The following is a 55,799-nucleotide window of genomic DNA, read 5'->3' as shown; positions in this document are numbered from 1 at the left end:
AAAGGTTTTAAAAATTTCAGGCGGCCGTAGCGCCGCGGATCATGCCGACGATGCCGGTGCGGCCCATCTCGACAAGGCCCAGCTGCTTCATCAGCGCGACGAAGCTGTCGATCTTTTCGGGCGCGCCGGTCAGTTCGAACACGAAGCTGGACGTGGTGGTGTCGACCACCTTGGCGCGGAACACGTCGGCAAGGCGCAGCGCCTCGACCCGGTTCTCGCCCGTGCCGGCAACCTTGATCAGCGCCAGCTCGCGTTCGACGAAGGGGCCGATCTCGGTAAGGTCGGTGACCTTGTGCACCGGCACCAGCCGTTCGAGCTGGGCGCGGATCTGGTCGATGATCGGCGGCGGACCGTGCGTGACGATGGTGATGCGGCTGACATCGTGGCCATCGGTGATGTCGGCCACGGTCAGGCTGTCGATGTTGTAGCCGCGCGCGGTGAACAATCCCGCGATCTTCGCGAGGATCCCCGCCTCGTTGTCGACGGTGATGGTGAGGACGTGGCGCTCCTGCGCCTCTTGGGCAATGTGCATCATGATCTTGCGTGGTCCCTCAGACGAGCGCCTTGGCTTCGTCGTCCATCGTGCCGGCGACTTCGTCCCCGTAGAGGATCATGTCGGTGTGCGCCGCGCCCGACGGGATCATCGGGAAGCAGTTGGCTTCCTTGGTGACGAGGCAATCGACGATCACCGGCCCATCATGGTCGATCATCGCCTGGATGCCGGCGTCGAGCTGGCTTTCATCCTCGATGCGGATGCCCTTCCAGCCATAGGCTTCGGCGAGCTTCACGAAATCGGGCAGGCTGTCCGAATAGGAGTTAGAATAGCGGCTTTCGTAGGTCAGTTCCTGCCACTGGCGGACCATGCCCATCCATTCGTTGTTGAGGATGAACACCTTGACCGGCAGACGGTACTGCGTGGCGGTGCCCAGCTCCTGGATGTTCATCTGGATCGAGGCGTCGCCCGCGACGTCGATCACCAGCGTGTCCGGGTTGCCCAGCTGCGCGCCGATCGCGGCGGGCAGGCCATAGCCCATCGTGCCGAGGCCACCCGAGGTGAGCCACTTGTTGGGCTTCTGGAACGGGAAGTACTGCGCCGCCCACATCTGGTGCTGGCCGACTTCGGTGGCGATGATCGGATCGCGATCCTGGGTGAGGGCATGGAGCCGCTCGACCGCGTACTGGGGCATGATCTCGCCCTTCTTGCGACGCGGATAGGCGAGGCTGTTGCGTGCGCGCCAGCCATCGATGCGGGCATACCATTCGGCCTGATCGACCTTCTGGCAGCCGGCTTCCAGCCAGCCTTCGATGATCTGGCCGAGCACCTTGGCGCAATCGCCGATCAGCGGCAGGTCGACGCGCACGGTCTTGTTGATCGAGGCGCGATCGATGTCGATGTGGATCTTCTTGCTGTTGGGCGCGAAGGCATCGAGGCGGCCGGTGACGCGATCGTCGAAGCGGGCGCCGACGCAGACAATCAGGTCCGCCCGGTTCATCGCCATGTTGGCTTCATAGGTTCCGTGCATGCCGAGCATGCCGAGCCAGGCCGGGTCTTCGGCGGGGAAAGCGCCGAGGCCCATCAGCGTGGACGTGACGGGCGCACCGGTCAGCTTCTGCAGTTCGCGAAGCAGGCGGGTAGCTTCGGGCCCGGAATTGATCACGCCGCCGCCGGTGTAGAGGATCGGCGCCTGCGCCGCGGCGATCATGCGCACCGCTTCGGCGATATCGTCGGCCGGCGCCTGAACCTGCGGGGTGTAGCGGTTGCGCTGCTGCGGGGCGACCGCATCCCACGCGGCCTGCGCGATCTGCACGTCCTTGGGAATGTCGATCACGACTGGGCCGGGGCGGCCTTCGGTGGCGATGCGGAACGCCTCGTCGATCGTCGCGGCGAGCTGCGCCGGGTCTTTCACCAGATAGTTGTGCTTGGTGCAGTGGCGCGTGATGCCGACGGTATCGGCTTCCTGGAACGCGTCCGAACCGATCAGGCCGGTGGGCACCTGGCCGGTGATGACGACGAGCGGGATCGAATCCATGAAGGCATCGGCAATGCCGGTGACGGCATTGGTCGCACCCGGGCCCGAAGTCACCAGCACGACGCCGGGTTTGCCGGTGGCGCGGGCATAGCCTTCGGCTGCGTGGGCCGCGCCGGCTTCGTGGCGGACGAGGATGTGGCGGATGCGTTCATCGCCGAAAAGGGCGTCGTAGATCGGCAGCACAGCGCCGCCGGGATAGCCGAACACGAATTCGACGCCCTTGGCGACCAGGCTCTCGACGAGGATTTCGGCGCCGCTGCGCTCGGTTTTCACGCGACAATTCCCTTGCTTGCGAAGGCCCGCCCCATAGCGCCGGGGGGACCCGAACGAAACACCTTGTGACGACCCTGACGGACGTTCTGCATCGCCTGAGCCGAAAATATTTCGGCCCGGCGCATTGCCTGCGCCGGGCCGTCTCTCCCACCTCGGGACACCCGACAAGATGCCGGGCAATTGACGGCTTGCTACGTGATACAAAACTATCTGTCAATCACTGGATTGCGCAATAAACTTACGGCGTGGGCGGTGTCAATGGAATTTTCGAACGTCATCCGAGGCCAGTGACCCGGATTCTGGTGCCGCAACCAGGTATATTGCCGCTTGGCGTAGTTTCGCGTCGCCTGCTGACCGGCGCGAATCGCCTCTTCCTGCGATATTTCGCCGCGCAGGAAGGCGGCAATTTCGGGCACACCGATCGCGCGCATGACGGGAAGGGCGGGGTCGAGTCCGCGCGCAAGCAGCGCTTCCACTTCGCCCAGCGCGCCGCCTTCCCACATGCGGGCAAAACGCTGGTCGCAGCGGGCATAGAGCCAGTCGCGCTCGGGCAGCAGGATCAGCGGGTGAAGGGTAACGCTCTCGCCGATGCCGCCCTCGCGCGCCGCCTGCCAGTCGGCCAGCGGCCGTCCGGTGCTGCGCACGACTTCGAGCGCGCGGGCGATACGGGTCGTGTCGTTGGGATGGAGTGCGGCGGCGCGATCCGGGTCCTCCCGGCGCAGCGCATCGAAGGCTTCAGCGACGGTGAGGGCGCGTACTTCGGCGCGGATGGCGGGATCGATCTCCGGCACCGGGGCGATCCCGTCGAGCAGGGTGCGGATATAGAGGCCGGTGCCGCCGACCAGGATCGGCAGCGCGCCATGCGCCTGGGCGCGCTCGATCTCGGTTCGTGCGGCGGCGGCCCACTCGGCGGCCGAGCAGGCGTGTGCGCCGTCCCACGCGCCGAACAGGCGGTGGGGCACGCCGAGCATCTCTTCCTCCGAGGGGCGCGCGCTGAGCACGGCGAGATCGGCATAGACCTGCGCGCTGTCGGCGTTGATGACGACGGCTTCGCGCCCGTCCGCGCGCTCGGCCAGCGCCAGCGTGACCGCGAGATCGCTCTTGCCGCTGGCGGTCGGCCCTGCAATGAGCGCCAGCCTCGGCTTGGCGTCCTGCGGCTCGCCTGACTCTCTAGATAAGGAACTTCCGGTGCTCATCGCGCGGCTGATAGCAGACCCTGACACGCTTGGTGACAATCTTGCGCTCGCCATGGAACTGATCGAGGCGCGCGGCTGGGACGTGGCCGGGGCGGGCATGCTCGAATTCTGCACCAACGTGCTCGAGCTCGAACTGGTCGAGGGCGATCCGGCGCAAGTGCGCGCCATTCTCGACCAGTGCTTCCCGGACAGCGACCTGCTGCTGTCGCACCAGCCGTTCAGCGTTCCGAACCTGTTCGTTTCGGACATGGATTCGACGATGATCGGGCAGGAATGCATCGACGAGCTGGCCGATTTCGCGGGCCTGAAGGATCGCATCGCGGCGATCACCGAGCGCGCGATGCAGGGCGAGCTCGATTTCGAAAGCGCGCTGCGCGAACGCGTCGGCCTGCTGAAAGACTTGCCAGAGGCGGCGATCCGCCAGTGCCTCGACGAGCGCATTCGCCCGATGCCGGGCGCGCGCACGCTGGTTTCCACGCTGAAGGCGCGCGGCTGCCACACCGTGCTGGTGACGGGCGGTTTCCATTCCTTCGCTGATCCGGTGGCAGAGATGCTGGGGTTCGATCGCGTGGTCGGCAACCGGCTGGGCCTGCACGACGGTGTGCTGACCGGGGGGCTTGTCGGCGGGATCGTCGACAGCTCGGTCAAGAAGAAGGTGCTGCTGGAGGAAACCGCGCGGCTGGGCGAGGGCACGATCAGCCTGGCGACCGGCGATGGCGCCAACGACATCCCGATGATCGAGGCGGCAAGCTTCGGCCTGGCCTATCGCGCCAAGCCCAAGGCCCGCGCCGCCGCCGATGGCTGGATCGACCGTGGCGACCTGACCGCGATACTCGACCTGCTGGGCATCGCGCGTTCGGATTGGGTCGTCGACTGATCAGGCGAAAGCTTGCGCGCCGCGACGGCGGTGCGCAAGCACGCGAGCGAGCAACGCGGCAAGCGCCAGTATGGTCATCACAAGGCCGACCTGGCGCGTTTCCGGCACCGGAATGCGCTTGGCATAGGCGAGGGTGAAGATCAGCCAGATTACGTGGATGCCCGTGGCGTGAAGGCGCTTCCAGTTCCGGCCCAGCGCGCGCATGGCGGCGTCGTTCGATGTCAGCGCCATCGCCAGTATGAACAGGTAGGCAATCCCGCCAGGGATCAGTGAGGCCAGTGGGCGCGGCGCGGGATCGAGCCGGAGAGCCATGATCAGCGCGAGAAGATGGACGGTGTGGCTTGCGGCAAAGCCCAGGCCCCACCACCGCCTCTGCCGGGCGAGCGACCGGCTCCATGGGGCGGGGGACAGGCGAACGAGCGACGAGGCGAGATAGGTCGTCAGGAAGATCGGAAAACCGACGCGGGCTGTCCAGCGGGCAGCAAGGTGCCAGCCAAGGTACGGCGTCGTGCCCATGACGAGGCCTGCTGCCAGCGCGGACAGCGACAGCGCCAACCCGAGCGCCAACGGCCACGTGCGTTTCATGTCCTCACCCCCCCGTTTGGCGAAATTCTGCACCGTGTCTTGCCGGCTGGCAAGCGCTGGCCCGGGGTGGGAATTGACGTTGTATTTACAGTGATGTTAGTATTTGGTTGCAGAGTATCGGGAGAATCGACGTGAACGCCATGACCGCTCCGTTGCAGGCCGACCTGCCGCTCTATGACGAGCGCCGCCCGGAACTGAAGCTGCGCCCGCTGAAGGCGTGGCGTCATTTCCGTGAGCTGCTGAAGAACAAGGAAAACACCGAAGAGGTGTTCCACATCTTCGAATCGCTGCCGTGGCGCAATCTCAAGCCCACGGCGCTGGCATTCCTGAAGAGCGAGCGGGGCCAGACCCTGCGCGCCCGCGAAGTGCGCCTGCCGCTGATCCTCGACGATCACCCGCGGCTGCGCGCAATGCCCGAGGGCTCGGTCGCGCACGCCTATTGCGACTTCATGGAGCGCGAAGGGCTGACCGCGCAGGGGCTGGTCGACGAGTTCGACAAGTTCGCGGCAGACAAGCCCAAGTTCGACGACCAGTTCATCTGGTACCTGAACCGCATGCGCGACGTGCACGATCTGCTCCACGTGCTGACCGGCTATGGCCGCGATGCGCTGGGCGAGGCCTGCGTGCTCGCCTTCACCTACAGCCAGCAGCCGAGCCCGGCGCACCTGTTCATCGGCTACATGGCCGGTCTCAACATGAAGAAGCAGGTCAAGAGCGACGCGCCGGTGCTGAAGGCGGTGCGCGAGGGGCAGAAGCTGGGCAAGGCGTGCCCGCGCCTGTGCGAACAGTCGATCCTCGACCTGCTGCCGATGCCGCTGGAAGAAGCGCGGCGGAAGCTGAACATCACGCGGCCGGTGCATTATCACGCGGCGCACGATGCGTGGCGGGCGCTGGGCGTCGATCCCTATGATCTGCTGGGGCAGAACGCGAAGAAGGCGGCTTAAAGCGCGGCGATCAGCGCCTGGGCGGCTGCCGGGTTACGCGGCTTCTCGCCGGAAATGAACAGCATGTAGACATCGCGCCCGCCCTGCGTCCAATCGCGGGCGCGGGTGGCCCATTCGGCGATGGCTGCGGCGCTGTAGCCGGCCGGGTGGTCGGCGCTCGATCGCTGCAACCGGGCATACGTGAAGTCGGCGGTCTGTTCGTCGATCTGCGGAAACTCCGCGCTGTCGGCATAGACCACGGCCATGTTGCGCGCGCGGGCAAGGTCGAGGAAAGCAGGATCGCGGAAGCTTTCGTCGCGCACTTCGAGCGCGTGGCGCAGCGGCATGCCGTTCTGCGCATCGGGGATCAGGTCGAGGAAACGGGCGAAGTCATCGCGCTCGAACCGCTTGCCGTCGGGGAACTGCCACAGGATCGGGCCGAGCTTGGGCCCGAGTTCGGTCAAGCCCTGGCCCAGGAACTTGGCGATGGATTCGCCGCCGTCCGCCAGCACCTTGCGCTGTGTGGAATAGCGCGAAGCCTTCAGGCTGAAGCGGAAACCATCGGGCGCGGCGGCGGCCCAGGTGGCGAAGCTCTGCGCCTTCTGGCGGCCGTAGTAAGTCGCGTTGATCTCGATGCAGGTGAGGTGCGCGGCGGCGTATTCGAGCTCGCGCTTGTGCGGCAGGCCCTCGGGGTAGAAGGCCCCGCCGCGCCAGGGTTCGTAGGTCCACCCGCCGACGCCGACGCGGATGGACCCGGAACTCACGCTTCCATCCACTCGCGGAAGAAGGCCTCGTTGGCTTCGCGCAAGGCGGCAACGGAAACGCCCGCCACCTGCGACCCGCCGACCGCGCCAATCCGCGTGGCGCCGTCCAGCACGGTCTCCGCCGCGGTGGTGACGATGTAACGCGACTGGTCCTCGCCAAAGGCCTTGGCCGTATCGAGCGCGATGTCGAGCGTGCAGCCCTTGTTTCCGGAAAGCGCCATTTCGGCGAGCGCGACGAGCAGGCCGCCGTCGGAGATATCGTGCACGGCGGTAAGCTTGCCGTCGGCGATCCATTCGCGGACCTGTTCGCCGTTGCGGCGTTCGGCGGCAAGATCGACCTTCGGCGCATCGCCGGCTTCGCGGCCCGCGATTTCGCGCAGCCACAGCGACTGGCCAAGGTGGGTGCCTTCACCGCCCAACAGCCAGATCGCATCGCCTTCGTTCTTGAACGCGACGGTTGTCATGACTTCGTGATCGAGCATCAGGCCGACGCCGCCGATGGCGGGGGTGGGCAGGATGGCCGAGCCGCCGCCGGTCGCCTTGGATTCGTTGTAGAGCGAGACGTTGCCCGACACGATCGGGTAGTCGAGCGCACGGCAGGCATCGCCCATGCCGTTCAGCGCCTCGACGATCTGGGCCATGATTTCCGGCCGCTGCGGGTTGGCGAAGTTCAGGCAGTTGGTGATGGCGAGCGGCGTTGCACCGACTGCGCAGATGTTGCGGAAGGTTTCGGCCACCGCCTGCTTGCCGCCTTCGTATGGGTCGGCATAGCAGTAGCGCGGGGTGCAGTCGGTGCTGATCGCCAGCGCCTTTTCGGTGCCGTGAACGCGCACGACCGCAGCGTCGCCGCCCGACTTCTGCAGCGTATCCGCGCCCACCTGGCTGTCGTACTGTTCGAAGATCCAGCGGCGGTTGGCGAGATCGGGGCAGCCGATCAGCTTGACGAGGTCTGCGCCAAGGTCGGTGCTGGCGGGGACATTCCCCAGCGGTTCGACCTTGGCCCAGGCCTTGTATTCGTCCAGCGAAAGATGCGGGCGGTCGTAGAGCGGCGCGTCTTCGGCGAGGGGGCCAAGCGGGATGTCGCACACCGTCTCGCCCTGGAAGGTCAGGACCATGTGGCCGGTGTCGGTCACTTCGCCGATCACGGCAAAGTCCAGCTCCCACTTCCTGAAGATGGCTTCGGCCATGGCTTCCTTGCCGGGCTTGAGCACCATGAGCATGCGCTCCTGGCTTTCCGACAGCATCATCTCGTAGGGCGTCATGCCCTCTTCGCGGCAGGGCACCTTGTCCATGTCGAGGATGATGCCAGCCTTGCCGTTGGTGGCCATTTCCACCGACGAGGAGGTGAGGCCCGCCGCGCCCATGTCCTGGATCGCGACGATGGCGTCGGTCGCCATCAGTTCGAGGCAAGCTTCGATCAGCAGCTTTTCGGTGAAGGGATCGCCCACCTGCACGGTGGGGCGCTTTTCCTCGCTCTTCTCGTCGAAGTCGGCGCTGGCCATCGTTGCGCCGTGGATGCCGTCGCGCCCGGTCTTGGAGCCGACATAGACGATCGGATTGCCGAGGCCGGTGGCCGCCGAATAGAAGATCTTGTCGGTATCGGCCACGCCCACGGTCATCGCATTGACCAGGATGTTGCCGTCATAGGCCTTGTGGAAGTTGGTTTCGCCGCCGACGGTGGGCACGCCGACGCAGTTGCCGTAGCCGCCGATGCCCGCGACCACGCCCTGAACCAGATGTTTCATCTTCGGATGATCGGGCCGGCCGAAGCGCAGCGCGTTCATGTTGGCGACGGGACGCGCGCCCATCGTGAACACGTCGCGCAGGATGCCGCCGACACCGGTCGCCGCACCCTGATAGGGTTCGATGTACGAAGGGTGGTTGTGGCTTTCCATCTTGAAGATGGCGGCCTGGCCATCGCCGATGTCGATCACGCCGGCGTTCTCGCCGGGGCCGCAGATCACCCAGGGGGCCTCGGTCGGCAGCTTCTTCAAGTGGATGCGGCTCGACTTGTACGAGCAATGCTCCGACCACATCACCGAAAAGATGCCGAGCTCGACAAGGTTCGGCTCGCGACCGAGCGCGTTCAGGACGCGCTGGTATTCTTCCTCGGACAGCCCGTGGGCGGCGACGACGTCTGGCGTGATCTGAGACATGCGCCGCCCCTTAGCGCCGCCGGAACGAAAGGGCTAGTCCGCGAGGATGTCCTCACCATGATCGAGGAAGCGGGCGATCAGGCGGTCGGTTTCGGGGCTGTCGATCAGCGTTCCGGCAAATTCGCGCGCGGTCTGGCCAAGTATCTCCTGCTGCGGCGTGCCCGCTTCGATCATGCGGGCAAGCCGCCGCGTCGCGGCGATACCGATGCGCGGTCGCGCGGCGTATTCCTGCGCCAGTTCGAGACCGCGCGCCCGCGCATCGACCACCAGTTCGTCGACGATGCCAAGCCGGTACGCCTCTTGCGGGGCGAACACTGCGCCGCGCATCACCGCGGCCGTCGCCCGCGCCGCACCGATCAGGCGCGCGAGCAGGTAATGCCCGCCGACCCCCGGAATGATCCCCAGCCGCGTTTCGGGAAGGCCGATGCGATAATCGCCGTCTTGCGCCACGCGCATGTCGAAGCTCAAGGCGAATTCGCAGCCGCCGCCCATGCACATGCCGTTGATCGCGGCCACGGTGGGGACCGGCGAATCGAGCATCGCCTGGATCAGGTCGAGGACGTTCGAGCCCTTGTCGAAGTTTTCGGGGCCGATCTTGCCTTCGGCCAAGGCGGTCGAAAGCTGGGCGATCTCGCCCACGTCGTAGTGGCGGATGAACACGCCTTCGAGCCCGCCGGTGACGAGCAGCGCGCCGACGCTGTCGTCCGCCTGTGCACGGCGCACGGTGTCGAGCAGATCGGCCGCCATGCGCGCGTTCATGTAGCCGCGCGGGGTATTGGTCAGCACGATTTCCAGCACGCGGCCGTGGCGGCGGGTGGCGACGGGGGAGGGGGTGTCGGTCATGCACGGTCTCCGGGAACGGCGGCGCTTCGGGCCACCCACGCACAGAGTGCGGCGATGACGAGGTAGGCGGCGATGGCGGTGAGCGATGCGGAAGGCCCGGCATCGGTGTTGCGCGGGCCGAACCAGTCGATCGCCTGCACCGCCAGCAGCACGACCGCGAGCACCGCAACCGGCAACAGGCGCGGGCGCCGCTTGCGCACGTAGAAGGCAAGCGCACCGAACGTCAGCGCGAGTTCGAGCGGCTTTTCGATCAGCGGCGCATTCCACAGGCCGAGCCCGAGCATCGGCGGGGCGCCCGCAAGGGTGAGGTCCGGGCGATGGACGACGAAGTCCAGCAGCCAGTGCGAGAGCACCACCAGCGCGGCGATCAACGCGGCGGTCCGGTCGCAATCGGCCAACCACACCAACACCGCCAGTGCGGCCGCGAAGGCAAGGCCTCCCAGCAGGCTGTGGGTATAGGGCGCCGAATCCAGCATCAGCCAGTTGCTCGCCGTCGCGCCCGGAACGAAGCGGAAATGTTCGATGCCAACCATGGCAAAGGCGAAGAAGGCGATGTCGACGAGTTGCGCGCCGATCGCCAGCGTGCCGAGCCGGGGCGCCCGGCTATGCGCCGCGGCGACGAACGCCGCGCTCCAGTGTCCGATGAACATGTCCTCGTCCCCTCGGGCCGTTCACGCAGCCCTTTTCGTTGTCGGCCAAGCTTGACCCGCCGCCGCCGCCGGGTCAATGCTGGCATCGATGGGAACCCTACCTGATATCGCCGCGCTGTCGTTCGAAGAGGCGCTGAAGGCGCTCGAAGACGTCGTGCGCAAGCTTGAAAGCGGCGAAGCGCCGCTCGACGAATCGATCGAACTCTATGCCCGGGGCGATGCGCTGCGTGCCCATTGCCAGAAGCGGCTCGATGCGGCGCAGGCGCGGATCGAGGCGATCGTCTCGGATCGCGACGGCAAGCCGGTGGGCACGCGCCCGTTCGACGAAGCATCGGCATGAGCGCCATTTCCGCCACGGGTCTGCTGAAGCCCGCGCTCGTCCAGATCGCGCGCGAGATCGATGCGAGCTTCGATGCGCTGCTGCCCCTGGCCGGTGACCAGCGCGATCGCCTGGTCGAAGCCATGCGCTATGCCGCGATCGGCGGGGGCAAGCGGATGCGCCCGCTGCTGCTGGCGGCCACCGCGGGACTGTTCGGTGCCGACCGCACCTCTGCCATTCGCGCCGGCACCGCGATCGAAGCGATCCACGTCTATTCGCTGATCCATGACGACCTGCCGTGCATGGACGACGATGCCATGCGCCACGGCAAGCCCACCGTGCACAAGGCCTTCGACGAGGCGACCGCCGTGCTGGCAGGCGATGCGCTGCACGCCTTTGCCTTCGAAGTCCTGTCGGACCCGGCGATGAGCGGCGATCCGTTCGTGCGCATCGAACTTGTCCGCACGCTCGCCACGGCGAGCGGCATGGACGGCATGGCCGGCGGGCAGATGATGGACATCGAGGCGGAGAAGGGCAGCTTCGATCTGCAGACCGTTACCCGCCTGCAGCAGTTGAAGACCGGCGCCCTGTTGGGCGCGGCGGTGGAAATGGGCGCGATCCTGGGCCGCCTGCCGGTCGAAGGGCGCACCCCCTTGCGCGGCTATGCCCGCGATATCGGCCTTGCCTTCCAGATCGCCGACGACCTGCTCGATGCCGAAGGCGACGAGGAAGCCGCCGGCAAGGCGCTGCGCAAGGACGCGGCGGCGGGCAAGGAGACGTTTCTTTCGCTGCTCGGCGCAGAGCGCGCGCGCGAACAGGCGCGGATGCTGGTCGACCAGGCGATCGCGCACTTGTCCCACTTCGGCCCGGAGGCCGACCTGCTGCGCGAAATCGCGCGCTTCATCATCGAAAGGGATCGTTGAATGGCAGAGAGGATCGGGGTCTATCCCGGCACGTTTGACCCGATCACCCTCGGCCACCTCGACATCATCCGTCGCGGCGCCAAGCTGGTCGACAAGCTGATCATCGGCGTGACCACGAACATGTCGAAGAACCCGATGTTCACGCCCGACGAGCGCATGGCCATGGTCACGCGCGAGCTGGCCGAGCAGGGCATCGACAATGTCGAGGTGGTGGGCTTCAACGCGCTGCTGATGAAGTTCGCCCGCGCCCAGGGCGCCAGCGTCATCATCCGCGGCCTGCGTGCGGTGGCCGACTTCGAGTACGAATACCAGATGGCCGGCATGAACCAGCAGCTCGATGCCGAAATCGAGACGGTGTTCCTGATGGCCGACGTCTCGCTCCAGCCGATCGCGTCGAAGCTGGTGAAGGAAATCGCGCTGTTCGGCGGCGATATCAGCCAGTTCGTGACCCCGGCGATCCGCGAGGATGTGATCGCCCGCGTGGAAAAGGTCGGACGGCTGGGCGATTATTGAGGCCAAACGTGCATGTCTGGCGTGCAATCGTTCATTGCAGCGTCAGCGCGCGCATTCTATCGGCACAGCGAACAGGGCAGGGCCGTCCCGGTGCCTCCGCCGCGTGCCTCGAAGGTGATAACCGCATGAAGTTTCGTGTCTCCGGCTCGTTCGTCCTTGCCGCCGCCCTTTCCGCGATGATCGCGGGCCCGGCGCTGGCACAGAAGGAGAAGGCCGAAGTCCGTCCGTTCGACGTCCAGCGCGTCGAATCCTCGAAGTCGTTCCCTTACGCGGTGGACGTCGACCAGAGCCACGACCGCGAGAACATCCTGCTGCTCGACCTGTCGAACGGCGGGCGCGTCGCCATCCGCCTGATGCCGCAATGGGCGCCGCACCATGTCGAGCGGATCAAGGAGCTGGTGGGGCAGGGCTTCTACAACGGGATCATCTTCCACCGCGTGATCGACGGCTTCATGGCGCAGACCGGCGACCCGACGGGGACCGGCCAGGGCGGTTCGAAGCTGCCGGACCTTACCGCCGAGTTCAACGATGCGCCCCACGTGCGCGGCACCGTCTCGATGGCGCGCACCGATGATCCGAATTCGGCCAACAGCCAGTTCTTCATCGTGTTCTACCCGCGCATGGGGCTTGATCACAAATACACCGCCTTCGGTCGCGTGATCGCCGGCATGGACGTGGTCGACGCGATCCAGCGCGGCGAGCCGCCGGCGAACCCGACGCGCATCCTCCAGGCCTCGCTCGCTTCGGACAACAAGCCGCAGGCGATGCCCGCCGCCCCCGCCGCAGCGCCCGCGATCACCGCGGACATGCTGCGCAATTCCAAGTCGAACTGACGGCTTTCGCAACGGCCGGACGGACAGGCTCGAATTGATCGGCCAATCGCGCTAGGGGCCCCTCCCATGCGCGTTGACCTGTTCGATTTCGACCTTCCGCCCGAAAACATTGCCTTGCGCCCGGCGCGTCCGCGTGATTCCGCGCGGCTGCTGTGCGTGGGTGCGGAAGGGCCGTTCACCGATCACATCGTGCGCGATCTGCCGGGCTTGCTGCGCGCGGGCGACGTGCTGGTTTTCAACGACACGCGCGTCATCCCCGCCCAGCTCGAAGGCCAGCGGGGTGAGGCGCGGATCGGCGCGACGCTGCATAAGCGCGTGGACCTGCGCCGCTGGCAGGCGTTCGTGCGCAACGCCAAGCGCCTGCGCGAAGGCGACGAGATCGCGTTCGGGGCGGGCGTGACGGGCCACGCCGAAGCGCGCCACGCCGATGGCAGCTGGACGCTGTTCTTCCCGGGCGAAGAGCCGGTCGAAGTACTGCTCGAACGCGCCGGGCGGATGCCGCTGCCCCCCTATATCGCCGGAAAGCGGCCGACCGACGAACAGGACCGCGCCGACTACCAGACGATGTTCGCGGCCAAGGATGGCGCCGTTGCCGCCCCGACGGCGGCGCTGCATTTTACCCCTGAGCTCATGGCCGCGCTGGCCGACGCCGGCGTGCGTACCGAGACGCTGACGCTGCACGTGGGCGCGGGCACGTTCCTGCCGGTGAAGGCCGAGGATACCGACGACCACGCGATGCACGCCGAATGGGGCACGATCGATGCCGCCACCTGCGACCGGCTCAACGCCGCGCGCGCCGCCGGGCATCGCGTGATCGCGGTGGGCACCACCAGCCTGCGCCTGCTGGAAAGCGCGGCGGGCGAGGACAGGATCATCCGTCCGTTCGAGGGCGACACCGCGATCTTCATCACGCCGGGCTACACCTTCCGCGCGGTCGACGGGCTGATGACAAACTTCCACTTGCCCAAGTCGACTCTGATGATGCTGGTCAGCGCGCTGATGGGCCGCGATCGGATGATGGCCGCCTATGCCCATGCCATCGCCAGCGGCTACCGCTTCTACAGCTACGGGGATTCGTCGCTGCTGCTGCCGTGATGCCCCGCAATCCGGCGGCCAACTAAGGCGGGTCACGCCTATTGAGTCGCCATGCCGGCCAAGTACCTTTCGCGCCGAAACGCGGACGAGGGGGCGATTCGGATCATGAAGACGAAGCGATTGGCGCGGGCTTCGGGCCTGCCACTGGTCTTGCTGGCGCTGGTGGCCGCCGCGCCCGATCCGCAAGGGGTTTCCCCCGAACCCTGGGGCTACGACCTTTCGGCGCTCGATCGATCGGCGAACCCCGGAGACAGCTTCGATGACTTCGCCAACGGCGCGTGGAAGGCGCGCGTCAAGATCCCCGACGACCGGCAGAGCTGGTCGGTGGGCGCAATCGGGCAGGAACTGGTGTCGAGCCAGCTGCGCACCCTGCTTGAACAGGCGGCCGCGCAGGCGCCGCGCAAGCCGGTGACGGAACAGCAGAAGATCGGCGCCTACTACGCATCGTTCATGGACGAGGCGCGGGTCGAACGGCTGGGGCTTTCGCCGCTCAAGGCCGATCTGGACGCGATCAAGGCGACGACGACGCGCGAAGCGCTCGCCGCGCGCATGGGGCGCACCAACGAAGGCTTCGACGGCTCGCTGTTCGGGGCGCAGGTCTTCCCCGATCTGCGCAACCCGGAAATGAGCGCGCCCTACATCGGCCAGGCCGGCCTCGGCCTGCCGGACCGGGATTATTACCTGAAGCCCGAATTCCGGGAAAAGAAGGACGCCTATCAACGCTACGTCGCCAAGCTGCTGGGCCTGGCCGGCTGGCCCGATGCCGAGGCACAGGCGGCTGCGGTCGTCGCGTTCGAAACGCGGGTGGCAGAGGCGAGCTGGAGCAAGGTCGAGCAGCGCGACGTCACCAGGCTCTACAATCCGCGCACCCTTGCCCAGTTGCAGAAGGATGCGCCCGGCTTTGCGTGGGCGCCGTTCCTGAAGGCGGTGGGCTTTCCCGATAAGGTGGTGGTCGCCGAAGTGACCGCGATCCCCAAGATCGCGGCGATCTTTGGCGCGACGCCGGTCGAGACGCTGAAGGCGCGTGCCGCGTTCACCCTGATCGACAATGCGGCGGTGTTCCTGTCGAGCCCGTTCGCCAACGCCTATTTCGATTTCCACGGCGCGACGCTGGGGGGCGCCAAGGTCATTCAGCCGCGCTGGAAACGGGCCGTCCATGCGGTCTCGGGCGGCGACTTCCTCTATGGCGAGCGCAGCGAATACTTCGGCGCGATGGGATGGGCGGTGGGCGATGCCTATGTCGCCCGGCATTTCCCGCCGCAGTCCAAGGCCGCGATCGAAGCGCTGGTGGCGAACCTGCGCACCGCGTTCCGCGCCCGCATCGAAAAGACGGAATGGATGGCCCCCGCCACGAAAGCCGAAGCGCTGCGCAAGCTCGCCGCGATCCGCATCAAGGTCGGGTATCCCGATACGCCGCGCCGCGACTATGCCAGCCTTGCGATCGATCCCGCCGACCTGATCGGCAACGTGCGGCGGGCCGGCGCCTTCGAATGGCAGGTGCAGCGGCGCTTCATCGGCAAGCCGGTGGACAAGGGCGAATGGGCCATGACCCCGCAGACGATCGATGCCTACAACGGCGGGCCCAGCAACGAAATCGTGTTCCCCGCCGCCATTCTCCAGCCGCCCGAATTCGACGCGGGCTACGATGCGGCGATCAACTATGGCGACATGGGCAGCATCATCGGCCACGAACTGACCCACAGCTTCGACGACCAGGGTCGCATGCTCGATGCGACGGGCGCGCTGCGCGACTGGTGGAGCGCCAGCGATGCCGCGACCTACACCGCGCGGGCCAAGGTTCTGGGCGCGCAGTATTCGGCGTACGAACCGGTGCCCGGCGCGCACATCAACGGCGATCTGACCATGGGCGAAAACATCGCCGACCTCGGCGGCGTGCTGATCGCGCTCGATGCCTACCACGCCTCGCTGGGCGGGAAGGAAGCGCCGGTGATCGCCGGCTTCACCGGGGACCAGCGCTTCTTCCTCGGCTATGCGCAAGGGTGGCGCGGTGTGGCAAGGCCAGACGCGATCGCCAAACAGATCGCCAGCGACCCGCATTCGCCGCGCCGATACCGGATCGATGGCGTGGTCCGCAATGTCGATGCCTGGTACACCGCGTTCGGCATCCAGCCGGGAACGAAGCTCTACCTCGCACCCGAAGCGCGGGCGCGCGTGTGGTGACGGGCCTCAACCCGTAAACCAACTCCACAGCAGCCGCCCCGTCAGCCCAAGGCTCACCACCACTAGCAGCGGGCGGATCACCTTGGCGCCGTGGCGGGTGGCGAAGTGGCTGCCGATCACCGCTCCGGTCATCGCGCCTGCGCCCATGCACAGCCCCAGGATCCACATCGCCTGACCGCCGATGGTGAACACGATCACGCTGGCGATGTTGCTGGTGACGTTGAGATACTTGGTCAGCCCCGTTGCGCGCGTCAGGCCCAGACCCCGCAGCGCCACCAGCGTGGTGGTGAAGAACTGGCCTGCGCCGGGGCCGAAGAACCCGTCGTAGAAGGCAACGCCCGCGCCCACCGGCATGTAGCCCTTTTCACCCAGCCGCGCATGGCGATCGTCGTCGGTCATGCTGGGCGACAGCACAGTGTAAAGCGCCACCGCGATCAGCAGCACCGGCACCACCAGCTTGAGCACGTCGGTGCTGAGCCGCTGGATCGCGAGCGAGCCGATCAGCGCGCCCACGAATACCACCAGCGCGGTCGGCGCACTGGCGCGGAAGCTGAACAGGCCCGCGCGCCAATAGCGCCACGTGGCCATCGCCGTGCCGCACATCGACTGCACCTTGTTGGTACCAAGCACCACGTGCGGGGGCAGGGGCGTCGACAGCAGCACCGGCATCATCACCAGGCCGCCACCGCCCGCCACCGCATCGATGAAGCCGGTGAACACCGCCACCACCGTCAGCACGGGATAGAGCCACAGGTCGAGATGCGCCGGTTCGAGCATTTGCGCGCCATGGCGATTGCGCCTAAGGGCCGCAATCTTCTTTTTGGTCAGTATTCCCGATGACGCGTTTTTCCTTCCAGATCCACGCCACCGACGGCAAGGCCCGCACCGGCGTCATCCAGATGCAGCGCGGCGAAATCCGCACGCCCGCCTTCATGCCCGTCGGCACCGCCGCCACGGTCAAGGCGATGAAGGTGGAGGAGGTGCGCGCCGCCGGCGCCGACATCATCCTCGGCAACACCTACCACCTGATGCTGCGCCCCGGCGCCGAACGCGTGGCGCGGCTTGGCGGCCTGCACAAGTTCATGGGCTGGGACCGCCCGATCCTGACCGACAGCGGCGGCTACCAGGTGATGAGCCTGTCCGAGCTGCGCAAGATCACCGAGGAAGGCGTCACCTTCGCCAGCCACATCGACGGTTCGCGCCACATGCTCAGCCCCGAGCGCTCGATGGAGATCCAGCGCTTGCTCGGCAGCGACATCGTCATGTGCTTCGACGAATGCCCAAAGATCGACCAACCGCGCGACGTGATCGCCCGCTCGATGGAAATGTCGATGCGCTGGGCCCGTCGCAGCCGCGATGCGTTCGATGCGGGCGAGGAGCACGCGAGCCGCGCCGCGTTGTTCGGCATCCAGCAGGGTGCGCTTGACGAAGGCTTGCGCAAGGCGAGCGCCGATGCGCTGATCGACATCGGCTTCGACGGCTATGCCATCGGCGGCCTCGCCGTGGGCGAAGGCCAGCAGGCGATGTTCGAAACGCTCGAATTCGCGCCCGGCCAGCTTCCCGCCGACCGCCCCCGCTACCTGATGGGCGTAGGCAAGCCCGACGATCTGGTCGGCGCGGTGGAGCGCGGGGTCGACATGTTCGACTGCGTGCTGCCCACGCGTTCGGGCCGCAACGGCCAGGCCTTCACGTGGAACGGCCCGCTCAACATGCGCAATGCCCGCCATGCCGAGGATACCGGCCCCATCGACGAACGCTGCGCCTGTCCCACTTGCGCCAAGTACAGCCGCGCATACCTGCATCATCTGCACAAGACTGGCGAAATGTTGGGGGCGATCCTGCTTACCGAACACAACATCTGGTTCTACCAGCAATTGATGGCCGCCATGCGCGCCGCGATCGCAGACCAGCGGTTCGAGGCCTTCGCGCGCGATTTCCGGCGCGACTACTTCGAGAAGCGATGAACCGAGTTCGGATCGGACAACAAAGTATCTGGCCTATCCGACAAGCGCCGCTAGTCTCCCCGCTCCAATGGGGGGCTTCATGACCGTTACATCGCGTTTCGCGTTTCTTGCTGCAGTTTCTTCGCTGGCTTGCCTTGTGCAGCCGGCGCTTGCCGACACTGTTCCGACCGACGAACTTGCCGCGCGCTTTGGCGCGCTGGAGGAGGTCGCCTCGATGAGCCTTTCGCCCGACGGCCGGCACATTGCCTACGTCGCGCCCAACGGCGGCGGCGGCGAAGTGGTGTTCGTGGCCGACATGGTGGCCGGCGGCACGCCCAAGGCGGTGTTGACCAGCAATGCCAGCGGGACGAAGCTGGTCGATTGCAGCTGGCCGACCGACACGCGCCTGATCTGCACGATCGTACTGTCCACCCGAAGCGCGGGCGACGTGATGACCGCCAGCCGCCAGCTGACGCTGAACGCCGATGGCAGCGACATGAAGGTGCTGACGCGCCAGACCAACAGCCGCTCGCTGCGTCCCGCGCTGTTCGGCGGCAGCGTGATCGACTGGAACGGGACCAAGCCCGGGACAGTGCTGATGCTGCGCGACTATGTGCCCGAATCCGATCTCAACACCCATCTCGCCTCGTCGCTGTCGGGCTTGGGGGTCGAGGAAGTCGACGTCGTCAGCCTGCAGCGCCATCCGGTCGAACAGCCGCGCAAGGACGCCACCGATTTCTTCACTGACGGGCATGGCAAGATCCGGATCGTCGGCACGTCCCCGCGCACCGGTTATGGCTACCAGAGCGGCGTCGTCAGCTATTCCTATCGCTTGAAGGGCGATGGCGGCTGGCACGATCTGGGCAAGATCGATTACAGCGACGGCGGCCACGTGCGAGGGTTCGAGCCGGTCGCGGTCGATTCTGCGCAGGACGTCGTCTATGGTTTCGACGATGCCGGCGGGCGCAAGGCGCTGTACCGCATCCGGCTCGACGGTTCGCTGACGCGCGAGCTGGTGCTGTCGCGGCCCGATGTCGATGTCGACGAGCTCATCACGATCGGCCGCAACCGCCGCGTTGTGGGCACGAGCTACGCCACCGATCGCCGGCTGGTCGAATACTTCGATCCGTCGCTGCGTTCGCTGGCCGGCGCGCTGAGCCAGGCGCTGCCGACGAAGCCACAGATCAGCATCCTCGATGCCAGCGCCGATGAATCGCGCCTGCTGATGTTCGCAGGGCGCGATAGTGACGCCGGAACGTTCTACCTGTTCGACAAGGCCACCTCGAAGCTGGAGGAAGTGCTGTCGCTGCGCCCGCAGCTCGCGCCGGTGAAACTGGCCGAAATGAAGGCGGTCAGCTTCCCGGCTGCAGACGGTACGATGATCCCGGCTTACCTCACGCTGCCGGTGGGCTCGAACGGCAGGAACCTGCCCGCGATCGTCATGCCGCACGGTGGCCCCGCCTCGCGCGATGAATGGGGTTTCGACTGGCTGGTGCAGTTTTTTGCCGCGCGCGGCTATGCCGTGCTTCAGCCGAATTATCGCGGGTCCGCCGGGTATGGCAACGACTGGTACAAGGAAAACGGCTTCAAGTCCTGGCGCACCGCAATCGGCGATATCGACGACGCCGGACGCTGGCTCGAAGCGCAGGGCATCGCCGGCAAGGGCAAGCTCGCAATCTTCGGTTGGTCCTATGGCGGCTATGCCGCGCTGCAATCGGGCGTGCTCGATCCGGGGCTGTTCAAGGCAATCGTGGCGGTGGCGCCCGTGACCGATCTCAACAAGTTGCGCGCCGACCGGCTCTACTGGAGCGATTACGGCATCGTCGACAAGATGATCGGCACGGGGGACCACGTGAAGGCCGGTTCGCCGAGCGAAAATGCCGCCGCGATTACGGTGCCGGTGCGGCTGTATCACGGCACGTTCGACAGCAATGTCGACATCGGCCAGTCGCGCCTGATGGCGGACCGGCTCAAGGCGGCGGGCAGGGACGTGTCGCTGGTCGAATTCCCGGGCCTTTCCCACAGCCTGGTCAACGCCGCGGCGCGCACACAACTCCTGTCGGAAAGCGATGCGCTGTTCCGCAAGGCACTGGGGCTCTAGGGTCGCTGGGCGAGCAGGGCTAACCCGATGAGGATGACAGTCCGGCATCGCTGGCGCTGGGTCATCCTGGCGGCTGCCTTGCTCGCCGTTGCCTGCGGGGGTGTGTTCGGCAAGACTTATCCGGCCTATCGCTACCGCGTGACGGTGGAGGTGGAAACACCGCAGGGCCTGCGGCGCGGATCGAGCGTGATCGAGGTGCAGACGACGGCGGGCGGGCCGTATAGCATCTCAGGCGGAGGGGGCGGCGGAATCGCCACGCGGGTAACCGGCGAAGCGGCTGCGATCGATCTGCCCAACGGTGAGACGCTGTTTGCCTTGCTGCGAACTCACGGATCGCCGGAACTGCCCGAAAATCTTTACGCGTTGCAGATCCCTTACCCAACCAAGGCGGAAGTAGAAGCGCGCACTGGCAAGGGCAAATGGAGCTCGTCTACCGCGTTCGACATCTGGATGGAGCGGGTTAGAACGTCACGCGGGATATTCACGGTCCCCCGCTGGCGCACGGACGCTCTTGCTGGCGCTAGTGGATGGCCGATGCTGGTTCGGTTCGGGGATACCGGCGATCCCGGTTCGGTCGAAGAAATAAATCCTAACGACCTCAGATCCACATTCGGAAGAGGTTACGCGATAAAGCGCGTTCTGGTCGGAAAAACAAATGACCCGATAGCTTTTAAGCTAGAAGCTCGCTTGCCATGGCTTCCTCACACGAAAGGTTCGCTTGTCGAGCAACCACGACGAGCGGATGGTTCGCTAGTTCCGCTCGGGGAAGCTGGACTGGCCGTGATCCTCAATTACAGGGCCTTTCGTCGAGACGATAAATAACCCGCCATTGACGATGTTTGCTGACAAGGCGTGTACCTTCAAGCCGCGATGACCTGCGGCTCCACCGGCTCCAGCACCTGGGTTTCCAGGCGCGTGCCGGGGTACTGGTAGAACTCGCCCGATCGCGGTTCGAGGAAGCCGGCGCCGATGGCGTAGGCCTGTTCCTGCGCGGTTCGCAGGTCCTGATACCATTTGCCGGTGCGGTGAGCGGTCACGAAACGATAGAGCGTGTTCATGCCCCATCAATCGTTCGAAGGGGCCTGCGGTTCCGCTGCCTGCCGCTGAAAAAGTGCAGCACGAAGGTGCAGCAAAACATTCTTTCCAAACGGAAAAAGGCGGGACATCCGTCCCGCCTTCTTGCCGCGTTCCAGTGCTGGAGCGATCCCGATCAGCGCGAGTAGAACTCGACGACCAGGTTCGGTTCCATCTTAACCGGATAGGGCACTTCGTCGAGCGTCGGAACGCGGACGAAGGTCACCTTGTCGGTGCCGTCCTGGGCAACGTAGTCGGGCACTTCGCGCTCGGGCAGGGTCAGCGCTTCGGCGATCAGGGCCATTTCCTTGGCCTTCTTGCCGAGGCTGATCACGTCGCCGGGGCGAACGCGACGCGAAGCGATGTTGCACTTCACGCCGTTGACGAAGATGTGGCCGTGCGAAACGATCTGGCGGGCCGAGAACACCGTCGGGGCGAACTTGGCGCGGTACACGACCATGTCGAGGCGCTGTTCGAGCAGACCGATCAGGTTCTGGCCGGTGTCACCCTTCATGCTCGCCGCTTCCTGGTAGGTGCGCTTGAACTGCTTTTCGGTGACGTCGCCGTAGTAGCCCTTGAGCTTCTGCTTGGCGCGCAGCTGGATGCCGAAGTCAGAGACCTTGCTCTTGCGGCGCTGGCCATGCTGGCCCGGGCCGTACGAGCGGCGGTTCACCGACGACTTGGGACGACCCCAGATGTTTTCGCCAAGGCGGCGGTCGATCTTGTGCTTAGAAGCATGACGCTTGGACATGCGCTTTCCTTTCCAATCTGCTTGCCCGCGGCAGGATTGCCACGGACGGGTTCGCTTCCGGAGCGCACCATCCGGCCTGTTGCCGGATGCGGCCGCCGCTTCACCGGAAATGCGGGGCCAATAGGACGAATTCGACGAAAGAGGCTTCCGTCGGGTCCAAGTGAAGCGCGGCCCTTACAGGCTTGGCCGCACGAGTCAAGCCGAAGCGTCGCCTTCCTCTTTCGGGCCGGGACGGCGGCGCAGGATCGACAGCACGCCACGGAAGGTGCGCACTTCCAGATGATTCCAGCCGGCCTTGGTCAGCAGCGTGCGCAGCGTGCGGCGGGTGACCGCGGCGCGGATCGCCGGCTCGAAATAGCCGCGCGGCTCCAGCATGTCGCACAGCTGCTCGAACATGCCCTCGAACTCCTCCTGCGGGGCAGGGGGCAGGATATCCTCGACCGTCGGCTGCACCAGATCGAGGTGCTTGGAATATTCATAGGCGCACAGGATCACCGCCTGCGCCAGGTTGAGCGAGCCGAATTCGGGATTGATCGGCGCGGTGACGATGGCGCGGGCCAGCGCCACGTCGTCGGTCTCGAGCCCCGAGCGTTCGGGCCCGAACACCAGCGCGCTGCGACCCGGCGCGACGACGATGTCTTTCGCCGCCTGTTCGGGCGTCAGCACCGGCTTGGTCACGCCCCGCTTGCGCACGGTGGTGGCATAGACGTGGGAACAATCGGCCACCGCTTCGGCCAGCGTGTCGTAGACCTGCGCCTTTTCCAGCACCACGTCCGCGCCCGAGGCGGCGGGGCCGGCCGAAGGGTTGGGCCAGCCATCGCGCGGGGCGACGAGGCGCATCTCGTCCAGCCCGAAGTTGAGCATGGCGCGCGCGGCCTTGCCGATGTTCTCGCCCAGTTGCGGACGCACCAGCACGATTACCGGTTTGCGGGTTTCGGCTTCGGAAGTCATTGGCCGCGGCGGCTCATTTCGGCGACGCTGCTGGCGAATTCCTCGAAATCGCGCGCTTCTGAAAAGTCGCGATAGACGCTGGCGAAGCGGATGTAGGCGACGCTGTCGAGTTGGCGCAAACCTTCCATCACCATCTCGCCGATCTCGCGCGAGCTGACCTCGTTTTCGCCCAGCGTCTCGATCTGGCGCTGGATGCCCGAGACGAGCTGGTCGAGCCGTTCCTGCGCCACGGGCCGCTTGCGGCTGGCGAGCGCGACCGACTGTTCGATCTTCGCGCGGTCGAAGGGTTCGCGGCGGTCGTTGCTCTTGACCACGGTGACCTCGCGCAGTTGCACGCGTTCGAACGTGGTGAAGCGCGCGCCGCACCCTTCACACTGACGGCGCCGGCGGATCGAGGTATTGTCCTCGCTCGGCCGGCTATCCTTCACCTGGCTGTTGTCATGGGCACAGAACGGGCAACGCATGCGTGTGGGTCAGTTCTTGATCCGCTGCCAGAACGCGATGCCGGCGCCGATCAGCAGGCCGGCCGGAAGCGAAACGACCGGCAGCAACGCGCCCGCCACCGCGCCGATGCCGGCGCCGACCAGCACGGGCTTGGTCGAAGGGTGGTCCATGCCTTGCCGGGCCATGCCCGAGATTTCGGTCTTGGCGCGGGTGGCGAGATCGTCGTTGCTGCTCATCGGGTCAAAGCTCCGGGTAAATCGGGAAGCGGGCGCACAGCGCCTCAACCTGATCGCGCACGCGCTGCTCGACCTGGCCATCGCCATCATCGCCGTTGCGGGCCATGCCGTCCACGACTTCGGCAATCAGCTTGCCGATGGTGCGGAACTCGTCCTCGCGGAAACCGCGGGTGGTGCCCGCCGGCGTGCCGAGGCGAATGCCCGAGGTGACGAAGGGCGAGCGCTTGTCGAACGGGATGCCGTTCTTGTTGCAGGTGAGCCAAGCGCGATCGAGGCCCTTTTCCGCCGCCTTGCCGGTGACGTCCTTGGCAGTGAGGTCGACGAGCATCAGGTGGTTGTCGGTGCCGCCCGAAACGACGCCGAGCCCGGCATCGACCAGCGAGGCGGCAAGGGCGCGGGCGTTGGCGACGATCTGCGCGGCATAAGCCTTGAATTCAGGCCGCAGCGCTTCGCCGAAGGCCACTGCCTTGGCCGCGATAACGTGGACCAGCGGGCCGCCCTGCAGGCCGGGGAAGACCGCGGTGTTGAACTTCTTGGCGAGATCCTCGTCGTTGGTCAGGATCACGCCCGAGCGCGGCCCGCGCAAGCTCTTGTGCGTGGTGGTGGTGACGACGTGGGCGTGCGGGAAGGGCGAGGGGTGCGCGCCACCGGCAACGAGGCCCGAGAAGTGCGACATGTCGACCAGCAGCCACGCGCCGACTTCATCGGCGATTTCGCGGAAGCGCTGGAAGTCCCAAACGCGCGAGTAGGCGGTGCCGCCGGCGATGATCAGCTTGGGCTTGGCTTCGCGGGCGATGCGGGCAACCTCGTCCATGTCGATGAGGTGGTCGTCCTCGCGCACGCCGTAGGGCACGGGGTGGAACCACTTGCCGCTCATGTTCACCGGGCTGCCGTGGGTGAGGTGGCCGCCCGAGTTGAGGTCGAGACCCATGAAGGTGTCGCCGGGCTGAAGCAGGGCGAGGAACACCGCCTGGTTCATCTGGCTGCCCGAGTTGGGCTGGACGTTGGCGAAGTTGCAGCCGAACAGCTTCTTGGCGCGCTCGATGGCGAGGTTTTCGACCACGTCGGCATATTCGCAGCCGCCGTAGTAGCGCTTGCCGGGATAGCCTTCGGCATACTTGTTGGTGAAGACCGAACCGGTCGCTTCGAGCACGGCGAGCGAGGTGATGTTCTCGGACGCGATCAGCTCGATCTTGTTCTGCTGGCGCTTCAGTTCGCCTTCGATCGCGGCGAAGACTTCGGCGTCGGCGGACGCGAGGTGCTCGGTGAAGAAGCCGGGCTTGCGGATGTCGGGAGCGGTAGAGGCCATGGGTCCGGTCTCCTGTGTCAGAACGAAGGGTTGGAAAGCTTTTCGACGCGGCCGGCGTGGCGGCCTCCGCCGAAATCGGTCGAAAGGAAGGCGTCGAGGCAGGCCTTGGCCATGTCCTCGCCCGTCAGGCGCGCGCCCATCGCGATGACGTTGGCATCGTTGTGTTCGCGGGCGAGGGCAGCCGAAAGCGGTTCGGAGACGAGTGCGCAGCGGCAGGCCGGGTTGCGGTTGACCGCAATCGAGATGCCGATGCCCGAACCGCAGAGTGCGACGCCGCGATCGACGATCCCTTCTTCCACCACCGAGGCCAGCTTGTAGCCATAGTCGGGATAATCGACACGGTCGGCCGTTTCGGGGCCGAGGTCGGCGACTTCGTGGCCAAGGCCGATCAGGTATTCGCGCAAGGCGGCCTTCAGATCGACGGCGGCATGGTCGGAAGCAATGGCGATGCGCATGGGGTGCGGTCTGGCCCTTGGCAAAGTTGACGGAGGAATCGCGGCCCCCCTTAGGCCTGCTTGGGGCCAAGCGCCACCCGAAAAGGGCCCGTGCCCCGGCGCTGCACCGGAGGGAATGTCGCTGTGCGCGAAGTCCCTGCCGAGGGGGCTGTACGAGACCCAAGTTGACGAAGTTGACAGACTACAAAGGGAGAGTGCGCAAGCGTGCCGGGGCTGAGGGCGTGCGGAGCCCTGCAGGCCCGTCGGGCTGGGAGGCTACCGGGCAAGGTGCTGATTTACAGTGCTTTCAAGGATCGAGAGTGCGTGGCCTTACCGGCATTGGCGACTGTAGGACAGACGGCGGGCGGCGGTTGCCGGCGGGCAGGCAAGGTTGCGTATGCAATATAGCGTGTCAACTTGGCGGGAAGAGGGTAAAGAGGGGAGGGGGATCCCGGATTAAGTCCGGGGTGAAGATGGGGTGATGGCCTCATTTCATCCTTGCCCCTTGTTGGGCCCATACGAAAAAGGCCCCGACGATCCCGTCGAGGCCTTTCCCGGTCGTCCCGGACGGACCGACCATGATGCTTTCCATACGCTCTGACCCATCAACGGGTGGCGCCGTGCGCCGTTCCTCGGCTCGTCTTGGGCATGGCCCGTTCCGTGGAAGAGCCGCGCCGCTTGTCCGATCAGGACGACCCGGCCGGCTTGGGAGGATGCTACATGAAGTAGGCGGTAAGCTCGGCGACCAGTTCGCGCTGCATCTTTTCGACCAGCGGCTGGAGTTCGCGCAGGTAGGCCTTGTTGACCTCCGCAAAGGCGGGATCGGCGATGATCGCGCTGCTGCGCAGGAAGTAATGCTGGCCGACCGGCGTTTTGGCGAAGACGAGGATCTGGTCGAGTTCGGCCTGGCTGAATTCGCGGGCATAGCCTTGCGCATAGGCGTCCATGAACGGGGGGATGTGCTGGACCATCACCGCCTTGCCTTGAGGAATGAAGCTGTCGAGCTTGCGTTCGACCATGCCCTTGGCGACGGGATCGTTGTTGAGCGAGGGCATCATCGCCGAGCGCATCTGGCCGGTCATGGTATCGACCACACCGGAAAACATCTCGATCCGCTTGTCTTCGGGAAAGCCGACGCGGATGATTTCGCGCGCGGTGGCCAACGCCCTGGCATCGAGCGCGGCCGTGGCGGGAGTGGCCGGCGCGGCGGCCGGTGCGGGCTGGGCCGCAGTGGCCGCAGCCGGCGCGAGGGCGGCAAGGGCCGCCGACATCATGAGCAACATCGGGCGGCCCTTCTTGTTCTGGCGCTTACTGATCGAGGAACGAGCGCATCTTGCGGCTGCGGCTCGGGTGCTTGAGCTTGCGCAGCGCCTTGGCCTCGATCTGGCGGATGCGTTCACGGGTGACCGAGAACTGCTGGCCGACTTCCTCGAGCGTGTGGTCGGTGTTCATGCCGATGCCGAAACGCATGCGCAGCACGCGTTCTTCGCGCGGGGTGAGGCTGGCAAGGACGCGGGTGACCGTTTCCTTGAGGTTCGCCTGGATCGCCGCGTCGACCGGGATGATCGCGTTCTTGTCCTCGATGAAGTCGCCCAGGTGCGAATCTTCCTCGTCGCCGATCGGCGTTTCGAGGGAGATCGGTTCCTTGGCGATCTTCATCACCTTGCGCACCTTTTCGAGCGGCATCGACAGACGCTCGGCCATTTCCTCGGGCGTGGGCTCGCGGCCCTGCTCGTGCAGGAACTGGCGGCTGGTGCGGACCAGCTTGTTGATCGTTTCGATCATGTGGACCGGGATGCGGATGGTGCGCGCCTGGTCGGCGATCGAACGGGTGATCGCCTGGCGGATCCACCACGTGGCATAAGTGCTGAACTTGTAACCGCGGCGGTATTCGAACTTGTCGACCGCCTTCATCAGGCCGATGTTGCCTTCCTGGATCAGGTCGAGGAACTGCAGGCCGCGGTTGGTGTACTTCTTGGCGATCGAGATCACGAGGCGCAGGTTGGCCTCGACCATTTCCTTCTTGGCGATGCGCGCCTCGCGCTCGCCCTTCTGGACCATGTTCACGATGCGGCGGAATTCACCGAGCGACATGCCGGTGGCGCTGGCGATGTCGGAAATCTCTGCACGAATGCGTTCGACCGCGCTCGCTTCGTTGGCGGCGAAGGCGGCCCACTTCTTGTCGCGCTTGGCGTGCTGCTGCAGCCAGCCTTCGTCGAGCTCGTGCCCGACGTAAAGGTCGAGGAAGTCCTTGCGCGAAACCTTGTGGCGTTCGGCAAGGCGCAGCATCTGGCCGCCAAGCGTCGTCAGGCGACGGTTGAAGGCATAGAGGTTGTCGACCAGGTATTCGATCTTGGTCGCGTGGAACTGCACGGATTCGACCTGCGCGGTGAGCTCTTCGCGCAGCTTGTGATACTGTGCTTCCTTGGCTGCCGGGAAGGCATTGCCAAGACCCAGCGCATCGAGCCGTTCCGCCTGCAGCTTTTCGAAGGCGCGGAACAGGCCGGTGATCTCGGCAAACTTTTCGAGGGCGGCAGGCTTCAGCTGCGCTTCCATCTGGGCGAGGCTGAGAGTGTTGTCCTCTTCCTCTTCCTCGGCCGGACGCGCGCGGCGTTCGCGCAGCTCATCGTCCTCGTCGTCGGCGGATTCCTCCTCCTCGACGTCCTCTTCTTCCTTGAAGGTGGGGCCGGCAGTGGCTTCACTGATCTCGCCGTCGGCTTCCTCGCCATCTTCGGAGAGGTTTTCGGGCTGCGGCTCCTTCGACAGCATCGCGTCGAGATCGAGGATCTCGCGCAGCTGCATCTCGCCCGCGTTGAGCGCTTCGGACCACTGGATGATCGCGTGGAAGGTGATCGGGCTTTCGCACAGGCCCATGATCATGGTGTCGCGGCCCGCTTCGATGCGCTTGGCGATGGCGATTTCGCCTTCGCGGCTGAGCAGTTCGACCGCGCCCATTTCGCGCAGGTACATGCGCACCGGATCGTCGGTGCGCTCGACGGTTTCCTTGCGCTTGACGATATCGGGGCGATCGTCGACCGCTTCGCTCTCGTCGATCTCTTCGTCCTGTGCCTTGTCTTCAGGATCGACGGCATCTTCGTCGCTCTCGACGATATTGACGCCCATTTCCGAGATCGCGGCCATGATGTCCTCGATCTGCTCGGAAGACATCTGGTCCTGCGGCAGGGCCTCGTTCAGTTCGTCATAGGTGATGATGCCGCGACGCTTTGCGCGTGCGATCAGCTTCTTGATCGAAGCATCGTTGAGGTCGATCAGCGGGGCATCGCCGCTATCGGTCTTTTCGTTCGAAGCCATTGAAACCCGGTACCACCTGTCATCCGCCGGCCTGCTGGGGGCCGGAGCGCGTGCATCATATAATTATAACGAAAGCCGAGCACGGCCCATCTGCCCCAAACGGGCAAGCAACGCCAGCCTTCGTTGCAGCAAACGCTGCTGTTCGGCAAAACTTTCGTCGGAAAACTCCGCCTCGTGGCGCCGGTTTGCGTCGACCAGCGCCGTTTCGACGGCCGGCAACTCGACCAGCAGGGCGATTGCTTCGGCGAGTTCGTCGCGCGCCGAATCGCTTGCCGGGTTCAGGAAGCCGAATCGCATTCCGGCGTAGTCCGCCGCTTGCGGGACCTTCAGCCCTCGCTCCGCCAATATGGTGGCGAGCCGTTGCGTTTCAACCGTTTGGCCCGAGTCGGCCATGAGCAGCAGCGCATCGAGCAGCGCGGCCTGGTCTGGCTGCTGGGGATGGAGCCGGGCAAGGGCCTCGCACTGCGGCGCGATCAGCGAAGGGTGCGCGACAAGGCCGGCGAGCACGGCGGCCATCAGCGCATCGTTGGTGCCGACGTTGCGCAGGCGAGCGGCGTCCTGCGGATCGAGCGGGGGCGGGGCAGGCTTCCACGGCTGGCCACTTCTCTGCTGGGCGCCGCGCTGTGGCTGCTTCGATCGCGGCTGGAACGGCGCGCGTTCGGGCCGGGCATAGGCGAGATCGCCGAAGCGGCGGGTGAGGTCGCTGCGATAGAGCGCCTTGATATCGGGATGGGCGATGGTGTCGCAATGGGCGAGCAGGCGCGCCTTGAGGCCGGCCTTGTCCTCGGGCGTGGCGAGCGGGGCGGCGTCGCGCTCGGCTTCCCACAGCACATCGACGAGGCTGCGCGCTTCGCCCAGCAGGGTTTCCATCGCCTGCGGGCCCTGCTTCTTCACGACGTCGTCCGGGTCCATGCCCTGCGGTAGGGTGACGATGCGCAGCGAGTGCCCGGGCTGGAGCATCGGCAGGGCGCGCACCACCGCGCGCATCGCGGCGCGCTGGCCGGCGGCATCGCCATCGAAGCATAGCGTCGGCCGCTCAGTCACGCGCCAGAGCCGTTCGAGCTGGTGTTCGGTCAGCGCGGTGCCCAGGGGCGCGACCGCTTCGGCAATGCCGGCGGCGGCGAGCGCGACCACGTCCATGTAGCCTTCGACAACGACGATCCGCCCCGACTGGCGCGCGGCAGGGCCTGCGCGGTGCAGGTTGTAGACGGTGCGCCCCTTGTCGAACAGCGGCGTGTCCGGCGAGTTCAGGTACTTGGGCGCATCGGTCTTCTCGGGCGAGAGGATTCGGCCGCCGAACGCGATGACGCGGCCGCGCGCATCGAGGATGGGCAGCATCAGCCGGTCGCGGAAGCGGTCGTAGGGATCCTTGCCTTCGACCACGATCCTGAGGCCCGCCTCGATCAGCATGTCCTCGGGGAAAGCGGAGAGCGCGGCCTTCATTCCTTGGCGGTCATTGGGGGCATAGCCAAAGCCGAATTCGCGCACGATGCCTTCGGGAAACCCGCGCGAGGCCAGATAGGCACGCGCCGCTGCGCCGCCGGGACCTTTAAGCGATTCGCGAAAGTACTCCTGCGCTGCGGCCATGACGTCGTGCAGCGACTTCTGCTGCTCCGCACGCCTTGCCGCGCGCGGATCGGGAGCGGGGACTTCCATGCCCGCCTGCAGCGCCAGTTCCTTGACCGCGTCCATGAAGGGCAGGCCCTGGTGGTCGGTCATCCAGCGGATCACATCGCCATGCGCGCCGCAGCCGAAGCAGTGGTAGAAGCCCTTTTCGTCGTTGATGGTGAAGCTGGGCGTCTTTTCGTTGTGGAACGGACAGCACGCCTTGAATTCCCGCCCCGCCTTCTGGACGCGCACCGACCGCCCGATCAGCCCCGAAAGCGAGACCCGGGCGCGCAATTCGTCCAGCCATTGGGGGGAGAGGCTCATGGCTTGTACATGCGTTCGTGGCGGGCCTTTGTGAAACGTGTCTCGACTACGCTCGACACGAACGGGGTGGGGGCATTTTGAAGGGAGCGCCAATCTACCCGTTCGTGTCGAGCGAAGTCGAGACACGTTCGCGCGGTGGTTTGGCGAAGTGCGAAATCCGCGCCCAATCAGCCGCGATCAGCGCTTCCTTCTTGGCACGCGACCATTTGCCGACCCGGACTTCGCACGAAAGCGCTTCGTAGCGGGTGGGAAAAGCTTCAGACCACACGAGGGTCACGGGGCGGCCCGGCGTGGTGAAGGCGCAGAAGCCACCTTGCGCATGTTCAGCCATGCGCCGTTCGAGGTCTTCGGTGTGGCCTGTGTAATACTTTCCATCGGCACAGCGCAGAATGTACGTCCAGAAGGCCATGGGATCACATTGCGGGGTGTCTCGACTTCGCTCGACACGAACAGGAAGGGGGGGTGCGGTAAGAGATGTAAGACTAGGCTGATCTCCATTCGTGTCGAGCGTCGTCGCGGCAAGGGCTTTCCTTTCCGCGCGAAGATCACCCCGCCAGCGCGGCCTTTACCAGCCCGCTGGCCTTGCCCATGTCGAGCTGGCTGCCGTGCTTCGCCTTCAGAGCGGCGACGACGCGCCCCATGTCCTTCATGCCGGCAGCGCCGGTTTCGGCGATGATCGCGGCGATTGCGGCGCGGGTGTCTTCCTCGGAGAGCTGCTGGGGCAGGAATTCCTCGATCACGGCGAGTTCGCCCTTTTCGACGTCGGCGAGTTCCTGGCGGCCGCCCTGTTCGTAGAGCGCAATCGATTCGCGGCGCTGCTTGGCCATCTTCTGCAGCACGTCGACCACCAGCGTATCGTCGTCGGGCACGTTGGCGGCGGTGCGCAGTTCGATATCCTTGTCCTTGAGCTTGGCAAGGATCAGGCGGACGGCGGCGAGGCGGGGCTTGTCGCCGGCCTTCATTGCCGAAACCTGCGCGGCCTTGATGGTGTCGCGGATCATCTTCGATTCCTGTGGATGTGGGTTCGCGTGGAACGCGGATGGCCCCATCTAGGGGAAACTTTCTGCCTTCGCTAGGTTGACGCTGGGACGCCGCAGGTCTAGCGGGCGAGCCTTAGCGACATCGCCAGACCCCTTGCCAACGGAGCGCCCCCAATCATGGCCGACCCCGCACTTTCGCACGCGCCCAAACCAGATGGTGCGACGCCAAAAGGTGCGACCGGAGTTCTCGTTCTTGCGGATGGATCGGTTTCGTGGGGACGCGGCTTCGGTGCCGTCGGCTCCTCGGTGGGCGAGGTGTGCTTCAACACCGCGATGACCGGATACCAGGAAGTGATGACCGATCCTTCCTATGCCGCGCAGATCGTGACCTTCACGTTCCCGCACATCGGCAACGTCGGCGTGAATTCCGAGGACATCGAAAGCGCGGGCGTGCCCGGCGCGATCGGCTGCGTGGTGCGCGAGGACGTGACCGACCCCGCCAACTTCCGCGCCACCGGCACGTTCCAGCGCTGGCTGGAAGTGCAGGGCAAGATCGGCCTTGCCGGGATCGACACCCGCGCGCTGACCCGCCGCATCCGCATGTCCGGCGCGCCCAACGCGGTGATCGCGCACGATCCCGAAGGCAATTTCGACATCGAGGCGCTGGTCGAGCGCGCGCGTTCGTGGCCGGGCCTCGAAGGCATGGACCTTGCCATCAAGGTCACGCGCGAGGCGAAGGAAGAGTGGGAAGGCTCGATCTGGAAGCTGGGCGAGGGCTATACCAAGCCCGAAGGCACCGGGCGCCCGCACGTCGTCGCCATCGACTATGGCGCGAAGGACAACATCTTCCGCAACCTGGTGAAGGCCGGGGCCGACGTTACCGTCGTGCCGGCGGAGACCAGCGTGGACAAGATCCTCGAACTGAAGCCCGCCGGCGTGTTCCTGTCGAACGGTCCGGGCGATCCGGCGGCGACCGGCGCCTATGCCGTGCCGGTGATCCAGAAGCTGCTCGAAATGGACATGCCGATCTTCGGCATCTGCCTTGGCCACCAGATGCTGGCGCTCGCCGCCGGCGCCCGCACCACCAAGATGCACCAAGGCCACCGCGGCGCGAACCACCCGGTCAAGCGGATCGAGGACGGCGTGGTCGAGATCACCTCGATGAACCACGGCTTCGCGGTCGACAACGCCCCCGGCGCGCTGGGTGAGAACGTGGTCGAGACGCACGTGTCGCTGTTCGACGGCTCGAACTGCGGCATCGCGGTAAAGGGCAAGCGCGCGTTCGGGGTGCAGTATCACCCCGAGGCGAGCCCGGGGCCGCAGGACAGTTTCTACTTGTTCGAGAAGTTTGTCGCGTCGCTCGGTTGAGCGGCTCATTTGAGATATTCCTGCCCGGCACGACATTCATCGTGATCCGGGTGTCGAGACACGAGAGCGAAAATGCCCAAACGCACTGACATCTCCTCGATCCTGATCATCGGCGCCGGGCCGATCATCATTGGCCAGGCTTGCGAGTTCGACTATTCGGGCACGCAGGCGGTGAAGGCGCTCAAGGAAGAGGGCTATCGCATCATCCTGGTCAACTCGAACCCCGCGACGATCATGACCGATCCGGACATGGCGCACGCGACCTATGTCGAGCCGATCACCCCCGAAGTCGTCGCCAAGATCATCGAGAAGGAGCGCCCTGATGCGCTGCTGCCGACGATGGGCGGGCAGACCGCGCTCAACACCGCGCTGGCGCTGTTCAACGACGGCACGCTCGACAAGTTCGGGGTGCAGATGATCGGTGCGAATGCCGATGCCATCGACAAGGCCGAGGACCGCCAGCGCTTCCGCGAGGCGATGGACAAGATCGGGCTGGAATCGGCGCGTTCGGGCGTGGCCCACACCATCGAGGAAGCCCTCGCCGTGCTGGAACGCACGGGGCTTCCTTCGATCATCCGCCCGAGCTTCACCATGGGCGGCACGGGCGGCGGCATCGCCTACAACAAGGAAGAATTCGTCCAGATCGTGAAGGGCGGGCTCGAAGCCAGTCCCACGACCGAAGTCCTGATCGAGGAATCGCTCCTCGGCTGGAAGGAATACGAGATGGAAGTCGTGCGCGATCGCAACGACAACGCCATCATCATCTGCTCGATCGAGAACGTCGATCCGATGGGCGTCCACACGGGCGATTCCATCACCGTCGCGCCGGCGCTGACGCTGACCGACAAGGAATACCAGATCATGCGCAACGCCAGCATCGCGGTGCTGCGCGAGATCGGCGTGGAGACCGGCGGATCGAACGTGCAGTTCGCGGTCAATCCCGCCGACGGGCGCCTGATCGTGATCGAGATGAACCCGCGCGTGTCGCGCTCGTCGGCGCTGGCGTCGAAGGCGACGGGCTTCCCCATTGCCAAGGTCGCGGCCAAGCTCGCCGTGGGCTACACGCTCGACGAAATCACCAACGACATCACCGGCGCGACGCCGGCCGCGTTCGAGCCGACGATCGACTATGTCGTCACCAAGATCCCGCGCTTCGCCTTTGAAAAGTTCAAGGGCGCCGAGCCGCTGTTGGGCACGGCAATGAAGTCGGTCGGCGAAGTCATGGCGATCGGCCGCAACTTCAAGGAATCGCTGCAGAAGGCGCTGCGTGGCCTCGAAACCGGGCTCGACGGCTTCAACCGCGTGGTTGAGCTGGAAGGCGCCAGCCGCGACGAGATCAAGGCGGCGCTGAGCCGGGCGACGCCCGACCGCCTGCTGATCGTGGGCCAGGCCTTCCGCGAAGGCTTCAGCGTGGAAGACGTCCACGCGATCACCAAGTACGAGCCCTGGTTCCTGCGCCACATCGCCGAGATCATCGCCGAGGAAGCCAACGTCCAGGAAAACGGGCTGCCGGTCGATGCGGCGGGCATGCGCAAGCTGAAGGCGATGGGCTTTTCCGACAAGCGGCTGGCGACGCTGGCCGTGCGCTCGGTGGGCGTGGCCGGCGGCCTTGGCGAAACGCAGGCCAAGCGGTCTGGACTGCTCCACGACACCATTCGCGCGATGGCCGGCGCGACGAGCGAAGCCGAAGTGCGCAAGCTGCGCCACAAGCTGGGCGTGCGTCCGGTGTTCAAGCGCATCGACAGCTGCGCGGCCGAGTTCGAGGCGGTTACGCCGTACATGTACTCGACCTACGAAGGCGCGCTGTTCGGTGAGCCGGAGAACGAGGCGGCGCCGTCCGACCGCAAGAAGATCGTGATCCTGGGCGGCGGTCCGAACCGCATCGGCCAGGGCATCGAGTTCGACTACTGCTGCTGCCATGCATGCTTCGCGCTGGAGGACGCAGGGTTCGAGACCATCATGGTCAACTGCAACCCCGAGACGGTCTCGACCGACTACGACACCTCGGACCGGCTCTATTTCGAGCCGCTGACGGCAGAGGACGTGCTCGAAATCCTCGAGACCGAGAAGTCGAACGGCGAGCTGGTCGGCGTGATCGTGCAGTTTGGCGGGCAGACGCCGCTGAAGCTGGCGCAGGCGCTGCAGGATGCAGGCATCCCGATCCTGGGCACCAGCCCGGATTCGATCGACCTTGCCGAAGACCGCGAACGCTTTGCCGCGCTGGTGGAGAAGCTGGGCCTGCTCCAGCCGGCCAACGGCATCGCCCGCAGCCGGGAGGAAGCGATCGCGGTTGCCAGCCGGATCGGTTACCCGGTGCTGATGCGCCCGAGCTACGTGCTTGGCGGGCGAGCGATGGAAATCGTCGACAGCCAGGCGCAGCTCGAGGACTATATCCAGACCGCGGTGAAGGTTTCGGGCGACAGCCCAGTGCTGATCGACCAGTACCTGCGCGATGCGATCGAGTGCGACGTCGACGCGCTGGCCGATGGCGACCAGGTCACCGTCGCCGGCGTGATGCAGCACATCGAGGAAGCAGGCATCCATTCGGGCGACAGCGCCTGCACGCTGCCGCCCTACAGCCTGCCGGCCGAGATCATCGCCGAGATGGAGCGCCAGGCGGTGCTGCTCGCCAACGGCCTGTCGGTGCGCGGCCTGATGAACATCCAGTTCGCGGTGAAGGACGGCAAGGTCTACCTGATCGAGGTCAACCCGCGCGCCAGCCGCACCGTGCCGTTCGTCGCCAAGGCGGTGGGCCAGCCGATCGCCAAGTTCGCGGCGCGGGTGATGGCGGGTGAAAAGCTCGCCGATCTTCCCGCGATCAAGCGCGACATCGACTACATGGCGGTGAAGGAAGCGGTGTTCCCGTTCGCGCGCTTCCCCGGCGTAGACCCGGTGCTTTCGCCGGAGATGAAGTCGACCGGCGAAGTCATGGGCATCGACAGCAACTTCGCGGTCGCCTTCGCCAAGGCCCAGCTGGGCGCGGGCGTGAAGCTGCCGACGCAGGGCACGCTGTTCGTTTCGGTGAAGGACAGCGACAAGCCGGTGGTGCTGCCGGCGGTGCAGAAGCTGGCAAACCTGGGCTTCAAGATCGTCGCCACGGGCGGCACGGCGGGCTACCTTTCCGAAAACGGCGTGGCGGTGGAACGGGTCAACAAGGTGGCTGAAGGGCGTCCGCATATCGTTGACCGGATCATCGATGGCGAGATCGCGCTGATCTTCAACACCACCGAGGGCTGGCAGAGCCACAAGGATTCGCAATCCATCCGCGGGTCTGCGCTGACGGGCAAGATTTCCTACTTCACCACGGCAGCGGCTTCGGTCGCGGCGGCGGAGGCAATCGAGGCGCTGAAGAGTGCCGACCTTGCGGTCCGTTCCCTGCAGGATTATTATCTCTGAGCTTCCACGGGTCCCCCCGCACGTACCGGATGTGAAGTCCCGGGCCGCATTGTGTGGTCCGGCGGGGAACGGTTTGCCCCGGCCAGCGTAGCGTCTTGAACGCCCGCTTGCGCCAAGGGTTTGAAAGGAAAAGGAATACTGATGGCCAGTATCGAAAAGCTGCCGATGCTCCAGGAAGGCTATGAAAAGCTGACCTCCGAGCTGAAGGCGCTGCGCGAAGAGCGCCCGAAGATCGTTGACGCCATCGAGGAAGCGCGTGCGCATGGCGATCTTTCGGAAAATGCCGAATATCACGCCGCCAAGGAGCGCCAGGGACAGGTCGAGGCGACGATTGCCGACCTGGAGGACAAGATCAGCCGCGCGCAGATCATCGATCCGACCACGCTGTCGGGCGACCGGATCGTGTTCGGAGCGACGGTGACCTTGCTCGACGACGACGACAAGCCGGTGCGCTACCAGATCGTGGGACAGGCCGAAGCTGACGCGAAGCTTGGCAAGATCAGCTACAATTCGCCGCTCGGGCGCGCGCTGATCGGGCGCAAGGTCGAGGACGAGGTCGAAGTGACCGTGCCTTCGGGTGACAAGTTCTACGTTGTCGAGAAGATCGAGTTCATCTGAGCTTCGACTTTCGAATGCGAATGGAAAAGGGCCCCGGAAGCAATCCTTCCGGGGCCCTTTTTATTTCCCGTCGCCAGATCAGGCCTTGGGCAGGTCCGGTTCGAGCAGGCGATGGAGATGCACGATCACGTAGCGCATTTCCGCATCGTCGACCGTACGCTGCGCCGCGCCGCGCCAGGCGTCTTCGGCGCTGGCATAGTCGGGGAAGACGCCGACGACGTCGATGGCCTTGAGATCCACGAATTCGAGGGCCTGCGGGTCCTTGACCCGACCGCCCATCACCAGGTGCAGCTTCTGCATGTCGCGATTGTTCCTTGAGGGGAGGAAGATTCGCCTGCGCCACTGGCAAAAGTGCTGGTCGGTGGCAAGAGCACCGAAAGTCGTAGCGTAAGATTTGTGAAACAAGGAACGCGGGGAGCCGATGCCGCTCCCCGTGTCCGCAAGGGCTGACCGTCGATCAGTGCTTCACGCGATCCTTGAGATCGTTTGCGCGCTTGAGCGCTGCTTCACCCGCATCGCGCAGGGCACCGACGGCGATCTCGGCGAAGTCGGCGGCGCGCTTTTTCGCCTCGCTTGCGCCATCGCCGATCCTGCCGCTGACGCTGCCACCGATATCCTCGAGCTTGTGAACGCCTTCGCGGCCCTTTTCTGCGGCCTTGGTGGCATAGGCGAGGGCGAGTTCGGCGCCGAGCGCGGCGAGGGCCGAGGCGCTCTTGCCCGCCTTCTTCACCGGCTCTTCCTGCGTCTTCGAACCGCGCGGAAGCATGCGCGCGACGATCGCGCCGACGAGGATACCACCGGCAAGCGCGGCGACCGGATGTTCATGGATCACGCCCTTGACGGTCTCGACGCTGGAGCGGGCGACGTCGCGGGCCTTGGCGGCGTCGAGACGATCACGCAGGCGGGACGCGGTTTCTTCGGTCACGGGAGACTCCTGTGTCTGTGTGCGATTGGCCCCGTTCGGAGCGGTTTGGCCCGGTCAACGCCGGTCGACGTAATCGGTAACGGCCTCGGCGACATCCTGTGCCACTTCCGCGATGGGCCGACGGAAGAACCATCCGATCAGCGCCGCGAGGGTCAGGCCGATGACCGCCTTGTTCTCGGTTGCGACATCGCGGGCGTTATCGATGATGTCGACAACCTCGTCCGCCGCCTTGTCCTTGATCCGCTGGCCGATCGAGCGGCTGTCAAGCGCATCGCGCAAGGCTTCGACGTCGGAGCGGACCTGGCTCCATGCCCGTGTGCGCAGTGTGCGCAGCTCGGCGTATTCGCTGGCCGTGGTCATGCCTTGCTCCCGTCCTTGCCGAGGAGGACGTCACGCGCCGCGCGATAGCGCGACACCGCGCTCACGAAGCTACCTATAGTGCCCACCAGCAGCACGGCGGCGACGATCCCCAGCGCACCCCACGGTCCGACCAGCGGCGTGAGGGCGAGAAGAAGGCCGACGACCAAGGCCACCAGAAAGAAGAACGCCAGAAACAGCGTTGCCACCAGAAGGAGTGCGATACCCTTGGCGCGACCGAGCACATATCCGACGCGCGCTTGCTGGAAGGCGATCTCCGCCTCGAACAAGGTCTGACCGTCTTCCAGCAATGCGCGGATGCCATCGCCCAGCGCGAAGTCGCGCGCACCCTTGGGCGCGCCGGCTTCGCTGCCGGGCTGGCCTTCGCTGTCCATCATGCCCGCAGCCCTTTGCCTGCGTGCATCAGGCGTCGGACTTGTCGGAACCGCCGAACAGGCGCGCAAGGGCAAAGCCTGCCACCGCCGCAATGCCCACCGCGATCGCCGGGCTCTTGCGCACGGCTTCCTTCAGGTCTTCGCCCAGCTCGGCGAAGTCCTTGGATTCAAGGCTCGCCGCCGTTTCCTGAACCTTGCGCGCGGCAGTGCGGGCATAGTCGCCATATTGCACGCCAAGCTTTTCATCGATCGTTTCGGCCGTGCCGGAGATGGTCTGGCCAAGCGTCACCAGCGCATCGCTGGCCTTGGTCTTGCCGACCTTGGCGAGTTCAACGCCCTTTTCCTTGGCCTGGGTGGCATAGGCGCCGGCCTGTTCCTGCCAATCGCTGGCGGTGCTGGCGGCCTTTTCCTTGGCATCGGCTGCGCGAGAGGCGGCTTCGTCCTTGAGCGCCGCAGCGCCAGCCTTGGCTTCCTCGATCGCCTTGCCGAAACGGGTCTTGGCGTCGGCCAGGCCTTCCGCTGCACTGGCCTTCACGTCGTTCGCCGTGGCCTTGATATCTTCTGCCGCGTTCTTTGCGCCTTCGGCCGAAAGCACGGGCGTTGAAGTGTCGCTCGAGTTGGTGTCAGCCATGGGTCGGTTCCTCTGATTGATGCGGCCAGTCCCGGACGGGAGAGGGACAATAGACAATTGTGGCTATTATTGCGCGCAAATGTTGCACCTGCGCAATAGCCGGTGTTCAAGGCTCTCAACGCGGCTTGCTAGCGCGGGTTCCACCCGATAGGAGCCGCAGCCGAGGCCCGGACCCGGCCACCGTTCCACGCCTCGCCGCCCGGCGAGATTGCCCACCTGAGGGGGAGCCACCATGACCGCGATCATTGATATCCACGCCCGCGAAATTCTCGACAGCCGTGGCAACCCCACCGTCGAAGTCGACGTCCTGCTCGAAGACGGCTCGTTCGGCCGCGCCGCGGTGCCTTCGGGCGCTTCGACCGGCGCGCACGAAGCGGTCGAACTGCGCGATGGCGACAAGGGGCGCTACCTCGGCAAGGGCGTAACCAAGGCGGTCACCGCCGTGAACAGCGACATTGCCGAGCTGCTGACCGGCCTCGACGCCGAAGACCAGCGCGACATCGACCTTGCCATGATCGAGCTCGACGGCACCGAGAACAAGGGGCGCCTTGGCGCCAACGCGATCCTTGGCACCAGCCTTGCCGTGGCAAAGGCGGCAGCCGATGCCCGCGGCCTGCCGCTCTACAGCTATGTCGGCGGGGTTTCGGCGCACGTCCTGCCGGTGCCGATGATGAACATCATCAACGGCGGCGAGCACGCCGACAATCCGATCGACTTCCAGGAATTCATGATCATGCCGGTCGGCGCTCCGTCGCTCGCTGAAGCCGTGCGCTGGGGCGCGGAAGTGTTCCACACCCTGAAGAAGGGCCTTCACGAAAAGGGCCTCGCCACCGGCGTGGGCGACGAAGGCGGCTTTGCCCCCAACATCGCCAGCACACGCGACGCGCTCGATTTCGTGATGGCCTCGATCGAAAAGGCGGGCTTCAAGCCGGGCACCGACATCGTGCTGGCGCTGGACTGCGCCGCGACCGAGTTCTTCAAGAACGGCAAGTACGAGATCAGCGGCGAGGGCCTTTCGCTGTCGCCCGAGGCCATGGCCGACTACCTCGCCGCGCTGTGCGACGCCTACCCGATCAAGTCGATCGAGGATGGCATGAGCGAAGACGACTTCGAAGGCTGGGCCGCGCTGACCGCCAAGGTGGGCAAGAAGGTGCAGCTGGTGGGCGACGATCTGTTCGTGACCAATCCCAAGCGCCTGACTATGGGCATCGGCAAGGGCCTGGCCAACTCGCTGCTGGTGAAGGTCAACCAGATCGGCACGCTGACCGAGACGCTGGAAGCGGTCTCGATCGCGCAGCGCAACGGCTACACCGCCGTCATGTCGCACCGTTCGGGCGAGACCGAGGACGCGACCATCGCCGACCTCGCCGTTGCCACCAACTGCGGCCAGATCAAGACCGGATCGCTGGCGCGCTCGGACCGTCTTGCCAAGTACAACCAGCTGATCCGCATCGAGGAAGAGCTGGGCAAGAACGCACTCTATGCCGGTGCAGGAGCCTTTGGGCGTCTGGCGGGGTAAGGTCGCACTGCCAATTGAAATCAGGAAGGGGCCGCCCGTCGGGGCGGCCCTTTCTCTGTAAACATCCTGGAAGTCCGCTCAGCCTGCGTGCATGTGTGCCCTGAACTTTGCCAGCATGTCGCGAAACGTCAGCTCGGCATCCACATGCGTGTAAACGCGCATTGGCCGGGCCGCTGGATTGTCCACGTATTGACCGTCAGGTTCGATGCGGGGTGTTGGCATGCGGACATAGGTGCTCGAAGCGGGATCGGGCTGAAACTGGGTGACAAGTGCCGTGAGCGTCACGAGCGGGCTATCGCCCAGAACGTACGTTTCTGTCGGGGGGATCGGCGGGATTCCGGGGATACTCGCCATGACCGCGCTGACCTTGTCGACCTGCGCCTTCAGGTAGGCACCGAGTGGCCCGAGCGTCGCGAGCTCTTCGATTTCTGCATTCGGAAACAGCATCTGGCGGTACGCGTCGCGTGGAACCTGCCAGATCTCGATATCGGAATCGTTGAAGATCACTTGTGCGGCCAAGGGATCGATCGAAAAATTGAACTCTGGTTCAACGGCGCCGGGTGGAGCGTTGGCAAGACCCGCATGTTCGGAGCCGCCAATCCACACAAGCTTCAGTCGCTTCCCGATCCGAGGTTCCGCCAACCATGCGAGCGCAAGATCGGTGAGCCCTGCGCCGACGCAATAGATGAGCGGCTCGGCGGTGTCTTCGCGCATGGCTTCGCGGACGATGGCAGCGGTGGAGGGTGCGGGCCTCCAGGCTTTGCGATCCAAGATTGGCGCATCGGCACCAGCCACGATCGGCGGCGCCGGCAGTCGCATCAGATCGACAAGCTGTTGAGCCTTCGCGGCAGCTGCCTTGCCGGTCGGGATAGGAGCGTCGGGTCCGGCAAATGGCATGTTCGGAAGATGCGATCCGACGATCAGCGAGATGCGCAGGGACTTGCAGAGAAGATGGTGCGCCAGTTGGAACAGGCCGTCGGGATCACCTGCAAAATCATTGTCGAGGATGACCCGCGCGAGCCGAGGCGCCTCGGCGTTGGCGCCGCTTCGAAGCGCGAGCGCGGTTGCAACGGCTGCTCCTGAACCGATTACGCCGCGCCTTGTGAACGCCATATGCAAGTCCTCCTCTCTCGTCGAATTGTGTGCAGCACAGTGGCGCTGCGCAACGATTGAGGAAAATCGCTCTTGCGAGGTGGTCATTAGTCCTAGCTACGAACCGGTATCAGCGAATGACGGTCTGCTTGCCCTACACCTCGTTTTTGGCCTGTTCCGCGAGTTCTTCCTGTTTCTTGATCTGGCGCTTCTTCGTGGGGCTCAACAGGTATTGCCATACGCCCCAGGCGTTGATCGCGAGCAGCAGCGCGTTCTGCACGACGATGGGCATCGTCTCGTGAAGCAGGCCCGAGGCAATCCACGCCACCGACACCGCGACGAACAACGCGAAGCCCCAGCCGGTCCAGCGTCGGCCAAGGTCCGCGGCGATCATTCCAGCGGCGATGATGGCGCCGATCGCGCCGAACCATGCAAAGGGCCCGTTCATGGTGCAACCAACTGATAAATCGACATTTCAGTTCCGTTGCGTGCAACCGATTTAAGCAATCAATTAAATCCTCTTCACAAGAGGGTGCGGCTCTGCCAGCATGGGCTTGGGAGAGCATGATGACACAGTTTCCGAAGTCCCCTGCCGAGGTTACCGCGCCTTGGCTCGAAGACCGCCTGCGCAGTTCTGGCGCGCTTGGCGAAGGCCGCATCACCGGTGTCGAATGGGTATCGATCGGTACCGGACAGGTCGGTGACACCGCGCGTTTCACGTTGACCTACGAGCCTGCCGGGGCAGGCCCGGCGACGGTCGCGGCCAAGTTCGCTTCGACCGATGCCACCAGCCGCTCCACCGCAGCGATGTTCGGGCTCTATCGCAAGGAAGTGAACTTCTATCGCGAGCTGGCGCCCAACATCGACGTTCGCACAGCGAAGATCTACGGATCCGAGCTGACCGAGGATGGCGCGGACTTCATCCTGCTGTTCGAGGATCTGGGCCCGTGCCGCGGCGGCAACCAGCTGGCAGGCTGCACGCTGGAGGACGCGCGCCACGGCGTGAGGCAGGCGGCTGCATTGCATGCGCCGACGTGGAATGCGCCGTGGCTGGCAGAAGCACCCTGGCTCCAGCCGGCGCCCGGCACGCAGGAGCAGATGATCGCGCTTTATCCGCAGGCGCAGGCGATCTTCCGTGAACGCTACGCCGACACGCTCGAGCCGGAAATGATGGCCGTCTGCGAGCAGCTCAACGATCTGATCGACATATACTTCACGCGCCTGCCCACCGACTTTTCGGTCACGCACGGGGATTACCGGCTCGACAACATGCTGTTCGACGTCCGCGGCGGCGAGAATCCCATCGCGGTGGTCGATTGGCAGACGACCGGGATCGGCTGTCCGCTCAACGATCTCGGCTATTTCCTCGGCTGCGGCATCGGCAGCGCGGTGCGCCGCCCGCACGAGGACGAGCTGATCGAGCTGTACTGCGCCGAAATGACTCGGCGCGGCGTTCCGCTGACCCGGGCCGACATCTGGGACCGCTACCGCGTCGGCGCGCTGCATGGCGTTTCTACCGCGGTGTTCAGCGCCGCCTTCGTCGTCCGTACCGAGCGCGGCGATGCCAACTTCCTGTCGATGGCGCGCAACTCGTGCGAGCTGTGCCTCGATCATGACAGCATCGGCGCCCTCAAGCGCCTGACGGAGACTGTGTGATGTTGACCAAGGGTGACGATTTCCCGCTGCACCAGACGCCCGAGCCGATCGCCTATTCAGGCACGGATCGCAATTTCTACGACCGCTACTTCTTCAACGGGTATGCCCCGGACGGGACCGGGTTCTTTGCCGTTGCCTTCGGCGTCTATCCCCACCTCAACGTCGCCGATGCGAGCTTCTGCGCGGTGCGGGATGGCAAGCAATACAACCTTCACGCCTCGCGCGAACTGGGGATGGAGCGGCTCGATCTCGTCGTCGGGCCGATTTCGATCGAGGTGGTCGAGCCGCTCAAGCAGCTCGTCGTTCGCGTCGATGGCGAAGGGATCAAGGCCGAGGTGCACTTCACCGGCCGCGCCTTCCCGATCGAGGAGCCGCGCTTCGTTTTCCGCAACGGTCCGCGCACGTTCATGGACTACACGCGCCTGACCCAGAACGGCCACTACACCGGCTGGATCGAGATCGACGGCGTGCGCGAGGAACTGGCCGCTGGAACCGCCGGCACGCGCGACCGCAGCTGGGGCGTGCGCCCCGTCGGCACGAGCGACACGCAGCCGCATGCCGGCAACCAGGTGCCGTCGTTCTTTTGGCAATGGACGCCGATCAACCTGCCGACGCGGTCGGTGTTCTATCACATCAACGCCGATGTTCACGGATCGGCCTGGAACACCCGCGCGGTGGTGGCCCCCGATGGCGCGCATCACGACGGCTTCTTCGAAACGCCTTCGGGCACGATGGTCTCTCCCATGGAGAAGGGCACGCGCTGGCCGGCCTCGGGCGAACTGACCGTGCAGGCGCCTGACGGGCCCCTGACGCTGACGTTCGAGCCCTTGGTGCGCTTCCAGATGAAGGGCCTCGGTTACACCTCGCCAAAGTGGGGGCATGGATTGTATCATGGACCGCTCGAGATCGAGCGGGAGGACTTCGTGCTGGACCAGATGGACCCGCTGCAGATGGACAACCTGCACGTCCAGATCGTCAGCCGCGTGACCACGTCGGCCGGCGAAGTCGGCACCGGCGTGTTCGAACAGCTGGTGATCGGCCCTTACAACCCGTGGGGCCTGACCGGCTTCACCGACGGCGGCTGAAGCCTTGGCGCGGGGTCGGCACAAGCGCAGGGCAGGGGCGCGGCGTGGACCGCTGCTGCTGGCCATCGGGCTCGGCGTGGTGGCCGGGCTCGGTTCGGCCTGGTGGGTGATGAAGCACGGCTCTGGCGGTGAGGTGCATGCTCACTGGGCCGGCAACCGCGTGACGGGCGCCACCGACGCCGATCCCTGGACGCGGGCCCAGGTCGCGCTGACCGGTCTGCTCGCGCTCAACCGCAGCCAGGCGATCTACTTCCGCCGCGACGTAGACGACAGCGGCGCGCGCCTTCGCGCAGACTGCCGATACCGCGTCAGCGGTGGCGCCTTGCCCGGGCGATGGTGGTCGGTGACGGTCTATGCGGCCGACGATTACCTGCCGCTCAATGACGACGATGCGCTTTCGTTCGATGCGACCGAGGTTCGACCCGATGCGAAGGGCAGGTGGAGCGCAACCGTGTCGCCGGCAAAGCCGGGCGAGGGCGCCTGGGCATCGAGCCGCAATGCCGGAAATTTCGACCTGACGCTGCGGATCTACAACCCGAGCCTCAAGGCGCAGGGTGACTTCGCCTCGATTCCGTTCCCCAAGGTGGAGCGGATCGATTGCGGCAAGGGGGCGGGGACATGAAACGCGCGCTGATCCTCGTCGCGGCCTTCCTGGCGACGGCGCTTGCCGTTCATGTGATCACGGTGTTCGTCGCGCCGCACGCGATCATGGCGGTGGCGATCCGCAAGCTGGGACAGGATGGCAAGGCGGTTAACGCGTTCCAGTTCTCGCGTCGGACAAGCTCGCAGTCGCGCGCCATCGTCCGGCCTTCGCCCGACCTTGCCTACGCCAGTTGCGTCTACGACCTCGATAGCGGTCCGCTCCTGGTGAAGGCAGCATCGACTCCCGGCGGGGGTTACGCGTCGATCTCGGTCTTTGCCGGCAACACCGACAACATCGGGGTATTCGATACGATCAGCCATCCCGACGGCATCCGGTTCGTGCTGGCACGTGCCGGCGAGCCGCTGCCCGATGCAGCCGTCAGGCTCGCTTTGCCCGTCGTGCTCTCGTCTTCGCGCCAAGGGGTCATCCTCGACCGGCGTCTGGCGCCGACCGCGGAAACCTTTGCCCTGGCCGACAAAGCGCGGCGCGCGGATTCGTGCGCGCCGCTGCGCTAGACAGAGAACACAGCGCGCGCGGCATGCGCTGAAGTGCGCTGTATTTTCATGTCGCTTGCCGGCGATGCCGACCAGACGCCGCCATCCCCGACAGCCACGAGTCGGTCGACTCGTGCGATCTATGGGAACTAACGGATCATCGACTCACGCATCGGGGTTTAAAATGCCCGTGGTGGAGGGCGATGTCCGGGTGAATTTTATCTGATCTGTGAGGGTATTCCGACCAAAGTCGCGAAGGGCGTGAAGCTCCTGCCGCTACGGAACACTTTCGTGTTAATTATCCGGTTGACAAGTTGCCCGTCTCAATATGTCTTTGCGGCAGGGGACCTGCGAAAAAGACGGGCCCCGCTGGAGAGAGAGGTCAGAAAGATGAGGGGCAAGCTTACCCTGCTTGCGGGCGTGTGCGCCGCAGCCGTTACCACTCCGTCATTCGCGCAATCGGCCCAGGCGGGCGCGAGTTCGGGGGTCGAGGAAATCATCGTTACCGCGCAGCGCCAGTCGCAGCGCCTTCAGGATGTTCCGATCGCGGTCAGTGCGTTCACTGCCGAAGGCATCGAAAAGCAGCAGATCAAGAATACCAGCGATCTTCAGCTGACCCTGCCGAACGTCACGTTCACCAAGACCAACTTCTCGTCCGCCTCTTTCACCATCCGCGGCATCGGCGACCTTTGCGTCGGCGTCACCTGCGACAGCGCGACCGCCATTCACCTCAACGACGCCCCGCTCGGCGGTTCGACCCGTCTGTTCGAGGGCGAGTTCTACGACCTCGCGCAGATCGAAGTCCTGCGTGGTCCGCAGGGAACCCTGTTCGGGCGCAACGCGACGTCGGGCGTGGTCAATTTCCGCACCGCCAAGCCCGATCTCAACAAGTTCGGCGCCAATGGCGAGGCGGAATACGGCAACTACAACTCGATCAAGGTGAAGGGCGCGCTCAACGTGCCGCTGTCCGACACCTTCGGCGTGCGCCTTGCCGGGTTCTATCTGGACCGCGACGGCTATACCAAGAACCTGTACGACAACAGCCGCATCGACGATCGCCACATGTTCGGCCTTCGCGGCTCGGTCACCTGGGAGCCGACGCCGACCACCACGGTCGACTTCATGGCGCAGTACTTCAAGGAAAACGACAACCGCCTGCGCATTCAGAAGCAGTTGTGCGATAACGATCCGACGGGCATTCTCGGCTGCCTTAACACCTCGTACGGCTATGGCACGACCAACGCCAATTCGACCGCCGGTTCGATCCTCATTTCGAAGCAGTTCCTGGCGCTGAACGGTCTTAGCAGTCTCGGCCTCGGACTGACTGACGTTTATGGTAAGAACATCTACCAGAACGTGGTCAATCCGACCGACCCGCGCGTGGTGAACACCGATTACAAGCCCTACTACAAGGCTGAGGAACTGATCCTTCAGGGCCGCATCAACCAGAAGCTGGGTGACAAGTTCAACCTGCGCATCACCGGGCAGTATTCGAAGGTCAAGAACGACTCCGGTCAGGACTACAACCTGTCGGTTGGCGATGCATCGGTCTACGCAGCCGGCCTTGCCCGCTTCGAGGCGGCTGCACTGGGTGCCTATGACGGCTTCCTGCCGGGCTTCTCGAACTACATCAAGCCGGCCTACAACGCGCTTCTGCCCAAGGGCCTTGCCGGCGGCACGTATTGCACGTCGCTCGGCGATCCGAGCAACACCGGCGTCTATGGTGGGCATGCGCTCTGCGCGTCTACTCCGGAAGACTTCGACCGCTCGACGCTCGATACTTCGCAGTGGTCGGCGGAAGCGGTGCTGACCTCGGATTTCGACGGTCCGTTCAACTTCCTTCTGGGCGGCATCTATTCGCAGGCGCACGTCACGGATGCGAGCTACTACGTCAACTCGTTCCAGCTTGACTATGCGAGCGCCCTGCTGGGTGCGGCAACGGCCTATTTCCGTGGGCTTCCGCCATCGTATATGGGCTCTCCGAACTTCCATTCGGACTCCACCGACCTGCGCCTCAAGAGCTACGGTCTGTTCGGTGAAGGCTACGTCAAGTTCAGCGACAAGGTTAAGCTGACCGTCGGTCTGCGTCTCAACCACGACGACAAGAAGAACCGGGCCGCCACCACGCTGCTCAGCGCGCTGGTCCCCTATGGCACGGCCAACTTCGACGATTCGCCGTATGCTGCGGGCTTCGACGGGGATCCGTCGGCTTCGAACCCGGGCGTGCAGCGCTTCCAGGAGCGCCAGGTCAAGTTCACGCGTCTCACCGGTCGCGCCGTGCTTGATTTCCAGATCACGCCGGACAACCTGCTCTACGCTTCGTACTCGCGCGGTTACAAGTCGGGCGGCATCAACCCGCCGCTGTCGGCTGAAGTTGCGGCGCAGGTTCCCGAAACCTTCAAGCCGGAAAGCGTCAACGCCTTCGAAATCGGTTCGAAGAACACGTTCGCCAACGGTGCGATGCAGCTGAACGTCACGGCGTTCTACTACAAGTACAAGCAGCTGCAGCTGTCGCGCATCGTCAACCGCACGTCGGTGAACGACAACATCGATGCCGATATCTGGGGTGTCGAAGCCGAGGCGGTGTTCCGTCCCAGCCGCGACATGTCGATCAATGCCAACTTCAGCTACCTGAACACCAAGGTGACGACCGACAAGCCGATCTCGAACTCGCGCGATTACGGTGGCGGTCGTGCGGACGCGGTGATCATCAAGGACCTCACGACGGCGGCAAACTGCGCCGTCGCCTCGAAGTCCGGCAACGCCGCGATCACCAACGCCTACGTCAATGCCGTCAACGACGTGCTTAGCGCGGCAACTGGCGCGGGTCTGCAGCACACCACGACCTTCCCGTCGAACGGTGGCATCGCTTCGACCGGGGCGTTCTCGGTGTGTAGCGCCATCGCCAGCGGGGTTGGCGGGGTTGTGCCCAAGCCCGACGACGTTGTGTTCTACGGCTCGGGCGTGCCCAGCAGCGTGAAGGGCAACCATCTGCCGGGCGCTCCGACGATCAAGTTCTCGGCGGGCGTGCAGTATGACTTCCACATCGGCGACCTGACCCTGACGCCCCGTGCAGACCTTGCCTTCACCGGCGAATCCTACGGCAACATCTTCAACGGCAACGTCAACAAGGTCCCGGCCTTCACCCAGGTGAACGCCCAGATCCAGCTCGACGGGCCGGACAAGAAGTGGTTCATCCGCGGCTTCGTCCAGAACCTCACCAACAACAACTCGATCACCGGTCTGTATGTGACCGACCAGTCGTCGGGTCTGTTCACCAACATCTTCACGCTGGAACCGCGTCGCTACGGCGTCGCCGCGGGCTTCCGCTTCTGAGCGTGACACAGGGATAACAGGGGCCGGTCCAGCCACGGGACCGGATGAACTGGCGCCGGGGGGCAACCTCCGGCGCTTTTATTTGCATGCTGGAGCAACAAGGCAGAGTGCCTGCGGGATGGCGGCTTCATATATCGCAAGGGCGGTGCCGCCGCCTCCCCGGGCCTTCAGGGCATCGGCGCGTCGTTCTCAGGTAAAAGCGGCTTGGGGCAGGCCCGATCCGTCATACACCGGCTGCTTGAGGTCGACGCGGTATTTGTTGACCTCGGCCCCGGTCATGCCGGCATCGGCGAGGTATCCGGCCATGTCCCGGTACAGCGATCCGTCGAGATGCGCCTGAAGATCTTCGACGCGCTCCCATTCCTCGAACACCCACACGCGATGGGTCTGCACCGGGTCTGCCGTCCAGACGTAGTGGACGCAGCCCTGTTCGGTATAGGTCGGCGCGATCAGGTGCGTGGCGCCTCGCACGATCGCGCCAGCGTCCTTCCCCTCGAAGTCGATCCAGCCCCACAGGGTGATACGTTCCATAGCCTTGGCTCCTCTCGCTGCGGCGCTGTGCCGGGCCACGGCGATAGACCTCGATGCGACCGCGCGAACCGCATCTTTTCGTCAGGGCTGGGGAAGGGTGGTGGACGCACTAGGGCTCGAACCTAGGACCCGCTGATTAAGAGCTGCAATCAGAGGGTCCTAGCGCATCCGCATGGGTCCAAAAATGGCGGAAATCTGCGATTCATAGTCCGTATTGTTCTTGAAATGTTCGCCAGTATCCAGTACCAAAAGCTACCTAAGGTAGCGGGTACATATGGCGAACAAAGTTGGTTTGACGGATGCTCGGATCGCAGGCTTGAAGGCTCCTGCCAGCGGGCAAATTGAGCTTGCTGATGGCATCGTGACCGGGCTCCGGCTTCGGATGGGTGCAAGCGGCATCAAGACGTACATCTTGCGCAAGCGCGTTCAAGGCAAATGGTTGAATGTCACGATCGGCCGACATGGCCCGAGCTTCACTCTTGCCAATGCTCGGCGGAAGGCGCGAGACCTTCTGGTCGATGTTGAGCAGGGCAAGAACATCGCCAGAAAGCCAGGCGCGAAGAGGAAGGGATCGAAGGGCGTCGGGACGGTCGCTGAGCTCTACGAGATTTATCTGTCTCAGCAGATCGAGGGTAAAAAACGGAGCGCGAAGGAGTTCGACCGGGTTTTCCGGAAGTACATCGAACCCGAGCTGGGTGACCGTCTCGCGGATTCCATCACTCGAAGCGACGTGAGCCGCTTTGTCGAGAAGATCGCCTTCGAGCGGGGCAAGGAAACCCTGACGATGGCGCGCATCGTGTATCGCCATCTTTCAACTTTCTACACTTGGGCACTCACCAGACTCGAGCATTTGCCAGCCAATCCTTGCCGGGATGCATGGCGTCCGAAGCGAAGTGAGCCTCGCGACCGCGTACTCAGCGATCGAGAGCTCGCCGCATTGTGGCAAGCCGCTGTCGAGGATGGCTATCCGTTCGGTCATCTCGTGCAAATGCTTGTTCTCACAGCCCAGCGCCGGGGAGAGGTGCTCGACGCCACTTGCGACGAGTTCGATTTCAAGGCGAAGGTTTGGACCGTCCCTGGAGACAGAGCGAAAAACGGCAAGGCGAATGTCGTGCCGCTGTCCGCTCAGGCACTCACAGTCGTCACCGACATCTTCGCGGCCGCGGGGATTGCTCCTAACGACGCCCACAAGCAGTCGCAAATTCTATTGGCATCCAAGGTCACCAACACAAATAGTGTCAGTGGGCTGTCAAAGGCCTGGAAGCGGATTAGGGCAAGCGTGGATGAGAAGCTTGGCTATGATGCCGGTCATTTCACCATGCATGACATTCGCCGGACAGTGGCAACTGGGCTGCAGAGGCTTGGAATACCGCTGGTCGTTTCTGAAGCTGTTCTCAATCATCAGTCGGGCTCGGCAATGGCCGGTGTCGCCGGGGTTTATCATCGGCATCAGTACACCAATGAGAAGCGCGAAGCTCTCGCACTGTGGGGCAGGGAGCTTCTCCAAATCGTCGCGAAATATCCGCCCCAGAATCAGGAAGGATGACTGTCCGCGCCAATCCAGTCGGCGCGTAGACGATCCATGCCTGCAACGACGCCTTCAACAGTCACGTTCGAACCGATGAGATCATCGGCAACTTCCTCGCTTTCGACGATCCAAACCTCGTCCGATTTCGTGGTCAGGATCATTCCGCGTCGTCCGCGGCTCAGCATTCCCGACACGCGTATTCGACCGGAACTCACAACTACCCCCTGCTCAAAAGCGCCAATGACGCAGCACGTCGCGCACATAGGCCGGTGTCTCGCCATTGCGTGGGATACCGCCGGCTCGCTCGACGGCGCCAGGGCCTGCATTGTAGGCAGCGAGGGCCAGATGCACTACCCCGAACTTGTCGAGCATCTGGCGGAGATACCGCGCCGCACCGAAGATGTTGGCCATTGGATCGAAGCGATTGGAAACGCCAAGGTCGCGGGCGGTCCCCGGCATCAGCTGACCCAGACCAGCGGCGCCAGCCTTGCTGATCGCCAGAGGATTATACCGCGATTCCGTCCATACCAGGGCGTCGAGAAGACCACTCGGCAGCGAATATTGAGCCTCGGCAGCATAAACATGGGGAAGGTAGCTTGCCCGTCGAAAGCCTGAGGGCCCGCTAGCTTCGGGCTTTGCATAACGATTGGGAAGGTAGGTCCGGCCTGCGTCGAGAACCGGAGCCCCTGACGAAGCGGCTAGGGGCTGGCGCCAAATCCCATGCTCCACCAGCTGGAAACCGTTCGACCCCTCGGCAACGCGGAAACCGTCGGGCCGCATCTCAGGTGCAGCAGCAGCCTCAGCAGCCATTTCCTCCTGCGCCTGAGCCGGGACGACGAACGCCAATCCCGCCAGCGCCGCTGTGATCGTTGCCCATCTCAGTCTCATATCTCGATTCCTTCTATAGCCGAATCGAGGTAGAACATATATAGAACACCTCATGTAGGAAAACGCATTGGCAGCAGCGCAGAGCGGAGGCTGCGCGGGTGGAGGCATGTCATGATGGAGATGCCCCATGTCCCAGATTCAAGGTCGCGAAACGCTCGAAGCCCGCGCTCGTAAGATCGTCGAGGCGCTGAGCGGGACCTGGTCGCGCTCGCGCGGTATGTGTTGCTGCCCGGCCCACGCTGACCGCACCCCCTCGCTCAGCATCACGCTCGGCAAGCGCGCGATCCTGGTCCATTGCTTCGCCGGCTGCACCAACGAGGCAGTCATGCAGGGCATGGCCAAGCTTGGGGTGCGAATCTCGGACCTGTTCGACGGGACGGGCGGCCCGGTCGCATCCGCGCCGCGTCAAGAAATCGCTGACCGCAACGCACTGAGACTGTGGCGCGAGGCCTCGCTACTCGCAGGCAGCCCGGCCGAGCGCTACCTTGCCGCGCGAGGCATTACGATCTCATCTTCCGACCTGCGCTTTCATCCGCACATGCCGCTGGGGCCGAAGGGCGCGGTGCGGTTCCTACCGGCCTTGGTGGCAGCGGTACGCAACGACGCCGGTATCCTGGCGCTGAACCGGACGTTCCTCGATCCCGACAGTGACCGCCTCGCCTCATTTGAGCAGCCCAAGCGCTCGCTCGGCAGTCCGGGCTCGGGAGCCGTACGTCTGGCATATCCGCGCGATGGCAGGCTCGGACTCGCCGAGGGCAACGAGTCCGCGCTTTCGGCGATGAAGATGTTCGACATTTCCTGCTGGGCGACGCTGGGCAACGAGCGGTTCGGCCTGGTCACGATCCCGGAATCGGTGCGCGAGCTGCATCTCTTCGTTGACAACGACGCCGGTGGACTCCTCGCCGAGGAGCGCGCGCGTCAAGCCTATGCCTGCAAGGGGCGCCGGATCGTCACCCGGCGGCCCGAGCGACCGGGCGACGACTGGAACGACGTGCTGATGCGCCGGATTCGCGCGGCGGCTTGAGCCAAGCAGAGAGGAGAGTGGGCTTGGGGCCTTTTGAGGCCCCCAGACGGACTTGGGCCTCGTCAGGAGGTTTCCAATGTCCCATGCTTCTCCCGCTCTCGCCTTTACCATCCCCGCCGAACCGCAGGTTCTGGCCGCGGCAAGGTCGTTGGCTGCCCGGATCGGTGCCGATCAGGCTATCTCCCGCGCCGTACTGAACGCCACAATGCGTGAGCATTTCGGCGGCAGCGATGCCGAAGGCCGCTGGTCGGTGCGAGATGCCCATGCCGCGCTCGAATTGGCCCAGGTGCTATTCTTGGCTGACGAGTCCGAGCTCGTCACCGCTGTGTCGCCTGAATTGGCCGATCGGACCTTTTCTCGCTTGGAAGCGCTGGTGCCGAGCCAGACCACTCGCAGCGACGAGCAGATCGAATGGCAACAGTTCGCAACGCCGCCCCGCATCGCCTGGCTCGCGGCCCGAGCCTGCGGGATTTCTGCTGGAGAATTGGCGCTCGAACCCTCGGCCGGGACTGGGATGCTGGGCATTTGGGCGGCTAAGGCAGGCGCGCGCCTCGCGCTCAACGAGATCTCACCGCTCCGTCGTGAATGCCTTGGAGCACTGTTCCCCGAAGCCACGGTGACGGGATACGATGGCGAGCTGATCGACGAGCTGCTCTCGCCCAATATCGCGCCGAGCGTGGTGTTGATGAACCCTCCCTATTCGCACGGGATTGAGCGCGGCCACGATGGACGCACCGGTTCGCGGCACCTGCGTTCGGCCTGGAAGCGGCTGCTCCCCGGCGGTCGCCTCGTCGCGGTGATGCCCGAATGGTTCGACCTGCCGCGCTTCCTTGCCGGGATCACCGGTCCGGTGGCGCTGCGGCTCAACGCCGTGATCGAGCTCGGTTTCGTCAAGCAGGGCACCTCGATCACCACCCGGCTCTTGGTGCTCGACAAGGTCGATGGCGGCGATAGTCCGGTCATCGCCAAGCCGGTGAACTTTGCCGAGCTCTGCTTCCTGGTCGGCCTTTTGCCCGATCGCACGGGGCAGGTTGCTGAGCCGATCATCGCCCAAAGACCGGCGCTCCCGCTGCGGCTCGTCGGACAGCCGAGCAAACCGGTCCCGCTAGTGGTTCGGCCCGTCGCGGCCGCACCGTCGATCCAGCCGCTGGCTTACCAACCGCTCGATGCGCCCGCGCCGATCGCCGAGCAGGTCGGGCACTATCTGCCTTACCGACCGAGCCGCATCGCGATCACCGGCGCAGTCGAACATCCGACGCCACTGGTGGAATCGGTCGCGATGGGCTCGATCACCGCGCCGGTGCCCGAAGCGGTGCCGCAGCTCCCTTCCGATCTTATCACCAAAGGCGTACTCTCCGCCGCGCAGACCGAGACCCTGATCTATGCCGCAAACGCCCATGCCCGCGATCTTTCGGGCAGGTTCGAGCCCGACGACAAGGGCTGCGTGCTGAAGGCGAGCGCCGAGGGCCGGACCTACCGGATGGGCTACTTCCTTGGCGACGGGACCGGGGCAGGCAAGGGCCGGCAGGTTGCCTCGGTCATCCTCGATCGCTGGGTGAGGGGCGAGCGCCGCCATATCTGGATTTCAAAGAACGAAGCGCTGCTCGAAGACGCGCGCCGCGACTGGAGCGCACTTGGGGGCCTGCCGATCGACGTCCAGCCGCTCGGGCAATGGAAGCTCGGGGTCCCGGTCGGGATGCGCGAGGGCATCCTCTTCGTCACCTATCCGACCCTTCGCTCAGGCCGCAGCGATGCGACCCGGCTCGAGCAGATCCTCGAATGGGCGGGTGACGACTTCGACGGGGTGATCGTCTTCGACGAAGCCCACGCCATGGCCAACGCCGCGGGCGGCGAAGGTTCACGCGGTAAGGTCAAGGGATCGGAGCAAGGCGTTGCCGGAGTGCGGCTTCAGAACCTGCTGCCGCGCGCCCGCGTGCTCTATGCCTCGGCAACCGGGGCGTCAGACGTCAACAATCTCGCCTATGCGACCCGACTTGGCCTCTGGGGACCGGAAACCGCCTTCGCCAACCGCGAGGCCTTCGTCGCCGACATTCGCGATGGCGGCATTGCCGCAATGGAACTGGTCGCCCGCGATCTCAAATCGCTAGGGCTCTACACCGCGCGAGCGCTGTCGTTCGCCGGGGTCGAATACGAGATCCTCGAACATTGCCTCTCCGTCGACCAGATCGCGGTCTACGACGCCTATGCCGAAGCCTGGGCGATCATCCATGCCAACCTGCGCGATGCACTGGCGGCGACCCGGATTGTCGATGCCGACAGCGGAGATACCCTGAACTCCGGGGCCAAGGCGGCGGCGCTCTCGATCTTCGAGGGCACCAAGCAGCGGTTCTTTGCGCAATTGCTGCTCTCGATGAAGTTGCCGAGCCTGCTACCGGCAATCGATACGACACTTGCCGAAGGCAATGCCGTGGTGGTGCAGCTCGTCTCGACTGCGGAAGCCATGCTCGATCGCCGCCTCGCCGACCTTACCGATGCCGAGCGTGAAGCGCTTGAGATCGACCTTTCTCCCCGCGAATATGTGTAATGTTGAGCTCAACATTAGATGGCTTCTTTGCAGTCGCAGTTTATGTCGAGCGTGGCGGCGGGAGGCGCAGGTTTCCTTCGGTTTTCCATGATTTCACTCCAGATAATTGCCTGACAAGGTTGAATGCTGGGGCCGTTAGG

General features: G+C 65.0%; 54 protein-coding genes. 23 read left to right on the top strand and 31 right to left on the bottom strand.

All coding sequences use genetic code 11. From position 1 onward, the window contains the following. Positions 1–16 precede the first annotated feature (16 nt). From ilvN to miaA, 3 genes are all read right to left on the bottom strand, one after another. Positions 17–532, bottom strand: a complete 516-nt coding sequence (gene ilvN, locus HHL27_RS08070) for an acetolactate synthase small subunit (protein WP_169493270.1) — start codon at positions 530–532, stop codon at positions 17–19. A gap of 19 nt (positions 533–551) precedes the next feature. Continuing rightward, positions 552–2,303 carry a biosynthetic-type acetolactate synthase large subunit gene (gene ilvB / locus HHL27_RS08065; RefSeq protein ID WP_169492898.1) on the bottom strand — a complete coding sequence of 584 codons (1,752 nt, stop codon included), beginning with the start codon at positions 2,301–2,303 and terminating at the stop codon, positions 552–554. A gap of 206 nt (positions 2,304–2,509) precedes the next feature. Beyond that, positions 2,510–3,499, bottom strand: coding sequence for a tRNA (adenosine(37)-N6)-dimethylallyltransferase MiaA (gene miaA / locus HHL27_RS08060; RefSeq protein ID WP_169492897.1), 990 nt, complete (start codon positions 3,497–3,499; stop codon positions 2,510–2,512). Between miaA and serB the strand changes: the two genes are divergently transcribed. Beyond that, a complete protein-coding gene (gene serB, locus HHL27_RS08055; RefSeq protein ID WP_169492896.1) occupies positions 3,492–4,376 on the top strand; it encodes a phosphoserine phosphatase SerB in 885 nt (294 codons plus the stop codon). The genes miaA and serB overlap by 8 nt on opposite strands. Here the strand turns inward: serB and HHL27_RS08050 are convergent, their stop codons facing one another. Next, a complete protein-coding gene (locus tag HHL27_RS08050) occupies positions 4,377–4,961 on the bottom strand; it encodes a cytochrome b family protein (protein WP_169492895.1) in 585 nt (194 codons plus the stop codon). Between the two features lie 140 nt (positions 4,962–5,101). Between HHL27_RS08050 and HHL27_RS08045 the strand changes: the two genes are divergently transcribed. Further along, on the top strand, positions 5,102–5,905 hold the full coding sequence (locus HHL27_RS08045; RefSeq protein ID WP_169493269.1) for a Coq4 family protein: 804 nt from the start codon (positions 5,102–5,104) through the stop codon (positions 5,903–5,905). On the opposite strand, the gene HHL27_RS08040 is transcribed toward HHL27_RS08045, so the two are convergent. Genes HHL27_RS08040 through HHL27_RS08025 form a run of 4 tightly spaced genes read right to left on the bottom strand, consistent with a single transcriptional unit; the run spans position 5,902 to position 10,297 of the window. Beyond that, a complete protein-coding gene (locus HHL27_RS08040) occupies positions 5,902–6,648 on the bottom strand; it encodes a DUF72 domain-containing protein (RefSeq protein WP_169492894.1) in 747 nt (248 codons plus the stop codon). The genes HHL27_RS08045 and HHL27_RS08040 overlap by 4 nt on opposite strands. Next, positions 6,645–8,804: a phosphoribosylformylglycinamidine synthase subunit PurL gene (gene purL, locus HHL27_RS08035; RefSeq protein WP_169492893.1), complete on the bottom strand. Its 2,160-nt coding sequence runs from the start codon at positions 8,802–8,804 to the stop codon at positions 6,645–6,647. The genes HHL27_RS08040 and purL overlap by 4 nt, the downstream gene beginning before the upstream one ends. Positions 8,805–8,837: 33 nt before the next feature. After that, a complete protein-coding gene (locus HHL27_RS08030) occupies positions 8,838–9,647 on the bottom strand; it encodes an enoyl-CoA hydratase/isomerase family protein (RefSeq protein ID WP_169492892.1) in 810 nt (269 codons plus the stop codon). Next, the gene (locus tag HHL27_RS08025) at positions 9,644–10,297 is read right to left on the bottom strand and encodes a hypothetical protein (RefSeq protein ID WP_169492891.1); all 654 of its coding nucleotides are present in this window, start codon (positions 10,295–10,297) and stop codon (positions 9,644–9,646) included. Before HHL27_RS08025 ends, HHL27_RS08030 begins: the two co-directional genes overlap by 4 nt. Before the next feature lie 88 nt (positions 10,298–10,385). Here HHL27_RS08025 and HHL27_RS08020 point away from each other — a divergent pair, with 88 nt between their 5' ends. The 6 genes from HHL27_RS08020 (at position 10,386) to HHL27_RS07995 (ending at position 16,161) form a co-directional block, all read left to right on the top strand. After that, entirely contained in the window at positions 10,386–10,637 is a 252-nt protein-coding gene (locus HHL27_RS08020; RefSeq protein ID WP_206069475.1) for an exodeoxyribonuclease VII small subunit, read from the top strand. Then, the gene (locus tag HHL27_RS08015) at positions 10,634–11,539 is read left to right on the top strand and encodes a polyprenyl synthetase family protein (RefSeq protein WP_169492889.1); all 906 of its coding nucleotides are present in this window, start codon (positions 10,634–10,636) and stop codon (positions 11,537–11,539) included. The genes HHL27_RS08020 and HHL27_RS08015 overlap by 4 nt, the downstream gene beginning before the upstream one ends. Beyond that, complete coding sequence (gene coaD, locus HHL27_RS08010; protein ID WP_169492888.1) at positions 11,540–12,052, top strand: pantetheine-phosphate adenylyltransferase; 513 nt, start codon at positions 11,540–11,542, stop codon at positions 12,050–12,052. A gap of 125 nt (positions 12,053–12,177) precedes the next feature. Continuing rightward, entirely contained in the window at positions 12,178–12,885 is a 708-nt protein-coding gene (locus tag HHL27_RS08005; protein ID WP_169492887.1) for a peptidylprolyl isomerase, read from the top strand. Positions 12,886–12,951: 66 nt separating this feature from the next. Next, positions 12,952–13,980 (top strand): tRNA preQ1(34) S-adenosylmethionine ribosyltransferase-isomerase QueA, encoded by a 1,029-nt coding sequence (queA, locus tag HHL27_RS08000; protein ID WP_169492886.1) that lies wholly within the window; start codon positions 12,952–12,954, stop codon positions 13,978–13,980. Between the two features lie 105 nt (positions 13,981–14,085). Beyond that, the gene (locus HHL27_RS07995; RefSeq protein ID WP_169492885.1) at positions 14,086–16,161 is read left to right on the top strand and encodes a M13 family metallopeptidase; all 2,076 of its coding nucleotides are present in this window, start codon (positions 14,086–14,088) and stop codon (positions 16,159–16,161) included. A 6-nt stretch (positions 16,162–16,167) separates the two neighbouring features. Here the strand turns inward: HHL27_RS07995 and HHL27_RS07990 are convergent, their stop codons facing one another. Continuing rightward, positions 16,168–16,938 (bottom strand): TSUP family transporter, encoded by a 771-nt coding sequence (locus HHL27_RS07990; protein ID WP_169492884.1) that lies wholly within the window; start codon positions 16,936–16,938, stop codon positions 16,168–16,170. Positions 16,939–16,997: 59 nt separating this feature from the next. On the opposite strand from HHL27_RS07990, the gene tgt reads away from it, so the two are divergent. The 3 genes from tgt to HHL27_RS07975 all read left to right on the top strand — a co-directional run bounded on the left by tgt (position 16,998) and on the right by HHL27_RS07975 (position 21,027). After that, a complete protein-coding gene (gene tgt, locus HHL27_RS07985) occupies positions 16,998–18,125 on the top strand; it encodes a tRNA guanosine(34) transglycosylase Tgt (RefSeq protein WP_169492883.1) in 1,128 nt (375 codons plus the stop codon). A gap of 79 nt (positions 18,126–18,204) precedes the next feature. Beyond that, on the top strand, positions 18,205–20,205 hold the full coding sequence (locus HHL27_RS07980) for an alpha/beta hydrolase family protein (RefSeq protein ID WP_169492882.1): 2,001 nt from the start codon (positions 18,205–18,207) through the stop codon (positions 20,203–20,205). Positions 20,206–20,232: 27 nt separating this feature from the next. Further along, positions 20,233–21,027 carry a hypothetical protein gene (locus HHL27_RS07975; protein ID WP_169492881.1) on the top strand — a complete coding sequence of 265 codons (795 nt, stop codon included), beginning with the start codon at positions 20,233–20,235 and terminating at the stop codon, positions 21,025–21,027. Between the two features lie 38 nt (positions 21,028–21,065). Here HHL27_RS07975 and HHL27_RS07970 read toward each other — a convergent pair whose 3' ends face one another. From HHL27_RS07970 to HHL27_RS07915, 12 genes are all read right to left on the bottom strand, one after another. Then, complete coding sequence (locus tag HHL27_RS07970) at positions 21,066–21,263, bottom strand: hypothetical protein (protein ID WP_169492880.1); 198 nt, start codon at positions 21,261–21,263, stop codon at positions 21,066–21,068. A 152-nt stretch (positions 21,264–21,415) separates the two neighbouring features. Then, on the bottom strand, positions 21,416–22,030 hold the full coding sequence (rpsD, locus tag HHL27_RS07965) for a 30S ribosomal protein S4 (RefSeq protein ID WP_169492879.1): 615 nt from the start codon (positions 22,028–22,030) through the stop codon (positions 21,416–21,418). Between the two features lie 195 nt (positions 22,031–22,225). After that, positions 22,226–22,981 carry an RNA methyltransferase gene (locus HHL27_RS07960; RefSeq protein ID WP_169492878.1) on the bottom strand — a complete coding sequence of 252 codons (756 nt, stop codon included), beginning with the start codon at positions 22,979–22,981 and terminating at the stop codon, positions 22,226–22,228. Next, positions 22,978–23,445 carry a transcriptional regulator NrdR gene (gene nrdR, locus HHL27_RS07955; protein WP_169492877.1) on the bottom strand — a complete coding sequence of 156 codons (468 nt, stop codon included), beginning with the start codon at positions 23,443–23,445 and terminating at the stop codon, positions 22,978–22,980. The genes HHL27_RS07960 and nrdR overlap by 4 nt, the downstream gene beginning before the upstream one ends. A 9-nt stretch (positions 23,446–23,454) precedes the next feature. After that, positions 23,455–23,661, bottom strand: a complete 207-nt coding sequence (locus HHL27_RS07950; protein WP_169492876.1) for a hypothetical protein — start codon at positions 23,659–23,661, stop codon at positions 23,455–23,457. Positions 23,662–23,665: 4 nt separating this feature from the next. Next, positions 23,666–24,970 (bottom strand): serine hydroxymethyltransferase, encoded by a 1,305-nt coding sequence (gene glyA, locus HHL27_RS07945; protein ID WP_169492875.1) that lies wholly within the window; start codon positions 24,968–24,970, stop codon positions 23,666–23,668. A 17-nt stretch (positions 24,971–24,987) separates the two neighbouring features. Then, positions 24,988–25,425 (bottom strand): ribose 5-phosphate isomerase B, encoded by a 438-nt coding sequence (gene rpiB, locus HHL27_RS07940; protein WP_169492874.1) that lies wholly within the window; start codon positions 25,423–25,425, stop codon positions 24,988–24,990. A 695-nt stretch (positions 25,426–26,120) separates the two neighbouring features. After that, a complete protein-coding gene (locus HHL27_RS07935; protein ID WP_169492873.1) occupies positions 26,121–26,687 on the bottom strand; it encodes a DUF2059 domain-containing protein in 567 nt (188 codons plus the stop codon). 25 nt (positions 26,688–26,712) lie between these two features. Next, entirely contained in the window at positions 26,713–28,716 is a 2,004-nt protein-coding gene (gene rpoD, locus HHL27_RS07930; RefSeq protein WP_169492872.1) for an RNA polymerase sigma factor RpoD, read from the bottom strand. 63 nt (positions 28,717–28,779) lie between these two features. Then, positions 28,780–30,648 carry a DNA primase gene (dnaG, locus tag HHL27_RS07925; protein WP_169492871.1) on the bottom strand — a complete coding sequence of 623 codons (1,869 nt, stop codon included), beginning with the start codon at positions 30,646–30,648 and terminating at the stop codon, positions 28,780–28,782. A 94-nt stretch (positions 30,649–30,742) separates the two neighbouring features. Further along, positions 30,743–31,057, bottom strand: coding sequence for a GIY-YIG nuclease family protein (locus HHL27_RS07920; RefSeq protein WP_169492870.1), 315 nt, complete (start codon positions 31,055–31,057; stop codon positions 30,743–30,745). 136 nt (positions 31,058–31,193) lie between these two features. Next, entirely contained in the window at positions 31,194–31,649 is a 456-nt protein-coding gene (locus HHL27_RS07915) for a GatB/YqeY domain-containing protein (protein WP_169492869.1), read from the bottom strand. 156 nt (positions 31,650–31,805) lie between these two features. Between HHL27_RS07915 and carA the strand changes: the two genes are divergently transcribed. From carA to greA, 3 genes are all read left to right on the top strand, one after another. Next, on the top strand, positions 31,806–32,996 hold the full coding sequence (gene carA, locus HHL27_RS07910) for a glutamine-hydrolyzing carbamoyl-phosphate synthase small subunit (protein WP_169492868.1): 1,191 nt from the start codon (positions 31,806–31,808) through the stop codon (positions 32,994–32,996). A gap of 72 nt (positions 32,997–33,068) precedes the next feature. Continuing rightward, positions 33,069–36,392 (top strand): carbamoyl-phosphate synthase large subunit, encoded by a 3,324-nt coding sequence (gene carB / locus HHL27_RS07905; protein ID WP_169492867.1) that lies wholly within the window; start codon positions 33,069–33,071, stop codon positions 36,390–36,392. A gap of 141 nt (positions 36,393–36,533) precedes the next feature. Next, positions 36,534–37,010, top strand: a complete 477-nt coding sequence (greA, locus tag HHL27_RS07900) for a transcription elongation factor GreA (protein ID WP_169492866.1) — start codon at positions 36,534–36,536, stop codon at positions 37,008–37,010. A 78-nt stretch (positions 37,011–37,088) separates the two neighbouring features. Here the strand turns inward: greA and HHL27_RS07895 are convergent, their stop codons facing one another. The 5 genes from HHL27_RS07895 to HHL27_RS07875 all read right to left on the bottom strand — a co-directional run bounded on the left by HHL27_RS07895 (position 37,089) and on the right by HHL27_RS07875 (position 39,318). Further along, a complete protein-coding gene (locus tag HHL27_RS07895) occupies positions 37,089–37,310 on the bottom strand; it encodes a DUF4170 domain-containing protein (RefSeq protein ID WP_169492865.1) in 222 nt (73 codons plus the stop codon). Between the two features lie 157 nt (positions 37,311–37,467). Further along, positions 37,468–37,935, bottom strand: a complete 468-nt coding sequence (locus HHL27_RS07890) for a hypothetical protein (RefSeq protein WP_169492864.1) — start codon at positions 37,933–37,935, stop codon at positions 37,468–37,470. A gap of 54 nt (positions 37,936–37,989) precedes the next feature. After that, positions 37,990–38,295 carry a hypothetical protein gene (locus HHL27_RS07885; RefSeq protein ID WP_169492863.1) on the bottom strand — a complete coding sequence of 102 codons (306 nt, stop codon included), beginning with the start codon at positions 38,293–38,295 and terminating at the stop codon, positions 37,990–37,992. Further along, on the bottom strand, positions 38,292–38,687 hold the full coding sequence (locus tag HHL27_RS07880; RefSeq protein ID WP_169492862.1) for a phage holin family protein: 396 nt from the start codon (positions 38,685–38,687) through the stop codon (positions 38,292–38,294). Before HHL27_RS07880 ends, HHL27_RS07885 begins: the two co-directional genes overlap by 4 nt. Before the next feature lie 28 nt (positions 38,688–38,715). Beyond that, positions 38,716–39,318 (bottom strand): hypothetical protein, encoded by a 603-nt coding sequence (locus HHL27_RS07875; RefSeq protein ID WP_240959583.1) that lies wholly within the window; start codon positions 39,316–39,318, stop codon positions 38,716–38,718. 232 nt (positions 39,319–39,550) lie between these two features. On the opposite strand from HHL27_RS07875, the gene eno reads away from it, so the two are divergent. Continuing rightward, positions 39,551–40,837: a phosphopyruvate hydratase gene (gene eno / locus HHL27_RS07870; protein ID WP_169492861.1), complete on the top strand. Its 1,287-nt coding sequence runs from the start codon at positions 39,551–39,553 to the stop codon at positions 40,835–40,837. 78 nt (positions 40,838–40,915) lie between these two features. Here the strand turns inward: eno and HHL27_RS07865 are convergent, their stop codons facing one another. Beyond that, positions 40,916–41,950 carry a nucleoside hydrolase gene (locus tag HHL27_RS07865; RefSeq protein WP_169492860.1) on the bottom strand — a complete coding sequence of 345 codons (1,035 nt, stop codon included), beginning with the start codon at positions 41,948–41,950 and terminating at the stop codon, positions 40,916–40,918. A gap of 133 nt (positions 41,951–42,083) precedes the next feature. Beyond that, positions 42,084–42,377, bottom strand: coding sequence for a hypothetical protein (locus HHL27_RS07860; protein WP_169492859.1), 294 nt, complete (start codon positions 42,375–42,377; stop codon positions 42,084–42,086). 119 nt (positions 42,378–42,496) lie between these two features. Between HHL27_RS07860 and HHL27_RS07855 the strand changes: the two genes are divergently transcribed. From HHL27_RS07855 to HHL27_RS07835, 5 genes are all read left to right on the top strand, one after another. Then, the gene (locus HHL27_RS07855) at positions 42,497–43,585 is read left to right on the top strand and encodes a phosphotransferase (RefSeq protein ID WP_169492858.1); all 1,089 of its coding nucleotides are present in this window, start codon (positions 42,497–42,499) and stop codon (positions 43,583–43,585) included. Beyond that, complete coding sequence (locus tag HHL27_RS07850; RefSeq protein ID WP_169492857.1) at positions 43,585–44,670, top strand: Rv3169 family protein; 1,086 nt, start codon at positions 43,585–43,587, stop codon at positions 44,668–44,670. Before HHL27_RS07855 ends, HHL27_RS07850 begins: the two co-directional genes overlap by 1 nt. Before the next feature lie 4 nt (positions 44,671–44,674). Continuing rightward, entirely contained in the window at positions 44,675–45,292 is a 618-nt protein-coding gene (locus tag HHL27_RS07845; protein ID WP_240959581.1) for a DUF1214 domain-containing protein, read from the top strand. Next, a complete protein-coding gene (locus HHL27_RS07840; protein ID WP_169492856.1) occupies positions 45,289–45,828 on the top strand; it encodes a DUF1254 domain-containing protein in 540 nt (179 codons plus the stop codon). Before HHL27_RS07845 ends, HHL27_RS07840 begins: the two co-directional genes overlap by 4 nt. Before the next feature lie 369 nt (positions 45,829–46,197). Next, the gene (locus HHL27_RS07835; protein ID WP_169492855.1) at positions 46,198–49,143 is read left to right on the top strand and encodes a TonB-dependent receptor; all 2,946 of its coding nucleotides are present in this window, start codon (positions 46,198–46,200) and stop codon (positions 49,141–49,143) included. Between the two features lie 189 nt (positions 49,144–49,332). On the opposite strand, the gene HHL27_RS07830 is transcribed toward HHL27_RS07835, so the two are convergent. Further along, positions 49,333–49,674 (bottom strand): putative quinol monooxygenase, encoded by a 342-nt coding sequence (locus HHL27_RS07830; protein ID WP_169492854.1) that lies wholly within the window; start codon positions 49,672–49,674, stop codon positions 49,333–49,335. A gap of 274 nt (positions 49,675–49,948) precedes the next feature. Here HHL27_RS07830 and HHL27_RS07825 point away from each other — a divergent pair, with 274 nt between their 5' ends. Then, the gene (locus HHL27_RS07825; protein WP_169492853.1) at positions 49,949–51,220 is read left to right on the top strand and encodes a tyrosine-type recombinase/integrase; all 1,272 of its coding nucleotides are present in this window, start codon (positions 49,949–49,951) and stop codon (positions 51,218–51,220) included. Here the strand turns inward: HHL27_RS07825 and HHL27_RS07820 are convergent. Then, positions 51,208–51,387 carry a DUF5818 domain-containing protein gene (locus HHL27_RS07820; RefSeq protein WP_107968371.1) on the bottom strand — a complete coding sequence of 60 codons (180 nt, stop codon included), beginning with the start codon at positions 51,385–51,387 and terminating at the stop codon, positions 51,208–51,210. The two genes, HHL27_RS07825 and HHL27_RS07820, sit on opposite strands and share 13 nt — an antisense overlap. A 43-nt stretch (positions 51,388–51,430) precedes the next feature. Continuing rightward, positions 51,431–52,090 carry a lytic transglycosylase domain-containing protein gene (locus HHL27_RS07815; protein WP_169492852.1) on the bottom strand — a complete coding sequence of 220 codons (660 nt, stop codon included), beginning with the start codon at positions 52,088–52,090 and terminating at the stop codon, positions 51,431–51,433. A gap of 127 nt (positions 52,091–52,217) precedes the next feature. On the opposite strand from HHL27_RS07815, the gene HHL27_RS07810 reads away from it, so the two are divergent. Together HHL27_RS07810 and HHL27_RS07805 are read left to right on the top strand one after the other, a co-directional pair. Continuing rightward, positions 52,218–53,114, top strand: coding sequence for a DUF7146 domain-containing protein (locus HHL27_RS07810; protein WP_169492851.1), 897 nt, complete (start codon positions 52,218–52,220; stop codon positions 53,112–53,114). A 76-nt stretch (positions 53,115–53,190) separates the two neighbouring features. Next, positions 53,191–55,659, top strand: a complete 2,469-nt coding sequence (locus HHL27_RS07805) for a strawberry notch-like NTP hydrolase domain-containing protein (RefSeq protein WP_169492850.1) — start codon at positions 53,191–53,193, stop codon at positions 55,657–55,659. Positions 55,660–55,799 lie beyond the last annotated feature (140 nt).

The organism is Novosphingobium olei, assembly GCF_012927405.1.
GTDB classification, from domain to species: domain Bacteria; phylum Pseudomonadota; class Alphaproteobacteria; order Sphingomonadales; family Sphingomonadaceae; genus Novosphingobium; species Novosphingobium olei.
The sequence above is the reverse complement of the archived record's forward strand: the minus strand, read 5'-3'. Positions and strand labels throughout refer to the sequence as shown.

Excerpts from the sequence above, each read along its gene's own strand:
- HHL27_RS07860 (WP_169492859.1), bottom strand. The coding sequence starts at position 42,377 with ATGAACGGGCCCTTTGCATGGTTCGGCGCGATCGGCGCCATCATCGCC.
- ilvN (WP_169493270.1), bottom strand. The coding sequence starts at position 532 with ATGCACATTGCCCAAGAGGCGCAGGAGCGCCACGTCCTCACCATCACC.
- HHL27_RS07815 (WP_169492852.1), bottom strand. The coding sequence starts at position 52,090 with ATGAGACTGAGATGGGCAACGATCACAGCGGCGCTGGCGGGATTGGCG.
- HHL27_RS07825 (WP_169492853.1), top strand. The coding sequence starts at position 49,949 with ATGGCGAACAAAGTTGGTTTGACGGATGCTCGGATCGCAGGCTTGAAG.
- HHL27_RS07820 (WP_107968371.1), bottom strand. The coding sequence starts at position 51,387 with ATGCTGAGCCGCGGACGACGCGGAATGATCCTGACCACGAAATCGGAC.
- HHL27_RS07975 (WP_169492881.1), top strand. The coding sequence starts at position 20,233 with ATGAGGATGACAGTCCGGCATCGCTGGCGCTGGGTCATCCTGGCGGCT.
- HHL27_RS07880 (WP_169492862.1), bottom strand. The coding sequence starts at position 38,687 with ATGGACAGCGAAGGCCAGCCCGGCAGCGAAGCCGGCGCGCCCAAGGGT.
- rpoD (WP_169492872.1), bottom strand. The coding sequence starts at position 28,716 with ATGGCTTCGAACGAAAAGACCGATAGCGGCGATGCCCCGCTGATCGAC.
- glyA (WP_169492875.1), bottom strand. The coding sequence starts at position 24,970 with ATGGCCTCTACCGCTCCCGACATCCGCAAGCCCGGCTTCTTCACCGAG.
- HHL27_RS08045 (WP_169493269.1), top strand. The coding sequence starts at position 5,102 with ATGACCGCTCCGTTGCAGGCCGACCTGCCGCTCTATGACGAGCGCCGC.
- carA (WP_169492868.1), top strand. The coding sequence starts at position 31,806 with ATGGCCGACCCCGCACTTTCGCACGCGCCCAAACCAGATGGTGCGACG.
- HHL27_RS07805 (WP_169492850.1), top strand. The coding sequence starts at position 53,191 with ATGTCCCATGCTTCTCCCGCTCTCGCCTTTACCATCCCCGCCGAACCG.
- HHL27_RS07990 (WP_169492884.1), bottom strand. The coding sequence starts at position 16,938 with ATGCTCGAACCGGCGCATCTCGACCTGTGGCTCTATCCCGTGCTGACG.
- rpsD (WP_169492879.1), bottom strand. The coding sequence starts at position 22,030 with ATGTCCAAGCGTCATGCTTCTAAGCACAAGATCGACCGCCGCCTTGGC.
- HHL27_RS08015 (WP_169492889.1), top strand. The coding sequence starts at position 10,634 with ATGAGCGCCATTTCCGCCACGGGTCTGCTGAAGCCCGCGCTCGTCCAG.
- HHL27_RS07810 (WP_169492851.1), top strand. The coding sequence starts at position 52,218 with ATGTCCCAGATTCAAGGTCGCGAAACGCTCGAAGCCCGCGCTCGTAAG.
- rpiB (WP_169492874.1), bottom strand. The coding sequence starts at position 25,425 with ATGCGCATCGCCATTGCTTCCGACCATGCCGCCGTCGATCTGAAGGCC.
- HHL27_RS07980 (WP_169492882.1), top strand. The coding sequence starts at position 18,205 with ATGACCGTTACATCGCGTTTCGCGTTTCTTGCTGCAGTTTCTTCGCTG.
- dnaG (WP_169492871.1), bottom strand. The coding sequence starts at position 30,648 with ATGAGCCTCTCCCCCCAATGGCTGGACGAATTGCGCGCCCGGGTCTCG.
- HHL27_RS07970 (WP_169492880.1), bottom strand. The coding sequence starts at position 21,263 with ATGAACACGCTCTATCGTTTCGTGACCGCTCACCGCACCGGCAAATGG.
- HHL27_RS08005 (WP_169492887.1), top strand. The coding sequence starts at position 12,178 with ATGAAGTTTCGTGTCTCCGGCTCGTTCGTCCTTGCCGCCGCCCTTTCC.
- purL (WP_169492893.1), bottom strand. The coding sequence starts at position 8,804 with ATGTCTCAGATCACGCCAGACGTCGTCGCCGCCCACGGGCTGTCCGAG.
- HHL27_RS07895 (WP_169492865.1), bottom strand. The coding sequence starts at position 37,310 with ATGCAGAAGCTGCACCTGGTGATGGGCGGTCGGGTCAAGGACCCGCAG.
- HHL27_RS08050 (WP_169492895.1), bottom strand. The coding sequence starts at position 4,961 with ATGAAACGCACGTGGCCGTTGGCGCTCGGGTTGGCGCTGTCGCTGTCC.
- HHL27_RS07835 (WP_169492855.1), top strand. The coding sequence starts at position 46,198 with ATGAGGGGCAAGCTTACCCTGCTTGCGGGCGTGTGCGCCGCAGCCGTT.
- HHL27_RS07885 (WP_169492863.1), bottom strand. The coding sequence starts at position 38,295 with ATGACCACGGCCAGCGAATACGCCGAGCTGCGCACACTGCGCACACGG.
- queA (WP_169492886.1), top strand. The coding sequence starts at position 12,952 with ATGCGCGTTGACCTGTTCGATTTCGACCTTCCGCCCGAAAACATTGCC.
- HHL27_RS07875 (WP_240959583.1), bottom strand. The coding sequence starts at position 39,318 with ATGGCTGACACCAACTCGAGCGACACTTCAACGCCCGTGCTTTCGGCC.
- miaA (WP_169492897.1), bottom strand. The coding sequence starts at position 3,499 with ATGAGCACCGGAAGTTCCTTATCTAGAGAGTCAGGCGAGCCGCAGGAC.
- tgt (WP_169492883.1), top strand. The coding sequence starts at position 16,998 with ATGACGCGTTTTTCCTTCCAGATCCACGCCACCGACGGCAAGGCCCGC.
- carB (WP_169492867.1), top strand. The coding sequence starts at position 33,069 with ATGCCCAAACGCACTGACATCTCCTCGATCCTGATCATCGGCGCCGGG.
- HHL27_RS07865 (WP_169492860.1), bottom strand. The coding sequence starts at position 41,950 with ATGGCGTTCACAAGGCGCGGCGTAATCGGTTCAGGAGCAGCCGTTGCA.
- HHL27_RS08020 (WP_206069475.1), top strand. The coding sequence starts at position 10,386 with ATGGGAACCCTACCTGATATCGCCGCGCTGTCGTTCGAAGAGGCGCTG.
- HHL27_RS07950 (WP_169492876.1), bottom strand. The coding sequence starts at position 23,661 with ATGAGCAGCAACGACGATCTCGCCACCCGCGCCAAGACCGAAATCTCG.
- HHL27_RS07855 (WP_169492858.1), top strand. The coding sequence starts at position 42,497 with ATGACACAGTTTCCGAAGTCCCCTGCCGAGGTTACCGCGCCTTGGCTC.
- HHL27_RS07960 (WP_169492878.1), bottom strand. The coding sequence starts at position 22,981 with ATGACTTCCGAAGCCGAAACCCGCAAACCGGTAATCGTGCTGGTGCGT.
- HHL27_RS07920 (WP_169492870.1), bottom strand. The coding sequence starts at position 31,057 with ATGGCCTTCTGGACGTACATTCTGCGCTGTGCCGATGGAAAGTATTAC.
- HHL27_RS07850 (WP_169492857.1), top strand. The coding sequence starts at position 43,585 with ATGTTGACCAAGGGTGACGATTTCCCGCTGCACCAGACGCCCGAGCCG.
- HHL27_RS07995 (WP_169492885.1), top strand. The coding sequence starts at position 14,086 with ATGAAGACGAAGCGATTGGCGCGGGCTTCGGGCCTGCCACTGGTCTTG.
- coaD (WP_169492888.1), top strand. The coding sequence starts at position 11,540 with ATGGCAGAGAGGATCGGGGTCTATCCCGGCACGTTTGACCCGATCACC.
- greA (WP_169492866.1), top strand. The coding sequence starts at position 36,534 with ATGGCCAGTATCGAAAAGCTGCCGATGCTCCAGGAAGGCTATGAAAAG.
- eno (WP_169492861.1), top strand. The coding sequence starts at position 39,551 with ATGACCGCGATCATTGATATCCACGCCCGCGAAATTCTCGACAGCCGT.
- HHL27_RS08030 (WP_169492892.1), bottom strand. The coding sequence starts at position 9,647 with ATGACCGACACCCCCTCCCCCGTCGCCACCCGCCGCCACGGCCGCGTG.
- HHL27_RS07915 (WP_169492869.1), bottom strand. The coding sequence starts at position 31,649 with ATGATCCGCGACACCATCAAGGCCGCGCAGGTTTCGGCAATGAAGGCC.
- HHL27_RS07840 (WP_169492856.1), top strand. The coding sequence starts at position 45,289 with ATGAAACGCGCGCTGATCCTCGTCGCGGCCTTCCTGGCGACGGCGCTT.
- HHL27_RS07935 (WP_169492873.1), bottom strand. The coding sequence starts at position 26,687 with ATGTTGCTCATGATGTCGGCGGCCCTTGCCGCCCTCGCGCCGGCTGCG.
- nrdR (WP_169492877.1), bottom strand. The coding sequence starts at position 23,445 with ATGCGTTGCCCGTTCTGTGCCCATGACAACAGCCAGGTGAAGGATAGC.
- HHL27_RS08025 (WP_169492891.1), bottom strand. The coding sequence starts at position 10,297 with ATGTTCATCGGACACTGGAGCGCGGCGTTCGTCGCCGCGGCGCATAGC.
- HHL27_RS07830 (WP_169492854.1), bottom strand. The coding sequence starts at position 49,674 with ATGGAACGTATCACCCTGTGGGGCTGGATCGACTTCGAGGGGAAGGAC.